General features: G+C 34.5%; 49 protein-coding genes, 3 tRNA genes, 3 rRNA genes, 1 pseudogene and 1 riboswitch (1 of these 57 running past the window's edge). Of the genes and pseudogenes, 17 read left to right on the top strand and 39 right to left on the bottom strand.

Annotation, left to right across the window (positions count from 1 at the left end; translation table 11 throughout):
- The 3 genes in view from AC1QSP_RS13710 to AC1QSP_RS13700 are tightly spaced (at most 49 nt apart) and all read left to right on the top strand, a layout consistent with a single transcriptional unit that may run on beyond the window.
- Nucleotides 1-556, top strand: partial view of a hypothetical protein gene (locus AC1QSP_RS13710; protein WP_484079159.1) — the 3' portion only. The gene continues 92 nt to the left of window position 1, outside the view; only the last 556 of its 648 coding nucleotides appear in the window; the start codon falls outside the window, past its left edge; its stop codon occupies nt 554-556.
- A gap of 49 nt (nt 557-605) precedes the next feature.
- Complete coding sequence (locus AC1QSP_RS13705) at nt 606-4,109, top strand: hypothetical protein (RefSeq protein WP_484079158.1); 3,504 nt, start codon at nt 606-608, stop codon at nt 4,107-4,109.
- 11 nt (nt 4,110-4,120) lie between these two features.
- Nucleotides 4,121-4,630 carry a hypothetical protein gene (locus tag AC1QSP_RS13700; RefSeq protein ID WP_484079157.1) on the top strand — a complete coding sequence of 170 codons (510 nt, stop codon included), beginning with the start codon at nt 4,121-4,123 and terminating at the stop codon, nt 4,628-4,630.
- Between the two features lie 64 nt (nt 4,631-4,694).
- Here the strand turns inward: AC1QSP_RS13700 and purD are convergent, their stop codons facing one another.
- The 6 genes from purD to AC1QSP_RS13670 all read right to left on the bottom strand — a co-directional run bounded on the left by purD (nt 4,695) and on the right by AC1QSP_RS13670 (nt 11,027).
- A complete protein-coding gene (gene purD, locus AC1QSP_RS13695) occupies nt 4,695-5,948 on the bottom strand; it encodes a phosphoribosylamine--glycine ligase (RefSeq protein ID WP_484079156.1) in 1,254 nt (417 codons plus the stop codon).
- 48 nt (nt 5,949-5,996) lie between these two features.
- Nucleotides 5,997-6,344 carry a four helix bundle protein gene (locus AC1QSP_RS13690; protein ID WP_484079155.1) on the bottom strand — a complete coding sequence of 116 codons (348 nt, stop codon included), beginning with the start codon at nt 6,342-6,344 and terminating at the stop codon, nt 5,997-5,999.
- Between the two features lie 28 nt (nt 6,345-6,372).
- A complete protein-coding gene (gene purH / locus AC1QSP_RS13685) occupies nt 6,373-7,884 on the bottom strand; it encodes a bifunctional phosphoribosylaminoimidazolecarboxamide formyltransferase/IMP cyclohydrolase (protein WP_484079154.1) in 1,512 nt (503 codons plus the stop codon).
- An 85-nt stretch (nt 7,885-7,969) separates the two neighbouring features.
- On the bottom strand, nt 7,970-8,530 hold the full coding sequence (gene purN, locus AC1QSP_RS13680) for a phosphoribosylglycinamide formyltransferase (RefSeq protein WP_322970662.1): 561 nt from the start codon (nt 8,528-8,530) through the stop codon (nt 7,970-7,972).
- Nucleotides 8,531-8,701: 171 nt separating this feature from the next.
- Nucleotides 8,702-9,202 carry an FKBP-type peptidyl-prolyl cis-trans isomerase gene (locus AC1QSP_RS13675; protein WP_484079153.1) on the bottom strand — a complete coding sequence of 167 codons (501 nt, stop codon included), beginning with the start codon at nt 9,200-9,202 and terminating at the stop codon, nt 8,702-8,704.
- 145 nt (nt 9,203-9,347) lie between these two features.
- Nucleotides 9,348-11,027, bottom strand: coding sequence for an AAA family ATPase (locus AC1QSP_RS13670; protein ID WP_484079152.1), 1,680 nt, complete (start codon nt 11,025-11,027; stop codon nt 9,348-9,350).
- 102 nt (nt 11,028-11,129) lie between these two features.
- Between AC1QSP_RS13670 and AC1QSP_RS13665 the strand changes: the two genes are divergently transcribed.
- Complete coding sequence (locus AC1QSP_RS13665) at nt 11,130-11,345, top strand: zinc-ribbon domain-containing protein (RefSeq protein ID WP_484079151.1); 216 nt, start codon at nt 11,130-11,132, stop codon at nt 11,343-11,345.
- Nucleotides 11,346-11,397: 52 nt separating this feature from the next.
- On the opposite strand, the gene purM is transcribed toward AC1QSP_RS13665, so the two are convergent.
- The 10 genes from purM to mce form a co-directional block, all read right to left on the bottom strand.
- Entirely contained in the window at nt 11,398-12,390 is a 993-nt protein-coding gene (purM, locus tag AC1QSP_RS13660) for a phosphoribosylformylglycinamidine cyclo-ligase (RefSeq protein WP_484079150.1), read from the bottom strand.
- An 83-nt stretch (nt 12,391-12,473) separates the two neighbouring features.
- On the bottom strand, nt 12,474-13,976 hold the full coding sequence (gene purF, locus AC1QSP_RS13655) for an amidophosphoribosyltransferase (RefSeq protein ID WP_484079149.1): 1,503 nt from the start codon (nt 13,974-13,976) through the stop codon (nt 12,474-12,476).
- Between the two features lie 21 nt (nt 13,977-13,997).
- Nucleotides 13,998-14,720: a phosphoribosylaminoimidazolesuccinocarboxamide synthase gene (gene purC, locus AC1QSP_RS13650; protein ID WP_322970671.1), complete on the bottom strand. Its 723-nt coding sequence runs from the start codon at nt 14,718-14,720 to the stop codon at nt 13,998-14,000.
- Nucleotides 14,721-15,308: 588 nt separating this feature from the next.
- Nucleotides 15,309-19,019 (bottom strand): phosphoribosylformylglycinamidine synthase, encoded by a 3,711-nt coding sequence (locus tag AC1QSP_RS13645; RefSeq protein ID WP_484079148.1) that lies wholly within the window; start codon nt 19,017-19,019, stop codon nt 15,309-15,311.
- 97 nt (nt 19,020-19,116) lie between these two features.
- Nucleotides 19,117-19,215: riboswitch (purine riboswitch) on the bottom strand.
- A gap of 302 nt (nt 19,216-19,517) precedes the next feature.
- A complete protein-coding gene (locus AC1QSP_RS13640; protein ID WP_484079147.1) occupies nt 19,518-20,228 on the bottom strand; it encodes a LuxR C-terminal-related transcriptional regulator in 711 nt (236 codons plus the stop codon).
- Nucleotides 20,229-20,336: 108 nt separating this feature from the next.
- On the bottom strand, nt 20,337-20,903 hold the full coding sequence (locus tag AC1QSP_RS13635) for a hypothetical protein (protein WP_484079146.1): 567 nt from the start codon (nt 20,901-20,903) through the stop codon (nt 20,337-20,339).
- Nucleotides 20,904-20,998: 95 nt separating this feature from the next.
- Nucleotides 20,999-21,481, bottom strand: a complete 483-nt coding sequence (locus AC1QSP_RS13630) for a hypothetical protein (protein ID WP_484079145.1) — start codon at nt 21,479-21,481, stop codon at nt 20,999-21,001.
- Between the two features lie 236 nt (nt 21,482-21,717).
- The gene (locus AC1QSP_RS13625) at nt 21,718-21,912 is read right to left on the bottom strand and encodes a hypothetical protein (protein WP_484079144.1); all 195 of its coding nucleotides are present in this window, start codon (nt 21,910-21,912) and stop codon (nt 21,718-21,720) included.
- A 470-nt stretch (nt 21,913-22,382) separates the two neighbouring features.
- A tRNA-Ile gene (locus tag AC1QSP_RS13620) sits at nt 22,383-22,456 on the bottom strand.
- Between the two features lie 89 nt (nt 22,457-22,545).
- A complete protein-coding gene (gene mce, locus AC1QSP_RS13615; protein ID WP_484079143.1) occupies nt 22,546-22,944 on the bottom strand; it encodes a methylmalonyl-CoA epimerase in 399 nt (132 codons plus the stop codon).
- A gap of 76 nt (nt 22,945-23,020) precedes the next feature.
- Here mce and AC1QSP_RS13610 point away from each other — a divergent pair, with 76 nt between their 5' ends.
- Nucleotides 23,021-23,800 (top strand): tetratricopeptide repeat protein, encoded by a 780-nt coding sequence (locus AC1QSP_RS13610; protein ID WP_322970703.1) that lies wholly within the window; start codon nt 23,021-23,023, stop codon nt 23,798-23,800.
- Between the two features lie 69 nt (nt 23,801-23,869).
- On the opposite strand, the gene AC1QSP_RS13605 is transcribed toward AC1QSP_RS13610, so the two are convergent.
- Complete coding sequence (locus AC1QSP_RS13605; RefSeq protein ID WP_484079142.1) at nt 23,870-24,268, bottom strand: lipoprotein; 399 nt, start codon at nt 24,266-24,268, stop codon at nt 23,870-23,872.
- 170 nt (nt 24,269-24,438) lie between these two features.
- Here AC1QSP_RS13605 and AC1QSP_RS13600 point away from each other — a divergent pair, with 170 nt between their 5' ends.
- Nucleotides 24,439-24,762 (top strand): hypothetical protein, encoded by a 324-nt coding sequence (locus tag AC1QSP_RS13600; RefSeq protein ID WP_484079141.1) that lies wholly within the window; start codon nt 24,439-24,441, stop codon nt 24,760-24,762.
- 51 nt (nt 24,763-24,813) lie between these two features.
- Here AC1QSP_RS13600 and AC1QSP_RS13595 read toward each other — a convergent pair whose 3' ends face one another.
- From AC1QSP_RS13595 to menC, 5 genes are all read right to left on the bottom strand, one after another.
- Entirely contained in the window at nt 24,814-25,188 is a 375-nt protein-coding gene (locus tag AC1QSP_RS13595) for a hypothetical protein (protein ID WP_484079140.1), read from the bottom strand.
- A gap of 38 nt (nt 25,189-25,226) precedes the next feature.
- Nucleotides 25,227-26,111 (bottom strand): tetratricopeptide repeat protein, encoded by an 885-nt coding sequence (locus tag AC1QSP_RS13590; RefSeq protein ID WP_484079139.1) that lies wholly within the window; start codon nt 26,109-26,111, stop codon nt 25,227-25,229.
- 160 nt (nt 26,112-26,271) lie between these two features.
- A complete protein-coding gene (locus tag AC1QSP_RS13585) occupies nt 26,272-27,288 on the bottom strand; it encodes an AMP-binding protein (protein ID WP_484079138.1) in 1,017 nt (338 codons plus the stop codon).
- Between the two features lie 2 nt (nt 27,289-27,290).
- Entirely contained in the window at nt 27,291-27,896 is a 606-nt protein-coding gene (locus tag AC1QSP_RS13580; RefSeq protein WP_484079137.1) for a DUF1684 domain-containing protein, read from the bottom strand.
- Complete coding sequence (gene menC / locus AC1QSP_RS13575; RefSeq protein ID WP_484079136.1) at nt 27,893-28,933, bottom strand: o-succinylbenzoate synthase; 1,041 nt, start codon at nt 28,931-28,933, stop codon at nt 27,893-27,895. Before menC ends, AC1QSP_RS13580 begins: the two co-directional genes overlap by 4 nt.
- A gap of 242 nt (nt 28,934-29,175) precedes the next feature.
- Between menC and AC1QSP_RS13570 the strand changes: the two genes are divergently transcribed.
- From AC1QSP_RS13570 to AC1QSP_RS13550, 5 genes and pseudogenes are all read left to right on the top strand, one after another.
- Entirely contained in the window at nt 29,176-29,391 is a 216-nt protein-coding gene (locus AC1QSP_RS13570) for a hypothetical protein (RefSeq protein WP_260509589.1), read from the top strand.
- A 138-nt stretch (nt 29,392-29,529) separates the two neighbouring features.
- Entirely contained in the window at nt 29,530-29,982 is a 453-nt protein-coding gene (locus AC1QSP_RS13565; RefSeq protein ID WP_484067603.1) for a hemerythrin domain-containing protein, read from the top strand.
- A 73-nt stretch (nt 29,983-30,055) separates the two neighbouring features.
- Nucleotides 30,056-30,496, top strand: coding sequence for an RrF2 family transcriptional regulator (locus AC1QSP_RS13560; RefSeq protein WP_225539077.1), 441 nt, complete (start codon nt 30,056-30,058; stop codon nt 30,494-30,496).
- Between the two features lie 64 nt (nt 30,497-30,560).
- Entirely contained in the window at nt 30,561-31,337 is a 777-nt protein-coding gene (locus AC1QSP_RS13555) for a class I SAM-dependent methyltransferase (RefSeq protein WP_484067601.1), read from the top strand.
- Between the two features lie 21 nt (nt 31,338-31,358).
- Nucleotides 31,359-31,790 (top strand): annotated as a pseudogene (locus AC1QSP_RS13550) (IS3 family transposase); the annotation flags it as partial.
- A gap of 75 nt (nt 31,791-31,865) precedes the next feature.
- Here the strand turns inward: AC1QSP_RS13550 and AC1QSP_RS13545 are convergent.
- The gene (locus AC1QSP_RS13545; RefSeq protein ID WP_484079135.1) at nt 31,866-32,441 is read right to left on the bottom strand and encodes a GNAT family N-acetyltransferase; all 576 of its coding nucleotides are present in this window, start codon (nt 32,439-32,441) and stop codon (nt 31,866-31,868) included.
- Between the two features lie 169 nt (nt 32,442-32,610).
- On the opposite strand from AC1QSP_RS13545, the gene AC1QSP_RS13540 reads away from it, so the two are divergent.
- The gene (locus AC1QSP_RS13540; RefSeq protein ID WP_484079134.1) at nt 32,611-35,007 is read left to right on the top strand and encodes a TonB-dependent receptor domain-containing protein; all 2,397 of its coding nucleotides are present in this window, start codon (nt 32,611-32,613) and stop codon (nt 35,005-35,007) included.
- 36 nt (nt 35,008-35,043) lie between these two features.
- Here AC1QSP_RS13540 and AC1QSP_RS13535 read toward each other — a convergent pair whose 3' ends face one another.
- The 7 genes from AC1QSP_RS13535 to AC1QSP_RS13505 form a co-directional block, all read right to left on the bottom strand.
- Nucleotides 35,044-35,703 (bottom strand): YggS family pyridoxal phosphate-dependent enzyme, encoded by a 660-nt coding sequence (locus AC1QSP_RS13535; RefSeq protein WP_484079133.1) that lies wholly within the window; start codon nt 35,701-35,703, stop codon nt 35,044-35,046.
- Between the two features lie 3 nt (nt 35,704-35,706).
- Nucleotides 35,707-36,954 (bottom strand): DUF1015 domain-containing protein, encoded by a 1,248-nt coding sequence (locus AC1QSP_RS13530; protein WP_484079132.1) that lies wholly within the window; start codon nt 36,952-36,954, stop codon nt 35,707-35,709.
- Between the two features lie 19 nt (nt 36,955-36,973).
- Nucleotides 36,974-37,924: a D-2-hydroxyacid dehydrogenase gene (locus tag AC1QSP_RS13525; RefSeq protein WP_484079131.1), complete on the bottom strand. Its 951-nt coding sequence runs from the start codon at nt 37,922-37,924 to the stop codon at nt 36,974-36,976.
- Nucleotides 37,925-38,014: 90 nt separating this feature from the next.
- Complete coding sequence (serC, locus tag AC1QSP_RS13520) at nt 38,015-39,085, bottom strand: 3-phosphoserine/phosphohydroxythreonine transaminase (protein ID WP_484079130.1); 1,071 nt, start codon at nt 39,083-39,085, stop codon at nt 38,015-38,017.
- Between the two features lie 162 nt (nt 39,086-39,247).
- Complete coding sequence (locus tag AC1QSP_RS13515) at nt 39,248-40,507, bottom strand: aminotransferase class I/II-fold pyridoxal phosphate-dependent enzyme (RefSeq protein WP_322970719.1); 1,260 nt, start codon at nt 40,505-40,507, stop codon at nt 39,248-39,250.
- A gap of 79 nt (nt 40,508-40,586) precedes the next feature.
- Nucleotides 40,587-41,627: a PLP-dependent cysteine synthase family protein gene (locus AC1QSP_RS13510; RefSeq protein ID WP_322970720.1), complete on the bottom strand. Its 1,041-nt coding sequence runs from the start codon at nt 41,625-41,627 to the stop codon at nt 40,587-40,589.
- A 136-nt stretch (nt 41,628-41,763) separates the two neighbouring features.
- On the bottom strand, nt 41,764-42,912 hold the full coding sequence (locus AC1QSP_RS13505; protein ID WP_484079129.1) for a GlmU family protein: 1,149 nt from the start codon (nt 42,910-42,912) through the stop codon (nt 41,764-41,766).
- Nucleotides 42,913-43,090: 178 nt separating this feature from the next.
- On the opposite strand from AC1QSP_RS13505, the gene aroB reads away from it, so the two are divergent.
- Genes aroB through AC1QSP_RS13485 form a run of 4 tightly spaced genes read left to right on the top strand, consistent with a single transcriptional unit; the run spans nt 43,091 to nt 46,295 of the window.
- Nucleotides 43,091-44,143: a 3-dehydroquinate synthase gene (gene aroB, locus AC1QSP_RS13500; RefSeq protein ID WP_484079128.1), complete on the top strand. Its 1,053-nt coding sequence runs from the start codon at nt 43,091-43,093 to the stop codon at nt 44,141-44,143.
- Between the two features lie 12 nt (nt 44,144-44,155).
- Nucleotides 44,156-44,566 (top strand): peptide-methionine (R)-S-oxide reductase MsrB, encoded by a 411-nt coding sequence (gene msrB / locus AC1QSP_RS13495; protein WP_484079127.1) that lies wholly within the window; start codon nt 44,156-44,158, stop codon nt 44,564-44,566.
- A gap of 39 nt (nt 44,567-44,605) precedes the next feature.
- Complete coding sequence (locus AC1QSP_RS13490; protein ID WP_484079126.1) at nt 44,606-44,983, top strand: hypothetical protein; 378 nt, start codon at nt 44,606-44,608, stop codon at nt 44,981-44,983.
- On the top strand, nt 44,961-46,295 hold the full coding sequence (locus tag AC1QSP_RS13485; protein ID WP_484079125.1) for an MATE family efflux transporter: 1,335 nt from the start codon (nt 44,961-44,963) through the stop codon (nt 46,293-46,295). Before AC1QSP_RS13490 ends, AC1QSP_RS13485 begins: the two co-directional genes overlap by 23 nt.
- 29 nt (nt 46,296-46,324) lie before the next feature.
- Here AC1QSP_RS13485 and AC1QSP_RS13480 read toward each other — a convergent pair whose 3' ends face one another.
- From AC1QSP_RS13480 to AC1QSP_RS13465, 4 genes are all read right to left on the bottom strand, one after another.
- Nucleotides 46,325-47,137, bottom strand: coding sequence for a GLPGLI family protein (locus AC1QSP_RS13480; protein ID WP_484079124.1), 813 nt, complete (start codon nt 47,135-47,137; stop codon nt 46,325-46,327).
- Nucleotides 47,138-47,207: 70 nt separating this feature from the next.
- Complete coding sequence (locus AC1QSP_RS13475) at nt 47,208-47,897, bottom strand: SDR family NAD(P)-dependent oxidoreductase (protein WP_484079123.1); 690 nt, start codon at nt 47,895-47,897, stop codon at nt 47,208-47,210.
- The gene (locus tag AC1QSP_RS13470; RefSeq protein WP_484079122.1) at nt 47,866-48,849 is read right to left on the bottom strand and encodes an ABC transporter ATP-binding protein; all 984 of its coding nucleotides are present in this window, start codon (nt 48,847-48,849) and stop codon (nt 47,866-47,868) included. Before AC1QSP_RS13470 ends, AC1QSP_RS13475 begins: the two co-directional genes overlap by 32 nt.
- Nucleotides 48,846-49,850, bottom strand: coding sequence for a FecCD family ABC transporter permease (locus AC1QSP_RS13465; protein ID WP_484079121.1), 1,005 nt, complete (start codon nt 49,848-49,850; stop codon nt 48,846-48,848). Before AC1QSP_RS13465 ends, AC1QSP_RS13470 begins: the two co-directional genes overlap by 4 nt.
- 563 nt (nt 49,851-50,413) lie before the next feature.
- Between AC1QSP_RS13465 and AC1QSP_RS13460 the strand changes: the two genes are divergently transcribed.
- Complete coding sequence (locus tag AC1QSP_RS13460; RefSeq protein WP_225539945.1) at nt 50,414-51,619, top strand: IS256 family transposase; 1,206 nt, start codon at nt 50,414-50,416, stop codon at nt 51,617-51,619.
- Nucleotides 51,620-52,032: 413 nt separating this feature from the next.
- Here the strand turns inward: AC1QSP_RS13460 and rrf are convergent.
- The 5 genes from rrf to AC1QSP_RS13435 form a co-directional block, all read right to left on the bottom strand.
- Nucleotides 52,033-52,140: ribosomal RNA gene (gene rrf / locus AC1QSP_RS13455) — 5S ribosomal RNA — on the bottom strand.
- A gap of 147 nt (nt 52,141-52,287) precedes the next feature.
- Nucleotides 52,288-55,068, bottom strand: a 23S ribosomal RNA gene (locus AC1QSP_RS13450).
- Between the two features lie 216 nt (nt 55,069-55,284).
- Nucleotides 55,285-55,358 (bottom strand) — tRNA-Ala (locus AC1QSP_RS13445).
- A gap of 41 nt (nt 55,359-55,399) precedes the next feature.
- A tRNA-Ile gene (locus tag AC1QSP_RS13440) sits at nt 55,400-55,473 on the bottom strand.
- Nucleotides 55,474-55,646: 173 nt separating this feature from the next.
- Nucleotides 55,647-57,163: ribosomal RNA gene (locus AC1QSP_RS13435) — 16S ribosomal RNA — on the bottom strand.
- The 16S, 23S and 5S rRNA genes sit together here with 2 tRNA genes alongside, the layout of an rRNA operon.
- Nucleotides 57,164-57,671: the final 508 nt, after the last annotated feature.

Genomic DNA, 57,671 nt, shown 5'->3' with positions numbered 1-57,671 from the left:
GATTGCTTATTCTCAAATGATTTTCCAAGATTCCAATTTTATTGTAGTTGATACAATTGATATTGAAGAAAATAAATCAACTGTGATTATCACAGTAAAGAATGACGCCAAAATTTATATTACAGAAGGTACAGTAACTTCAAATTTTAACGAAGAAACTCTACCATCGGAACATATCGTTTATCTACGAACGAATTCCATCACAGAAACTTCTATAGAACACCCTTTTCCTGAGGAAAATCGTATTGTTACTGAAAAGACTACGTCTAAAACTATTTCAGAACAAATAACAAAAATTCCAGAACCTCAAGAATCTGAAAAATTTCAATCCATACCTTATCGTAATCCATTTGGAATTTATAAAAATCCATTTCCTGTTGTATGTATTATAAACTATATATCGAATAATACACAAGCAGATCAAGTGACCTTGAATTTAAATTTTCCTAAGGCCTACGAATACATTTATAAATCCATTGCGTATTCTTATATTTTTAATACTTATTCAAAATATATCTCCACGATTGAAATTCGTTCACCCGCTCTATTTATTTAATTAATATTTCTACTACCCACTCAAGATGTATTAATTAAATAAAAAAATTATGAAAAATATTTTACAAAAGATATTTCTCTTTTTCGCTCTACTCCTATTTGGTTGGGGGTATGGGCAAATATGTATATCTACAGATATACAAAAAATAGCTTTTGAAGATACCTATACTGGTATCAATGCTAATATAAATTCTCTAACACCAGGAGGAACTGGAAACGATGCTGCCCTATCATCAAATATTCAAAATATTCATGATAATGATTTAGATACCTTTTTTTTATTAGAATCCTCTTTACCTAAAAATTCTGGTTCTACAATTGATCCCAACTATGAGCCAGGAACTTTAAATGCTAATTTTTCGGTAAACAACTTAGATATAAAAAACGGTGAAATTGTATATTTAAAAGTTGGAGAAGACAATCGGTTTGGTGGAACTCTTAGTTCAACTGCTGCCACTATAACTTATACAATAACTGCATATAAAGGCAGTACTAGTTTTAACATTAATCCTGTAAATTCATTAACTAGTATATCAAGTCCAAGAACTGGGACATTATCATTTACTGCTCCGGACGATATCGATAAAATAACCGTGGTTGTAAATGCATCTAAACCTTTTAATGGAACTGCTATAAATATACTTCCACAAAGTAGATTACAAATCCAATTTTATGGCATATATGTAAATCCATTATGCGAAGAACAAATAATAAATAATTGTAATCAAGAAGTTAATTTAATCAATAGTAATTTTGATAACCAACTAACAGCATCAGGTTCAAATATATTATCAAATGCAAATAATGTCTTAAATGATAATTTAAATGATGCATATACTTTTTTAATTGATGGAGATTTAACAATATCTAATACTAAAGTTTTTTCTGGAGGTCAATACGTCGCTTTTGAATTACAAGAATCTAGCCTTTTAGATCTTGGATATAATTATAGAATTGAGACTTTAATCAATGATTTAGTAATTGAATCTAAAACATTTTCTAATGCTGGAATTACCTTAGCTGCATCAGGTAAGAGATCTTTAGGTTTTTCTACGACACTACCTTTTAATAAAATTAGAATAAATGGTACAGTAGTCGGTGGTGCAACGGTTTCAATATATAGAGCATTTATTATAGAAAATTGTACTCAAGATTATATTTTAGATTGTAATACCAATACACCAATCATTCAAAATAATTTTTCTGCAATTATTAATAGTGAACGATCTGGAAATTCTGCCTTACTTACTACTGGTAACATATACGAGAACCCTAATAATGTTGTGGATAATAATCCTGATAATTATGCAACTATCTTTGCGGCGGCTGGAGCTGCTGCAACTAGTAGCATCGCGGTTAAATCTTTAGGTCAAACTTTTCCTGGAGGATATTTTGCTGGATTTTTAGTTGAAAATTCAAATTTAGTCAATTTAGATTTATTAAATAATATCCGTATTAAAACGTATCGCAACGATGTTTTAATTGAATCAGCAGAAGGTAGTGCTTTAGGTCTTAATTTACAGCTTCTTCCTGGAACGAATAAACGAGTTGTAGGATTTAATACGACTGAAGGAAATGCATATGATTTTGATGAAATTGTTTTTGAAACATTTTCTACTGCAGATGTATCTTTAGGAGTGACTAATATTTATCACGCAATTATCCGAAAAAATTGTTTTGGACCAGACTTAGTATGTAATACGGATACACGCGTGTCTCTACCAGAATATCCTGTTTCAATATCAAGTCGAACTGGAATTAATGGACTTGGTGTTGTAGGGCAAATTAATAATGCAGATAATGCATTAAATAGTGATCCTAATTCTTATGCATCAATATCCATTACTGTAGGAGCAGGAGGTTCTGCTAATTTTGCAGTTGAGACAGGAAATCAAATATTTGATGGTGGTACTTTTGCTGGATTTGAAGTTGAATCTACGAGTTTATTGGATGTTGGTTTATTAAATGATATAACAATCAATACCTATCTGAACGGAACTTTACAAGAATCTTCGAACTCTGGAAATTTATTAATAGATGTTGGAGCCATTGGTTCAACACCAAAAGCTATTATAGGTTTTGAAACGACTTTACCATTTAATGAAGTTGAATATCGTATGGAAGTTACTGTAAATATTGATTTATTAGGAGAAACACGTATTTATAATCTTGTACTGAAAAAATTCTGTGAACCTTCAGAGCCTTTAGTATGTAACGATTTAAGAACCTTAAAAGAGCAAGAATTCCCTATTTCAGCTTATACTAAGGTAAGCTCAGCAGCCAATGTGAGTTTGATCGGAGATTTAGTTCAAAATATCGGATATCTATTGGATAATGATACGGACAACTTCGTAACTTTAAATCCAACAGTTTCGGCATTAACTGAACTTACGATCGGGGTAAATAAAGCAGGTCTTCCATTTAAACCTGGCACATATGCCGAATTTGAAGTTCAATCCTCTAATCTTATTGATGCATCCTTATTAAGTAATTTCTCTGTTCGTTTAATCAATAAAGAAGGTGAAATTGTTCAAACCATAAGCAGTGACGCATTACTTTTAGGGGTTGGTTTATTCCAATTTGGAACGCAAGAAACACAAAAAATCGGATTTAAATCAACAGTTGAATTCAGTAAAGCCGAATTGGTATACAATATTCCAGTCAATGCAACTTTGGGTACAACTAGAATATATCGTTTCAATGTGATGGAAACTTGCCCAATTGAATTGGTATGTAATGATTCAGACCCTATCACTACGGTTGATCGTCCTGTTATTATTAATGCAATTAATACCGGTACAGCTGGATTAGCATGTGTTGGATGTTCAGTCAATAACCCTGAAAACTTAATTGATGGAGATCTTACAAATTCTACTCAATTAGTGGTTACGGCTGGTGTGGCTGCGAGAAGTGCTGTTAGTGTAAAAGACTTAGCTAATATTTATCCTGCAGGTTCATCAGTTGGATTCGCAACTTCAGAAGCAAATCCAATTCTAAATGCAGATTTATTAAATACAATTCGTGTAACAACTTATTTAGACGGTGAGGAAGTGGAATCCGTTAGTGGAGCAAGTTTAATTAATTTAAATGCTTTATTTATTCAAATCTTTCCACAAAATCAAGTGTATGGGTTTAGAACAACTTCTAAATTTGATGAAGTTCAAATTTCAATCGGTTCATTAGCAAGTTTAATTAATGTAATCGACTTAAGTTCATTAGTTATAAGCACTCAAGGTGCCAACGATCCTGACTTAGATTTTGAATGTCCAACGGATATCTGTGTCAAACCTGGAAATACAGAAGGACCTGGTGTTCCAACCCTAACAGGTATTTCAACGATTCAAAAACCACGCAGTACTTGGCCAAATGATATTCCAAATGGATTTATTGCTTTAGATTCTAAAAACAAAGGAATGGTTATTTCGCGTGTTGCCAATACCGATGCAATTGCAACTCCTCTAGAAGGAATGTTGATTTATGACGTATCTGCTAATTGTGTAAAATTATACAATGGTACGACTTGGAAATGTTTAGAACAATCGTGTAACGAATAAAATTAGAAATCATGAAAAAGTTATTCTATATCATCGTCTTCATGGGTGGAATTGCAAATGCCCAAGTAGCAATTGGGAAAGAAGATGTAACCAATGAGTCAATACTATTAGAATTTGACGATAACGAATCCAATACGCTTGGAATAATCTTACCATCTGTTTTGGATGCAAGTTCGATTACAGCACAGAATGGAACCTTCTTATTCGATGTGGCTACAAAAAAAGTACGCATGTATGAAAACAGTGCATGGAAAGATTTATCTGCTGTTGGTGATGATAGCGCGGTTATCATTGATCCATCCAGTGAAAATACCAATTCAACTGGGGTAATTTTAGGTTCTGACACCACTGCAACATCCGGAGTATTCGTATTAGAAGCAACGGATAAAGCCATGGTATTGCCTAAAATTGCTAATCCTCATCTTACGGTTGAAAGTCCGTATGCTGGAATGATGTGTTATGATACTGTGAGCAAATCATTAGCGGTATTTGATGGAGCCAATTGGAATTATTGGAAATAATCTGAAGAAAAAAAGCCACCCTTTTAGGGTGGCTTTTTAAATAATATAAACCTTTAAAATTTGATTAAATCACACCGATGTCAGTTCGGTAATATTCAAAATCAAAATTAATTTTCTTAATATTTTCATACGCAATTGAACGAGCGTCTTCTAATGAATCCCCTAACCCAACTACGTTAATAACGCGTCCTCCTGAAGTGACCATTTGATCGCCTTCTAATTTTGCACCTGCAATAAAGTTAGGACATTCCACTTTTTCTAGTCCTCTAATTTCAAATCCTTTGTCATAGTTACCTGGATATCCTCCTGAAACCATAACCACACAACAAGCTGATTGATTTTTGAACTCTAAATTGAAATCTTCCCCATTAATTGATTTGTTAACTGCTTCATATAAGTCAGTTTCTAATAAAGGTAAAGTCGTTTGTGTTTCTGGATCCCCCATGCGTAAATTATATTCTAATAAATAAACGCCTTTTGGTGTAATCATTAAACCAAAGAAAATCACTCCAGCAAATTCTAATCCCTCTTTGATTAAACCACATTTAGTTGGTTCCATAATCTCTTCTTCAAACATTTTGAAATGTTCTTCTGTAAATAATGGATTTGGAGCAATTACTCCCATTCCCCCTGTGTTTAAACCTGTTTCACCTTCACCAATTTTCTTGTGATCTTTGGCTGAGATAAACGGAACTATTTTTTTTCCGTTAAAAAAAGACAAAATTGATGCTTCAAATCCTTCAAGGAATTCTTCGATGACAACTTCATTTCCAGCCTCTCCAAACGTTTTATCTTCCATAATTTCATCCACTGCTTTCTCAGCTTCTTCTAAATTTTGGCAGATAATTACCCCCTTCCCTGCTGCTAAACCAGAAGCTTTAACAACAATAGGAAATTCTTGCGTTTGTAGATATTCTTTTGCTAATTGTGAACCTTGGAAATTTTTATATACTGCTGTTTTTACGCCATATTTTGCCATAAAATCTTTGGCAAACGCTTTTGAAGCTTCCAATTGTGCTGCTGCCTTATGCGGACCAAAAACGGCTAAACCTTCGGCATGAAAAAGGTCTACAATACCTTCAGCTAATTCCGCTTCCGGACCTACAAATGTTAAGTCCATTTGATTGTCTTTGGCGAAATCTTTCATTGCGTCTATAGAAGCTAATGAAACATTTGTTCCGATTTGTGCTGTTCCTGCATTTCCAGGTGCAAAAAATAGTTCAACCGCCTCACCTTTTTGTTTAAAGTCTTCGGCAAATTTCCATCCGATCGCGTGTTCACGGCCACCTGAACCTATAATTAATATTTTTGTGTTCATTGTTTGTAATTTTAATGAAAAGTGAATAATGAAAAATTAAAAATTTAATTACGAATTCATTTTTGAAGTCTTGATTGAGCTTACAAGCATAGCGATTAATTCTAAATTTAAACTTTTAAGTTTTTGATAAATATTTAATTCGATAATTTCAGCATCTTTCAGTAAATCTAACCAATACAAAGTTTCATTTGCTTCTTTTAGAGCAATACTCATTTTATTGATAAAATCTTTTTTTGACTGACCGAATTCAGCTTCACGTATTAAAGCTCCTACGGATGTCCCTGATCTTAAGATCTGTCTTCCCAGAACATATTCATTTTTATGATGAATTGTTCTTGAAAGTTTAATAATCTCTAAGGCAAAACTATAACTTTTATCTTTTAATACATTTTTCACTTTTCGATTTTCATTAATAATTATAAAATTAATGCATGAAATGTCTCATCCCTGTAACCACCATTGGAATACCTTGTTCGTTACAAGCTTGAACTGAATCTTCGTCTTTGATTGAACCTCCTGGTTGAATGATGGCTTTGATTCCGTTAGCAGCAGCAAAATCAACTACATCACGGAATGGGAAAAAGGCATCAGAAGCTAATACTAAATCATCTTGTACTTTTTCTTTTGCACGCTCAATGGCTTGTTGAGCAGCCCAAATACGATTGGTTTGACCTCCGCCAATACCGTATGCTTGTCCATTTGTAGCCACAACAATTGCATTGGATTTTACCCATTTCACAATTTTTTGTGCAAACACTAAATCGGTCATTTGTTTTTCCGTTGGTTGAACTTCAGTCACAACTTTTAAATCGGTAGAAAATTGATTATCAGTTGACTGAACGATTAATCCACCATCCACTTTTACGTAAGTCACTTTATCCGAAACTGGATTATTTACTTTGATGATACGTACATTTTTCTTTGCTTTAAAAATCTCTAATGCTTCATCTGTAAAGGCAGGAGCAATTACAATTTCTAAGAAAATTTTATTTAATTCTACAGCTGTTTTACCATCTACTTCTTTATTGAAAGCGATAATTCCACCAAAAATAGACATTGGGTCACACTCATATGCTTTTTGGTAAGCTTCTACTACAGTATCTCCTATAGCTACACCACAAGGCGTTGAATGTTTCACTGCACAACACGTAGTTTCTTCAAATTCTGCAACAACTTTGTAGGCTAAATCCATATCGCGAATATTGTTGAAAGAAAGTTCTTTTCCTTGTAAATATTCGAAATCTTTCATTGCACCATTTTTCGTTTTATCAACGTAGTAAGCAGCCTTTTGGTGTGGGTTTTCTCCGTAACGTAAGTCCATCACTTTTTCGTAAGAAGACTCTAAGAATTGAGGGAAATCTTCCTCTAATAAATACGTAGAAATCGCTGCATCATATGCTGATGTTAAATTGAAAACTTTACCTGCACATAATTTACGAGTCTCGATTGAAGTGGCACCATTTTCACGAATTTCATCCATTACTTTTTGGTAATCGTTCACATCTGTGACTACAGTTACATCATAGAAGTTTTTCGCTGAAGAACGTAACATCGATGGACCACCGATATCAATAAATTCAATCATTTCAGCTTCAGATAAACCGGTGTTCATCTTTTCAAAAAATGGATATAAGTTAACGATCACAATATCGATTGGATTAATTCCATGTTCAGCGATGGTTGCCATATGTTTTTCGTCTGAACGACGAGCCATAATTCCTCCATGAATGGCTGGGTGTAAAGATTTCACACGCCCATCTAAAATTTCAGGGAAACCTGTAACATCTTTTACTTCTGTTACTTCAATTCCATTTTCTTGTAAATGTTTGTACGTTCCACCTGTAGATAGGATGCTGTATCCTTGTTCTACTAAAAATTGAGCAAATTCTAATAAATTCGATTTATCAGAAACACTAATTAGCGCTTGTTTTTGCATTTTGTTTAGTTTTTAAAGTTTATTTGTTTGTTTTATAATCTGGAAATGAAAATGCCTCAAAGACACGTGTCCATGAGGCATTATATTATGCTTCGCTTAATTGCTTGATTGCCTGGATTAAGATTTGGCTTTCCACTTGCGCCACCTTTCGTTGTAAATCCGCCACTTGGTCATTTGGCTCCACTTCGAACGTGCCTTGAGTAATAATTTCACCTTCATCTACCCCAGCAGTTACAAAATGTACTGTAGCACCCGAAATCTTCTCACCTGCATCTATCACAGCTTGATGAACTTTGGCACCATACATTCCTTTTCCTCCAAATTTTGGTAATAAAGAAGGATGAATATTGATCATTTTATTTCCCCACTTTGCAGTAAATTCTGGAGATAAAATAGTTAGAAACCCTGCAAGAACAATTAAATCAATTTCTTCATCGATTAAGTTATGTTCGGCATCTTCAGAGAAAGTTTTGCGATCTAAGACATAGGTTCTAATGTCTTTATCTAATGAACGCTCGATGGCATAGCAATCACGATCTGTCATTACCATTGAAATTTCAACATTTGGTAATTCGCCTGATTCAATCGCATCGATTATATTTTGGAGATTTGTTCCGCCACCGGATACAAATACGGCTATTTTCATTCGTGTCTTTTGTGTGTAATTTTGTTGGGCAAAGATAAGATTTAACTTCCATCTAAACCCAATAATTTAACCTAGAATTCATCATGAATTAACAGAATCTTAAAGGTTAAATCATAAACACAAATAGGAGAATGAAAAAAGGCTATTTCATTATGAAATAGCCTTGATATTTTAGTGAGCTTCTGTTCCGTCAGCACCATGAGCATGTCCATGTGCTAATTCTTCTTCCGTTGCTGGGCGTACATTTAAAATTTCAACGTCAAATTCTAATGTCTTTCCAGCCATTGGAGGATTTAAATCAGCAATAACAACTTCATCCGTTACTTCTACAACTGTTGCACGAAATTGGTTTCCTGTATTGTCTGTTAAGGGTAAAACAGCTCCAACTGGTGGTAACCCAGATTCTTTGAACATATCTAAAGGTAATTGAGCAATTGCTTCTTCTACACGTGGTCCGTAACCTTCTTCAGGAGAAATCACAAATGATTTTTTATCTCCAGCTTGTAATCCTTGTAATTCTGCTTCAAATTTAGGAATCATCATTCCAACTCCATATAAGAAGTTTAATGGCTCTTGAGCATTTGATTGTTCAACAAATACTTTTTCACCATTCGCTTCAATGGTATGTAATGAGTAGTTTACAGAAACTACATGATTGTTTTCTATAGTCATAATTGTAAAATTGTGGATCGAATTCATGATCCATTAATATTGGTGAATAAATTCACGCCTAATCATTTTCAATTTACAACAATTATTCCTTTTAAAATTTCTGACCTAATTTGGCAGAGTTCTCAAAACAGCTGACAAAAAAGGTCTAGTCGATGAATAATAACGCTTTTTTAATATCCTCATAACTGACATTCCCCCCTAAGAAGTCATAAATCGGTTTAAGCATTTTGTTTTCTTCGTATTCAATTTCACTCAATGCTAATCTCACTTTTGCAATAATGGTATCTGATGGTTTGTATTTTGAGTAATCCAAATCCGGTTCAATCGCTTTGATTTTACCGATATGATCAACAATCACTGAACTTGTTAAACCTCGTTTTTCAGCAATTTCATCCAATGTTAATCCTTCTCTTACGTACTCTAAGGTAATTTCAACCGTTGATTTCTTTTGCCCCTTCTCTTTCGTTTTATTCTTTTCAATATTTTTTGCGATTTGCTTTTTATCCAATGTGCCTCCCGAATAGCGAATAAATGAAGCCCAAGAATCTTGTAATTCTTTTTCATCTAATTTTTCATCAATCAATTGGGACAACTCTTGGAAGCGGCGATCAGCTTTCATGGCTAATCCGTCAATTTCTAGAGCCGTTTGATTTAAACCGTGTAAGGTTAGCGAATTTAAATCACGTAAACGCGATAAAGCGACATAGCCTTGTCCCTTTTCGAAAGCTTTGGATAAATCAATAAAGGCAGAATCCAAGGTCATCCCTTGTGATTTATGAATCGTAATTGCCCAAGCCAAACGCAATGGAACTTGTGTAAAGGATGCTAAAGCTTTCCCTCCTTCATCTTCAATAGCCCAAGTTTCAGGTTTGGCAATAAAGAATTCACCATCTAATGATTTGATAATTGGCTCCTCTTTATCCGTATAGCCTGATACGGTTCCTATCGTTCCATTTACAAAACCAACATCAAAATTATTTCGAACAAACATAACTTTAGCTCCAATTTTAAGCTCTAAGATTTCATCCGCCAATACTGATTTTTTCAAGACCTCAACTAACGCAGGATTACCAGCTACTTTTGCCTCAAAAACCTTTGCTGAACTATCGATACTATGCAATTGGCCCTTATTGATACGATCCACATCCATATTATGTGTATATAAGCGTGTTTGTGAGTCGATTTCGTCCGGAAAATATTCAATTCTCGATTCTAATAATTGAAGCGTACGATCTGAAATCATTCCAGAACGAATTTCATTTAAAATATCATTTAAGGCATTATTGGTTTGACGATATTGTTCCGTTAAATAACAAATATGCACTTTGGATTGTACCCATGCATCCGACATAAAGCAAAATTTATCTCGCGATTCTTCCCATTCCTCTCCAATGGGTGGCAGCTGGAAAAAATCTCCAGAAAATACCACTTGGACTCCACCAAATGGTTCGTCGTTTTGCTTGAAAAATTTAAGTACATAATCTACAGCATCCAACTGATTACGATGCAACATGGAAATCTCATCGATAATTAAGACTTTTACTTTATCCATCTTATCACGGAAATATTTCTTATCCCGCAATGAGGCTAAATAACGATCAGAGACGTAATCTTTTATTCCAATACCCGCCCATGAATGAATGGTTTGTCCATTCATATGCGTTGCTGCAATTCCAGTAGAAGCGGTGATTGCCACGGGAACTCCATGCTGTTTTAAATATTTGATGTATTGATTTAAAACATACGTTTTACCAGCACCTGCAGAACCTGTTAAAAAGACATTTCGACCAGATTTTAAAATGGCTAAAGCTTTTGATTGTTGCATAATTTCTATTGGAATTTATTGGAAAGTAGATTAAAATGCGAAGATAAGGAAAAGTAAAGATTGAGAATAGAATTTTGTAAATTAGCCTAAAACCTATTGCATATGATATTTATTGGAGGAATAACGCAAAAAGCAAAAACATTGAATCAAGGATTTTTTCAATGTCCAATTTGTCAGCAACAAAGACAATATATTCATCGTGAATATAGAAATTATGTTTCCTTATTTTTCATACCGATTATCCCAATTAATAAAACTGGAGAAGATGTGACTTGTACTTATTGTAAAACTGCAATGCCTACACATGTATTAAAATAAAAAAGCCGAATAAGCATTACACTTATCCGACTTTCTTAAACTATTTAATCTACTATTTCAATATAATCTTGGTAGAACCTTCTTGAATTTCTCCAATTACGGCACTTCCATCAATAATATTCAATACTTTTTCAGCGTCGGCTTGGTCCACAATTACAACCATTCCAACACCCATGTTAAATGTTCCGAACATCTCATCTTCTGCAATGTTTCCACGTTTTGCTAATTCTTGCATTACCGTCGGAACGTTGATTTTATTTTTTTCGATAACAGCACATAAACCATCGTTGATGATACGAGGTACATTTTCATATAAACCTCCTCCTGTAATGTGAGCAATACCTGTCATTTCGATTCCAGCATCCTTAATCGCGAAAATATCATTTTGATATAATTTTGTTGGAACTAATAAGGTTTCGAATAACGGTTTACCTTCAAATTCTTCATTGAAATCTGGGAAGATTTTGCGCACCAATGAAAATCCATTAGAATGGAATCCACTTGATGGTAAAGCAATAATTACTTGTCCTGCTTTGATTTTTGAACCGTCGATGATTTCATCACGTTCTACTACTCCTACACAGAATCCAGCAACATCATAATCTCCTACTTGGTACATTCCTGGCATTTCTGCTGTTTCTCCACCAATTAAAGCCGTTCCTGTTTCTTTACACGCAGCAGCAATACCTCCAACAATTTCAGCAGCGATATCAGAATCTAATTTTCCACACGCTAAGTAATCTAAGAAGAATAATGGTTTAGCTCCGTGACATAAAATATCATTGGCGCACATCGCGAAACAATCGATTCCTACGGTATCATAAATTTTAGAATCTAAAGCGACTCTTAACTTTGTTCCGACACCATCCGTACCTGAAACTAAAACTGGATTTTTGTATCCACCCAATTGGTAGAATGCGCCAAAACTTCCGATTCCGTTTAAAACATTCGCATTATGCGTTTCAGAAACTGCTTTTTTTATTTTCGATACTGTTTGGTAACCTTCTTCCTTGTCTACCCCAGCTTGTTTATATGTGTTGCTCATTTTTTTGTTGTATTAGTGTAAAATGTATGATGTATGATGAATACATTTTACATTAGACTTTTTACATTTTACAATTATTCGATCTAACAGCAAGAATTCGATTCTTCTTGATTAGTTAGATGACTATAATTGACAGGATATTTTTCTGTAAAACATCCAAAACAATGGTTTCTACTTCCTAATAATTCCGCTAAATTGTCTACAGATAAGAAATCTAACGAATCCACATCCAAGTAATCTTCCACTTCCTTGATTGATTTGTTTCCTGAAATCAAATCTGCTTTTGTGGGCATATCAATTCCTAAGTAACAAGGGGCGATAATTGGTGGTGATGCTGAACGGAAATGAATTTCTTTCGCACCTGCTTCTTTTAAAATCTTAATTAATAATTTCGAAGTCGTTCCACGGACAATCGAATCATCTAAGACCACTAATCGTTTTCCTTTGATACGATTTGCAATTGGATTCAATTTTAAGTTCACGACACGTTCGCGCATTTCCTGCGTAGGAACGATAAACGAACGCGACATGTATCGATTTTTAACTAAAATTGGTTCGTATGGAATACCTGAAGCTTCTGAATAACCGATGGCAGATGGAATACCAGAATCTGGTACACCGATGACTAAATCAGCTTCAATTGGAGATTGTTCGTATAATTTACGTCCAGATTCTACACGTAAATCATAAATTTCTTTTCCTTCGATATTCGAATCAGGACGAGCAAAATAAATGTACTCAAACGCACAAATATTCTTTTTTGATGGTTGATTTAATGAATATGAATGCAATCCATCTTGGTTAACAACAACGATTTCTCCTGGTTCTACATCGCGGATAAATTCTGCTCCAACAGCATCTAAAGCACACGTCTCTGAACTGAACACATAAGCATCTCCTATTTTACCCATGCATAACGGACGAATTCCATTGGGATCACGGAATGCCGCCAATTGATTGTTGGCTAATATTAAAACAGAATAAGCACCTTTAATTTTTTCAGTTCCCTTTTGAATGGCTTCTTGGATTTCTAAGTGCGAATATTTTTGGATTGAACGTAAAAGAACTTCTGTATCCGAAGTTGCTAAGAAAGGTAATCCTTCTGCTTCTAATTCTTTTCGTAATCCATCCACTTCAATTAAATTTCCGTTGTGTGCGATCGAAAAATGAGGTTTACCGTAAATATTATACGTGTATAAAGGTTGAATATTACGACGGCTACCATCTCCTGCAGTGGTATATCGTGTATGTCCGATAGCTGCATTTCCTTGGTATTCCTCGATTTCATCCTCCATCGTTTTAAACACATCTAACACTAATCCCGCTTTTTTGACTGTCTTTAGATTACCATCTTTTAAGAAAGTAACCCCACAAGCCTCTTGTCCACGATGTTGTAAGGCAAATAAACCAAACTGAGTGATAGAATATGTATTGATGTTGGTTGGTGAATAAATTCCGAAAACTCCGCATTCTTCATTCACCGAGTCAACCGTATCAGCTGCATATTTTTTCAGAATATTACGTTCGTAAAATGCTGTTAAATACTGAGCCTTTAATTGACTTTTGTATGATTTCTTCGTAATCATTTTTTATAGCGCGAAAGGTGGTTATTTTAAAACTTCAGAAAGACGGTTGTATACTTCGTGGTAAGCCTCAGATACATCACCTAAGTCACGACGAAAACGGTCTTTGTCTAATTTTTTTCCAGTTTCTACATCCCATAAACGGCATGTATCTGGTGAAATCTCGTCTGCTAAGATGATGTTTCCATCCATATCTTTACCAAACTCGATTTTGAAATCGGCTAAAATTAATCCAGCTTTTAAGAATAATTCTTTTAAAGCCTCGTTAATTTTATCTGTTATAGCGTATAATTCTTTTAATTCTTCATACGTCGCTGCACCTAATAAAACGGCATGGTGATCGTTGATTAACGGATCGCCTAATTCGTCTTTTTTGTAACAAATGTCGAAAATGGTTACCGGAGATTTAGCGCCTTCTTCTAATCCTAAACGTTGTGCCATAGATCCTGCAACGTAGTTACGAACAACCATTTCAATTGGAATAATGGTTACTTTTTTCACTAATTGCTCACGATCATTTAATTGTTCGATGAAGTGTGTTGGGATTCCTTTTTCAATTAAGTAGTTGAAAATTAAAGTCGAAATCTTGTTGTTCATTTCTCCTTTGTCTTCTACTGTCCCACGTTTTTGAGCATTGAAAGCTGTTGCATCGTCTTTGTAGTATACGATTACTTTGTCTGCCTCTTCTGTAGCGTAAACTTGTTTCGCTTTTCCTTCGTAAATGAATTCTTGTTTTGTTAAGCTCATCGTTGCTGTTCTTGTTGTTGTTTGTTGTTTTTGGTTTTGTTTGAAATGAAAAAGTCCACTTCGGTGTTTGTTGTTGTTTGTTTTGAAAGATAACTTGTTCAGGGTTATCTCCTTTTTGTGTGTTGGATCAGTTGCTTGTTCAGGGCATTTGATCAGTGTTTTTGTGTGTCATTAAAAACTTGTTCAAGGTTTTTAATGATTTGATTTCAATTGGTTCAGGATTGAAATCTGTTGTATTTGCTCTGATAAATCTGAGCAGTAGTGTTGTTTGTTCTTTTTTTAGTAGTGAGATATTAGATGTTAGTATTTAGATCTCTTCAATAATCGTCAGTTCGAGTGTTTCAAGTCCTTGACAAAGGATTTGAAATGTATCGAGAACTTAGACGATTAACTTGTTCAGCTTCTCATCTATATCTTTCACTTTTTAGGATGAAATCCTGTACTTCGACTTTGCTCAGTAACAAGTTCAGGATGACTCAACCTTATTATTTCAATGATCATTCTGTATTTAAAAAATCTGTTTAGATTCTTCGACAAGCTCAGAATGACAATCGTCTCAATTCTAACTTCTAGCTTCGAAAAAACTATTTAATTTCCTCTAAAATACTTCACAGCATTCGCGAAGATGTTCATATAGCTTACGCCGGGAATGTTTTTGTATAAACCTTCTTCGTAACGCTCAGGATGTCCCATTCTTCCATAAACTTTTCCACAAGGAGAAACTATTCCTTCCACTGCGAAAGTTGATCCATTTGGATTATAGGGCATTCCAGCTGCTAATTCACCGTCTAAATTCACAAACTGTGTTGCAATTTGTCCGTTAGCTATTAACTTTTGTAATTCGACTTCATTCGCTACAAAACGACCTTCTCCGTGAGAAAATGGAATCCAATATTCTTGTCCTTCCATTCCTTGTAACCAAGGGGAGTGCGATTTGTTGACACGTACTTTCGCTAATTGCGTGATGTGACGACCGATTTCGTTAAACGTTAAAGTAGGAGTATCCTCTTCTAACGTTTGGATTCTACCGTATGGTAATAATCCCGATTTGATTAAGCCTTGGAATCCGTTACAAACGCCTAAAACTAATCCGTCACGATCTAATAACTGATGAATCGCCTCTTTTATTTTCTCGTTACGTAAAACTGTTGCAATAAATTTTCCTGATCCGTCTGGTTCATCTGCTGCAGAGAATCCTCCTGGAACGAATAAAATATTGGCTTGGTTGATTTCATTGACAAAAGCTTCAACCGAATCCTCAACATCTTGTTTCGTTAAGTTCTTGAATGGAATCGAAGAAACAACTGCTCCTTCTCTTCGGAATGCTTTTGCTGAATCGTATTCAGAATTTGTACCAGGGAAGATTGGAATGAAAACACGTGGGTTTTCAACTTTCACTTTCGCAGTTGCAATTGGTTCTTTTGCGACTAACGATTGATCTTCGATTGTACCTTCTGATTTTGTTTTATAAGGGAATAACGAATGGAATGTATTTTTCCATTGTTGTTTTAATTCAACTAAGTCGATTGTTTCACCGTTAATGACAAAAGATTTTTCTGCTTGTGTCGTTCCTAAAACTGCATAGTTTGCTTGGATGGACGCAGGAATTTCGAAATCCGTTGTATGTTCGATGATGATTGCTCCTGGGTAGTATTTTGCTAAATCTAAATCAGAATTAATGGTGAATCCGATTTCGTTCCCAAAAGCCATATTCGCTAATGTTTCAGCAATTCCTCCAAATTTCACGGTCATCATTGCTTTTACGTTGGTACGATCTAAAGATGAAATGAAGGTGAAAATTTCTTTTACATTTTCTGCATCTAATAAGTAATCTTCGTTTTGTGTTGGAACGAAAACTGAAATTTTAGAATTGGGTTGAGCGAATGTACCAGCAACAATTTGATCATCTGTTGAAGGCGCTACGGCAAATGAAATTAACGTGGGTGGCACATCAATATCCTGGTAAGAACCCGACATAGAGTCTTTTCCTCCAATCGCTGGAATTCCGAATTGGCGTTGTGCTTCAATGGTACCCAAAATTGCTGCAAATGGTTTTCCCCAACGGGTTGCTTCGTCTCTTAACTTTTCAAAATATTCTTGGAAAGTTAAACGAATATCTTCGTATTTTGCTCCAGCTGCGACAATTTTCGTCATCGAATCCACCACTGCGAAATAACCTCCGTGGTAGTTTGACCAACGAGAAACCATTGGATTAAATCCATAAGACGCAACAGAAACTGCATTTGTAAATCCGTCTGTTGGGAATTTTTGTACGGAAACATCTTCTGGCGTATCCATAAATTGACCACCAAAAGCATTTAAAATTGTAGAACGTCCCACATTGTTGTCGAACATCTCTACCATTCCTTTTTGAGAGGCGTGATTCAATTCTTGCATCATTGCTACAAACGCTTCTTTATTGAAAGGTTTGTTCTCAAAAGGATTTATATTTTCACCGTTCGTAACTTCCACTTTCGCTTGTTTACGAACACCGTTTGTATCTAAGAATTTACGATTTAATTCAACAATTTTAGTTCCTTTCCAAACTAAAGTCATCGTATCGTCTGCTGTTACTTCTGCTACACAAGTCGCCTCTAAGTTTTCAGTTTTAGCTAAAGCGATGAATTTCTCCACGTCTTTTGCTTCTACTGCAACCGCCATACGCTCTTGTGATTCAGAAATCGCTAATTCAGTTCCGTTAAGCCCTGCATATTTCAATGGAACTTTGTCTAAATCGACATTGATTCCACGTGCAATTTCTCCGATCGCTACAGAAACCCCACCCGCTCCAAAGTCGTTACATTTTTTGATTAATGCTAATACTTCTGGATTACGGAATAAACGCTGAATTTTACGTTCAACAATGGCATTTCCTTTTTGTACCTCAGCCGATAAATCGTCTAATTTTAATCCGTCGTGTGTTTTTGATGAACCTGAAGCTCCTCCTACTCCATCACGACCTGTTGCACCACCTAATAAGATGATTTTGTCTCCTGCAACTGGCTCTTCACGGCGAACATATTCTTTTTTTACTGCTCCAGCCACAAAACCAACTTCCATGCGTTTTGCTTTGTAACCTTCATCGTAAATTTCTTTCACGAATGTTGTTGCTAAACCAATTTGGTTTCCGTAAGAACTGTACCCATTTGCTGCTTCTTTCGAAATTTTACGTTGTGGTAATTTACCTGGTAACGTCTCTTCAATTTTTTCTAATGGATTTGCAGCTCCTGTAATACGCATGGCTTGGAAAACGTAAGCACGACCACTTAAAGGGTCACGAATTGCTCCACCCACACATGTGGAAGCACCACCATAAGGTTCGACTTCTGTTGGGTGATTATGTGTTTCATTTTTGAACTGTAATAACCAATCTTCTTCTACGCCGTCCACAGCAATTGGAACAACAATAGAACAAGCGTTGATTTCTTCTGAAACATCAATATTTTTTACCACACCAGTACGCGATAAATATTTCCCCATAATCGTTGCTAAGTCCATCATACGAATTGGTTTCGTAATGCCTAACTCTTCACGGATTTTTAAGTAATAATCGTACGTGCGTTGTAAAGTTTCATTGAATTGAGAATTAAACTGTACGTCTGTAATTTCAGTTTCGAAAGTCGTGTGACGACAATGATCTGACCAATAAGTGTCTAATACTTTTAATTCTGTATCGGTTGGATTACGATCGATCGATTTGAAGTAATCTTGGATGAATAATAAATCATCCATCTCCATTGATAAACCGTATTGATTGTAGATTTCTTTTAAACCTTCTTCGTTGGCCGTTGTAAATCCTTCGATAATGGGCACCTCAGTCGCTTCTGGGTTTGTTCCAATTTCTAGTTTATTTAAATCTTTTACACGAGATTCGATTGGATTAATTAAGTATTCTTGTACTTTTTGTACATCCTCTTTCGATATATCATTATTAAAGACATATAATAAACCTGATTTTACCGTTACATTCTCCACGTTCATCAACACTAAACATTGCTCAGCTGAATCGTCGCGTTGATTGTATTGCCCTGGTAAAAATTCTGTTGCAAAATAGTTTTGTGTTTGCGGAAATGAATTGTCTAAAACTTCATTCAAATCAGTATAAATAATATCCGTTACAGGATCTGCAAATACGTTATTTTGAGTCAATTGCAACTCATTTTCAGTAATACCAAATAGGTCATAAATAACAAAAACCTTGCACACAATTGTAGGTACAAGGTTTTGTAATTCTATCGTAGTATTCTGACTAATAACGTCAAAATTAAGTTTTTTCTGAATGAATAGTCGTTTGTTCATTGGTGTGTTTGTCTGTTGTTTGGTTTCATATCTCCAACATGTGTATCTACATCAACAAACAAATACTTTTTCTGAGAAGGCGGTTCAGACCTCGGTAGTAGAAAAAAAATTCATTTGTAGTGGCAATTATTTACGGTCTGCCGTAGAGACGCTCAACCTTATTATGAGCTATACAAATGTTGTAAACTTTAAAAACTAAATTCACCTCTTTAAAAGTGAAGTGCAAATTTAAAAATTAAAAACGGAATAAACCAACTAAAATTGAAATAAAAATCAACATTTATGAGTGATTTAAAATTTCACGCGAGAGCGCTAAATAAAAGAAATGCAAGTTTGGAATTCAACTGATTCATTTTATTCAAATTCCGTTCGTTTTCATTTCATTTTTTATAGTCTAAAGTTCATTTTCTTAAATGAAATTGAATCTTTCTTTTCTTGAATCTATAGATAATTTAAAATGTTTCTATGTTCCAACGAAGAATTAAAATATCATTAATTTTAAAATTCCGCGAAACTTAAGCGATGAATCAGCTCTAAAAAGCTTGAAGCATTCGTTTTATTTAAGATATTTTTACGATGGGTATCAATCGTATATTTACTAATGTTTAATTTATCTGATATTTCAGCACTATTCATTCCTGCTTTGATTAATGTTAAGATTTCGAATTCACGATTCGATAGATTATAACAGTTATCCGAATCAATGTAAATCCCTCTAGTTTTATCAAAAATCTTATGATCATTTGCCGGACGAACTTTATAATCCTCCACAATTTGATGCGTAACTAAAGTTTTACTTAAATGTCCTTGGGTTGTCACTTCAATCGCTTGACATTTTTGTTGAATCGTAATCACCTCTCCATTAGCTTTTACAATACGATAAGTGTAAGTAAACAAGAATTGAAAATGTTGATTAAACATTAATTGATTGGTAATCTCTAAATCCTTTTCCTCACACTTAAAAAAATAATCCAAATCATCTGGATGAATAATTTTAATCAATTGATCCAAATTAAAGGTTTTATTATCGTAGCCGGTAATGGTCTGGAAGGCATTGTTTACAAATGCGATTTCATTTTCTACACAATCATAAATAAAGTAGTAATTATCAATTAAATCAGGCTGAAGAGGATCAGTCTTTTCATTCATTTTGGAACTTTGCTTTTGAAAAAGCTCTTGCCATTTTTCATTTTCAATCTTTTTCGCCATAATTTTTAAAGTTTATACCCATTATTAGGTATTAATTTACAAAATTATAACTTCATACAAAAGGTTTATTGATAATTTAATAGATTTTAACAATAACTCAGTAGAGTATTATATATCAACTATACGGACCACTTTAATTTCGGTAACTTCTGAATCATTGACGTTGGTTGATAATTTATATTTTATTTCATTTATAAATAACTCTACCTCAATCACATCCGTTGAATGAATCGATTGAATATCAAATTCTTCAAACTTAATATTTCGAATTAGACTCATACCCGACAGTACTGTATTTTTAAGGATGAGATCGTTTGTCCCCATCGTAAAATCTAAATAGGAATAATCTCCATTATATTTTTTACCATTTCCTTGAATTAATGTAACCTTTTGAAAATCAATTTTAATGTAACGATCCGAATTATTTTTAAGTTCGATAACAAATTCAATATGATCCAACAAACGTGAAATCGATTGAATATTAATCACAAAATCCGACTGATCGAGGTGAACAGGATTTGTTCGATGAACTTTTTGAATCGGGAGATAGGTAATTTCTGACTTTTTTGAACTTAAAGGTTCAACTTCTTTCTTGGTACTCTTTTTTAGCCAAATGAATAAATAACCAAACGCTAAAAGTGTACTAACGGCTAGAACTATAAATACGATTTCCATAATGCAAAATTATAGAATATTACGTTTAGTTTCAAGTGATATAAATACGAAAACATTCGAATCAACTATCAAAAAGTCAGGTTATAGCACTTTCTCTAGAAAATAATTTGATACATAAATTGGAATAAAGCAGGAAGATTACTCTTTTCTTCTCTCTCTTTTATCCAAGATTGAATTTTTAATTTATCTTTTTCTGTTACGCGCTGAGGAGTCGGCAAATCAATCCCGTTGAATTTATTGGATAATATTTCTAAAGGAGTAGAATTTGGATTATTCATTAGTTGCAATTTCCAATCATTTTTTTGACCCCCTTCGTATTGATCCAATAAAACACCCGTCCAACCGCTTAACCAATATCCTTCGATTCCTAAACCGATTCCTTCAAACGGATTTGTATTTTGAGCAATCAATTTCAACCCTTCATACAAGTCATGTTCTGTTTTAATTTGATTCGGATAAGCACTATACAATGAGGTAATCATTTCAAAATAATAAGCACTTCCCTCGATGCGATCCATAAATAATGAACTCTTATAGTCTTCTGGAAAGTTTTTTTGATAGTATCGATAACTACTCACAATAGCTTTAATATTTTCTTGTTTTCGAACCGTATCATTTTCTACTATTGCCTTTAAAACTTGTTGATAAATTAAATTCGTTGCACACGGGCATCCAAATCTTCAAACCGATCGCTTCTCGAGGCATTGATTACTTTTTCCGGACTCTTCCATTTATTTTGTTCTGACATATGGAATAATTCGTGAGCATACGTAATAAATAGATCATAGATTCCTAAATGCGAATATTTTTCATATTACAAAACATTAGTTAAATCTTTTTCAGATAACGCCAAATACATTCCTTTTTTCCCTTGATGCTCAAACTCAGAAAAACCAACAGAATATCTAGGACGGCTATGAGTAATAGCTGTAATTTCTGCCGTCGTTAAATTCTGAATTTTTCCATCCGGGGAAATCAACGATCCCTTTTTATTTTCAATGCTTTCCACTAAAGCATAATAATCTTTTACGCTATTATTCGGCCAATACGTGTTGGTTTCACTGTTATAACGCTTGATTTGAGCAGCTAAAACGGAAATATATCCTTCTGTAGTGGATGGTTTTTCTTGACATTCTACTCCAAAACAAAACGAATCATTTTTAATAACCTCTTTGGTTGGAGCTTCCGAATACTCCGGTTTAAAGAATACTTTATGTCCTAAATATACGGTAGCTAAAAAAAGGAGAATAACAGCAAATAATGAGATAAAGAAGTACTTTAAAATTTTTAATAGGGTTTTTCATGAGGTTGGTTATTGTTGGGTTGATAGAATACTTTTGAGGTATAAATTCTCAACTCAAATATAATAAATCCCAATTATAAATTATAACTAACTGTGATAGAACAACAAGGAGAGTACCCTAGATTGGAGAAACAAATAAAAAAAGCCTTTCCGTTTTGGGAAAGGCTCTTAATCTGTGGTCCCACTTGGGCTCGAACCAAGGACTTGCTGATTATGAGTCAGCTACTCTAACCAACTGAGTTATAGGACCGGAATTGGAGCAAATCTTGTTTAAGAAAAACAAGCAGTTGATTGCTTAATTCGAGTGCAATATTAAAGCATATTTTTTAAAAAACAAAATTATTTTACATCTTCGCAAAGCTCGACCAATACGCCGTTTGTTGATTTAGGATGTAAAAACACAATTCGTTTATTGTCCGCACCTAATTTTGGTGTTTCATTAATAAAAATAAACCCCTCATTTTTAAGTCGTTCAATTTCTTTTTCAAGATTATCAACTCCAAAAGCCAAGTGATGGATACCTTCTCGATTTTTTTCTAAATATTTTTCAATCGCACTCCCATTTTTTTCAGATCCGACCAGTTCAATCTTTGATTCGCCTGCAGAAAAGAACGATGTCTTTACTCCTTCCGAACTAACAGATTCTTCTTTATATGCTGCTTTTCCTAATAATTTTTCAAAGATTTCATTGGAAATATTCAAATCTTTTACCGCTATTCCAATATGTTCTAATTTCATTGTGATTTCTTAATATTGTTGATAAATTTAGCAAAAGTTTTAAAATAGATATTAATTCTTATTGTAATATTGAATCATGAGTTTTTATGAACAAGGAAGAGCTTATCTTCAGAAGGGACAGTATAGAAAAGCATTAGACTACTTTTCACTATCGATTAAACGTAAAATAGAAGTAACAAATTCGTATTTTCATCGTGGATTGGCTCAATACCACATGAAACAATATACAGATGCAATCAAAGATTTTGATCTTGCATTAGCTGATCAACCAGAAAACATTGATTTTTTGTTTTACAAAGCAATGGCCAATTACAATCGTTTTAATCCAACGATTGCTAATGAAATTTTTGATCAAATTTTAGCCATTAAACCTGATCACTATGTGGCAATTCATCAGAAAGCATTTATCCAAATGAATTTGAAGAATTACCAAAAAGCGATTGAATTATATAATGAGGCATTGAAATTAAAAGAAGATTACGATTCATGCTATCACAATCGTGCCTTTTGCTACGATCAACTAAAAGAATACGATAAAGCAATTGCTGATTACACGAAAGTCATTGAATTAAACCCTCATTTCTTATCGTATTACAATCGTGCAAATACCTACGTCTTATTGGAAAGATATGATGAAGCTTTAGAAGATTTTGAATCTTCATTAAAAATTAATCCGAACTATTTCTTAACCCACTACGGAAAAGGTGTAATTTTAGAAACACGTGGTGAAATTGATGAGGCCATCCGTTGTTTCCAAATCGCATTAATGCTTAACAATCAGTTTGATTTGGCAGCACACAAGCTAAACTATTATGCGCAATTAGCAACTGAGAATCAAGAAAACATAGAAGAATAATCGAAAATCAACCCCATAATAAAACCCCTATTTGAAAACCAAATAGGGGTTTTGTATGTAATAAAAAGCTTATTTAATTAAACTTGTAATCACCGCTCTTGTCGCGTCAGAAACGGTAGTATTGTTTGCAGATGTTTTTAAAGCAGAAATGAATTGACCATATTTCGATTCTCCAATTCCTGTTTTAATCTCATTTAAAGCATTTGTTTTATATCCTTCTAATAACGATTGATAATTTTCTTTCGTTGTATCTAAACTGTTGTAATTTGTAATATACGATTTTAACGCATTGGCAACAGTTGATGTTTGTGCTTGATTTAAGTTCAACCCACCTAATAAACCAGTGATTTCTGAAATCGCGCTAGAAATTTGAGCGACTTTCGTGATTGTTCCTACTGTTCCAACAGCACCTGTAGAACAGCTTGCTAAAGCCAATACTACACCTAATCCTAAAACAATTTTTTTCATATTCATAAAAATTTGTGCAAATGTAGTTTTTAGGAGGTTGCAAAATATTCTTTTAACATATATTAAGAAAAAACATTTACATTTTATTCATTTGAGATATCAATATCTTAACGTACATCAAGAGATTTCGCCAACCTATTGCAGTAATTTGTACTTTATTCCAATAAGTTATGATGATGATATATGGCAAAAATGAAGAAATTACACAAACGTTAGCACGAGTGATCCAAAGGACGTATGCAGTATCCTGTTCAGTCTCTCAAAATTTAATTTGTCTGAACCAAATTTTATCCTCTTCTGCAGTAGAATTCATCATTTTAAGTAGCGGAGTAGGTCAATCTGAAATCGAATTACTTTACCAAATGGTCGATGGTCGTTGTAAAATTATTCATCATTATGGTGGAGGAAGTGGATTATTGAAATCTGAAATCGAGATATCGAGAAGAAACATAGAATCATCTTCATGCATTATTAGCAATAATCATTTGTTATAACTCAATCGAATGCAACAAAAAAGGCTTAGCATATGCTAAACCTTTTATTTATTATAAGTCTTTGATGATCCAATATTCTCTTGACAATCCCACATCATTACGATTAATTTCGACTTCATCGCAGAAATCCAAAAATAATTCGTCCATCGTTTTATCAATTTTAGGAGTAGATCCTAATATTTGATTGATAATGGGTAAATTTTCATTTTCATCTTGATTCAAATCAATTGTATCGAAATTCTGGTCTTTAACAGCTAAAAATTGACTTGGTATAAAGAAATTTACTTCTTCTGAAAGAATCGCCAAAAATACATTAGATGTTTTGATCAATTGTATGGCTTTGGCATGATCCGTTGCATTATCTCCTTCTAACCCCTCTAAGAAAACTTCTACATTATCTAAAATTTCATCTCTATTCGATACCATTATGATGTATTATAAATTTTTGCAAAGGTATTAATATTCTACAAATCTTCTCTTACCAATGCTTCTACCTCCGTATATTCAGCATAGGTCTTTACAAAATGATGGTTAAAATCAATTTCTTCCCATAAAATTTTAACTTCATGATCTTGTACCGCAATGTAATTTAAAATGGTTTGAACCGTATAAGTATCTACAAATTCATAAGTTGGATAGGCCGTCACGTTTTTTAAAATCAAGCCATGGAGAAAACAATTGATGGAATCGTAGTTGATGCCTTGATCTTGGTACCATGAATAATGTTTAATTAAATTGGTTTTTAATTGAAGATTATAATTGATGCTTTTTAATTTGAAATTCTTTAATGTTAAGCGGTTCGTGGTATGATTTACGATAGCTTCCGTAATGGATAAATTACGACGAAGCAATTGAATCAGTTGTCGTTCAGATGTAATTTTCTCCAATTGATTCAAGTACCGTTTTGCAGCATCAAATTCAAACATTTCGAGATGAACCAATGCTAATAAAAACACAATTCTTGGATTGGAATTATAAATTTTATACACTTCATCCAAATAATGCAGGGCTTGATCAAATTTCAATTTATGAATATAAAATTCTGCCAAATAGATGTTGCAAGCATACAAATAGAAATCGTTGTCTTTGACTTGTTGAAAGGTTTCTATTGCTTCCTCGTTTTGATTCAATTGCCGTTGTACAATCCCTTTTAAAAAGAGGGATTTATAAAAATCGGGATTAAGATCTAACGATTGATCCAACTTTTGTTGCAGTTCTAACAATTCTTCAATTGAGTGATTTTTGAAAGAAAATGATTTCCAAATCGGGAACAACTTTCCTTTATTTTGGCTATCCATCATCGTAAAAAAGGCATCATTAAATAATTGATTCGAATCGGTCCAGATCATTAGATTTTATTTGTAATTATGGGTTCAAAATAAGTTAATTTTAAGAATAGTAGGTGAAAGATTTTTAAAATTATTTAACAATTTATCAACCCCTTATCTTTTTAGTTATTTTTTGATAGCATATAAAAAAAGTGATTCATTATCGAATCACTTTTTAACGTTATAATACTATTTTATTCCGTTGAATTTTTCCACTTTCCGTTCTTGGAAATTGATCAACAAAGACTATTTCTTTCGGAAATTGATATTTCGTAAGTGGAGCCTTTGATAAATCAATTGGACATTCCTTCCCTTCGATGACTAGAATTAACCGCTGTCCTAAACGTTCATCCGGTTTGGATGTGATGATATAAGGCGTCGATAGATATGGTTTTAAGACCTCCTCTATTTGCTCCGGAAATAATTTTATTCCTCCTGAATTGATGACATGATCTGCTCGACCAATCCATTGAAATCCTTTTTCTCCAATTCGTTTCACTACATCATTGGTTACAACAACCAAATCGTCGTAAGGTGTTGCGATAACCAAACATCCTCGTTCATCTTGCTGAATATTAACCTCATCAAAAGCTTCAAAATAAGGATGAACCTCTTTGAATTTTTGATTCGGAACTTGTTTAAAAGCAATATGCGTAATGGTTTCTGTCATTGCATAGGTTTCGTAAACTTCATTACCCATGTTGTACAATAGTCCTTTTACATGTTCTGATAAAGGAGCTCCACCAATAATAACTTTTTGACAATGCTGTACAAAATCCAACGATGACTCAACTTGCATTGGTGTTAAAGCAACAAAATCAATAGGATCTGCGTAGGGTTGAAAGATCGACCATTCCAAATGAGCTGATGGTTGTACACAGATTAATTTCAGTCCAATTTCAGCAGCCCTCACCAACATCAATTTACCTGCAATATAATTGACAGGCATCGCCAACACTGCTGTATTGCCTTTTTCTAAACGTAAATATTTACACGTCATGCGTGCACTTTTACGCATATTTTCTTTGGTTAACGTTATAGGCTTCGGCGTTCCTGTTGAACCAGAGGTATGAGCCATCATGACCGTGGAATCATCGTACCAATTTTCTAAAAAATCAAGAACATCCTGCTCAAAAGGTGTCTTCGGATGGAATGCTTTATGATCAAATGACGATGAACTAAAATCAAGAACCAACATACTTACTTTTTATAAGTTACTCCAGCTTCTATTCGGGTATCCAATGAATTTTCTCCTGGAGGTATTGGACAATTGTAGCGTTTACTATACGCACAATATGGATTGTAAGCCTCATTAAAGTTAATGATAATTTGTCCTTCAGGTGTAAAAGACTTCGTTAAATCCAAATCGATGTAACGCCCTCCACCATAAGTACCATCTCCATTTGTATCATCTGTAAAGGGTAGAAATAAATGGTCTTTATATTCTTCTTTAATGGGATGAGATTGATAAATTTTTAACGAATGCGTTTGCCCATTTATTGTAAAAGTAGCCATTCCAAAAGCTGTGTAATATTGAATTTTTCCTGCTGACGTTGGAAACGGGATAACATCTCCATCATTGATTGGGGTAAAATCCGCTTTTACGTTGTACTTTTCTTGGTAGGGATAAAAGGTAATTCCTACAAAATTATTTTTCTCTTCTTGATTTAAAGGTGATGTACTTGTATTATTATAGAATTCCACCAATTCTTTTTGAAAATCTGTCAATTGATTTTCTGAAGTAACTTTCGTTGCACAACTCCCCAAGGTCATCAATGCAATTAAAACTAAAAGTATATTTTTCATATGGTTTTGTTTCGGTATAAAAATTCTCCTTTTACCGCTAATCGAGTTGGGAAATTGTTTGTAAATAAACTTCCTGTCCCCAAACCTTGAGGCATTTCAGGATAGAGGATAGCCGTCCATTGGGCAATTGCATTTAATCCTATGTTACTTTCTAACGCAGATGTAATCCAAAAATCTATTCCATTGTAATCGCAGGCATCAATCCATTCTAACGAACCTCTTATTCCTCCTACTAAACTTGGTTTTAAAATGACGAATTGTGGTTTTATTTTCTCGATTAACGCTAATTTATCTTCACGCTCGAATACACCAATTAATTCTTCATCCAACGCAATTGGAGTTGGTGTGTGAGCACATAATTCAGCCATTTGTTCTACGTTTCCAGCTTTTATAGGTTGCTCTATCGAATGAATTTTTAATTCAGCCAATTGTTGTAATACAACTTTTGCTTCTTCAAACGTAAATCCTCCGTTCGCATCTACTCGTAATTCTAATTGTTCTGGAGAAAATTCCTCTCTCAACTGTTTTAGAATTTGGTATTCGGATTCCCAATTCACCCCAATTTTAATTTTGATGCATTTAAAACCTTCGGATAACTTTTCTTGAATCTGTTGACGCATAAAATCCACATCCCCCATCCAAATTAAGCCATTGATTTGCATTCCTTTTTCACCATTTTTAAATGCTGATTCAAATAAATCGGGATTATAAGGATCGTTATATTCATCTTTATAGCGATTAAAACTTAATGCTTGAAAAGCTTGTTCTAATCCAAATTGAATAGAAGGCCACTCTCGAAGTTGATCCCATAATTCTTGAATTCCTAAATCGATGTGATCGCACACCCATTGTAATTTTTGTTCATAATCTTCACGATCATCAGCACTTAAGCCTTTGAATAAACCACATTCGCCTAAGTACGTTCTTCCATCCTCCTCTAAAGTAAGGATATACGTTAATTTTTCCGTTAAAACACCTCTAGAAGTTCCTCCAGGACGTTTAAATTTTAATACGTAAGGTTCAAATGTTGCTTTCATACCTCAAATTTAAACAATGCTTTTTAGAAAAATATTGATTTAAATTAATTTTTCAATAAATCCAAACTCAATCGTTCACAATTTATCAATTAAACTATTTTTTTTGAATCTCATTTTTATTTTATTACTTTATTTCTCAAAGTGATTTGAATAAATAGTTAGTTATGAAAACAAAAATGCACCATAAACAATCTTTAATTTTTGGAATAATTAGTCTAATAATAACAATTCCACTAATTGCTATGCAATTTACAAATGAAGTCAACTGGAGTTTATTTGATTTTATTATTGCATTTATTTTACTGTCGGTTATTGGATTAACGATAAACTACATTCTACAACTGACTAACCGTTTACAAAATAAAATCTTTTTCTGCATAATGGTGTTACTCATTGGTTTATTAATATGGACTGAATTAGCTGTCGGAGTTTTCGGTAGTCCAATAGCAGGAAATTAGAATGATTTTTTTATTGAATACTTTTCCATTTATGTCAACCTAAAAAAGATCTGAAATACGTCTAAATTTTAAAATAGAATACTAAAAAGTATTTTATTGAAAAATTGTCATAACTTTAATTCACAAAAACAGTTAATTATGAAAAGAAGTGAACACATTGTCGTTTTATCAAAGGATCATCATTTTGGATTGCTTTGTAGTTGGAAAATTGAACAAGGTTTCTTTAAAAATATTGCATTAGAACGAATTGCATCTTATGTTGAATATTTTTGGAACAATCATCTTTCTGAGCACTTTAAACATGAAGAAACAATTATTTTTCCCTATTCAAACGAAACATACAACCAACAAATTAAAACCGAACATCAAGAATTAATGGTTTTAGCACAAAAGATTGCTCAACATCCAGAGAAATCAATAGTAGAAAAATTTGCTCATTTATTAAAAAATCATATTCGGTTCGAGGAACGTGAATGGTTTCCTTACTTACAAGAAAATCTTGATGAAAGTGATTTGAAACAAATAGGTAAAAGATTAGAAAACTCGCACACAAAACCATTTGATAATTTTGAAGACGAATTTTGGAAATAATTAGAATTAATAAAACACCTTTTACTCTTTTATTAAAAAAATGATGTATATTTGTAGTGTAAAAGAATTGTAAATGTTATCAAAAACTTGTGAATACGCCGTTAGAGCAGTAATTTATATCGCACAGCAAACCAAAGACGGAAATCGAGTTGGAATAAAAGATGTAGCGAAAGGAATTGATTCTCCTGAATATTTTATTGCAAAAATTTTGCAAGAAATGGTTCGAAAAAATCTTTTACAGTCTACAAAAGGACCAAATGGTGGTTTTCATCTCGATGAAAAAGATATGAAAAATTCGTTGGCTGTAATTGTTAGACATTTTGATGGAGATAAAATTTTTAGTGGTTGTGCACTTGGACTAAAACGATGTTCAGAAAAAAATCCTTGTCCTTTGCATCAGCAATTCAAAGAAATACGAAATACTTTAAAGCATTTATTAGAAACAACTACTATCAACCAATTGGTTGAGAAATTAGATTCGCAAGAAGTATTTCTAAAATTAAATTTAGAATAAAATTCACCTTAATAAAAGATAAAAAGGTCTTTTTATTTGAATTGAAAATAAAAAACTTACTCAAATGAAAAATGATACAATTGATAAAATGTCTGGACATTGGCTCCTTGCTAAAATAGGAAAAAAAGTACTAAGACCTGGAGGAAAAAAGTTGACAAATGAAATGGTTGAATTGTTAGATATCAATACAAATGATGCGATTGTAGAATTTGCTCCTGGGCTTGGTTATACCACTTCTATTGTACTTGACAAACAGCCAACATCATACATTGGAATTGATTTAGACGAAAAAATTATCGAGAATTTAAATCAAAAATTTGATAATCAAAAAGCTGTTTTTCAATTAGGAAATGCTGCTGACACAAGACTTGATGACTGTTCTCAAACTAAAGTTTTTGGAGAAGCTATGCTAACGATGCATGTCAATCATCGTAAAAGTGAAATCATAAAAGAAGCTCATCGTGTTCTAAAAAAAGATGGATACTATGCAATTCATGAATTAGCATTAAAACCGAATAATATTTCAGATGAAATCAAAAAGAGCATTCAAAAAGAGCTTGCAATTACGATGAATGTTAATGCAAGACCATTAACAGTTGAAGAATGGAAAATTCTTGTAAAAGAAGAAGGTTTCGAAATTATTGAAATTAAAACAGCTAAAATGCGCCTGCTTGAACCTTCAAGATTAATTGATGATGAAGGATTTTCAGGATTTTTAACTATCATAAAAAATATTGCAACTCAAACAGAAGTGAGAGAAAGAGTAATAAAAATGAAGAAAGTTTTCAAAAAATACGAAGAACATTTGTGTGCTTTTGTCATGATTGCAAAGAAAAAATAATAATGCTAAAAGGCTCAAAAAAAATTTAATTTAATAAAAGATAAAAAACTATATTTATCACCAATAATGGATCTGTACAATCAAGAAATTATCAGCTATGAGTTAAGCGAGCGTCCAGTGTTCAATCAAGTGATACTTATGCTTAAAAAAGCATTTAAAACAACTAAAAACACCAAAGATTTAATGTTACATTCCGATCAAGGATGGCAATATCAAATGAAACAATATCAAGCTTTATTAAAGCAAAAAGGAATCGTTCAAAGTATGAGTAGAAAAGGAAATTGTTTGGATAATGCTATTATCGAAAATTTCTTTGGAATATTAAAATCTGAATTATTTTATTTACAAAAATTCAACTCAATTGATGAGTTGAAAAAAGAAATAAAACAATACATTTACTATTACAATAACGAGAGAATTAAATCGAACTTAAATAAGATGAGTCCGATATAATATCGAACTCATTTTTATAATAATTAATTTTTTAATCTGTCCAAACTTTTGGGTGCAGTCTATAATGGCTCTTATTTATCCTATAATTTTTTCTTCCAGCTGGGTTTTATAAATGGAATTCCATTCCTCTTTTAACATACTAAACACAATCGTATCTCTTTTATAACCATCTGGAAGATACATGTGCTTTCTCAAAATTCCTTCTTGTTGAAAACCAATTTTCTTCATAGCGGCAATGCTTCGTTTGTTCCTTAAATCAGCATTCAACTCAATTCGTTCCAATTCCAATTGATCGAAACCCAATTGTAACATCAAATATTTCACATGGGTATTAATTCCTGATCCTTGTTGTTCGACAGCATACCAAGTGAAACCTATTTTTGCAGATTTATTTTTAGAATCAAAACCATACAATCTTGTCATCCCTACCGGACGATCTTTTTGTAAATCATAAACGACAAAAGCTCTTAAAGATGTTTGTTTATCTAACGATAAAGCTTGATGAAAATATTCTTTAAAATCATCTTCTGATGCAATTTTAATGGTCGAATAAATCCATAGTTTTTCATTTAATGCATCCTTTAAAAGGGGTGTATAATATTTTTCATCGATTGGTTCTAATCGAAAAGCATTGGTTGAGAGGTTTTCCATATCACTTACCATATTCCCATGAATACAGCCCTAAATTATTTAATTTTTAAATTTAAACCCAATTTATTTTACCCTTCTTGCCCCATCACATCTTAAAGGCTTCATTTATTTTCAGTTATGTGGTAACAAATGAAGATATCTAACGTCTAATCATTGTATAACCAACGAAATGAAAAAAATTCTAACACCTATTGCCTGCTTCTTTACGTTCTATGCTTATGCACAGACTGAAGTTAAAGGAAGTATTACTCTACATGATGGAAGCCCAGCTGCCTTTATTGATATACTGATTAAAAAAGATGAAAAATACATCGATGAAGTTTCAACCGATGAAAACGGCTTATATACAACCCTTTTAGAAGATGGAACATATGAATTTTTCTTCTCTGATGCTGGTGTTCAAATTGCGAAGCAAAATGTAATTTTTCATCAAGATCAAGAAATTGGAGTTTTAGTCCTTCCAAAGCCTGAAAACATTGCTTTAAAAGAAACTGTAATCACCGGCCAAAAAAAGTTAATCGAAAAAAAAGTCGATCGTTTGGTCTTTAATACTGACTTGGCAGAAGGAGCTAAAGGTGGAAATGCATTAGATGCATTACGATTAGCACCAAGAATTAAAGTAGACGAAAGCACTGATGCTATATCCATCATTGGAAAAGGTTCCATCAGTGTGATGATCAACGATCGATTGATGCAAATGAATAGCGACCAATTAGCCAGCTACTTAAAAACAATTCGAACGGAAGACATCGAAAAAATTGAAGTCATTACCAATCCTCCTGCTAAATATGATGCGACGGGAAATAGTGGAATCGTCAACATTGTTTTAAAAAATGCTAAATCTGAAAGTGTCAATGGATCTTTATCCGCAAGCTATAATCACCAAAAATATGGTGGATATAACCTTAGTGGTAATGTCAATGTACGCAAAGGAAAATGGACATTTACATCAACCGTATATAATGGATTAGGGAAATGGTACAACGAAAGTCTAACCCATACTTATTATCCGGATGAAACGTGGTCGAATGAAAGTTATAATTCCAACGACAACAAGTACATCGGTGGACGTATTGGAGTAGATTATGAAATCAATAAAAACCTTATTACAGGTTTCACATTTGATACTTCCAATGGTGATGGTGAAAATAATGGCCAATCGACTTCTACAATTCGTGATCTAATTTCCAATGCACCGAAAAAGTATATTACCAACTTAAGAGACGGAAGCTTTTGGGATTGGAATTATATCGGATTCAACTACCATGTGATTAAAAAATTTGGGACTGATGGAAAAAAATTAACGTTTGACTTTGATTATTCAGGGAATAACAATACATCAAATGATCAGACTATCAGTAATGAATGGGATGCAAATTGGAATGCCTTCCCTAATACCTATCAAGGAAATAAAACCTATACCTTATCGGACTCTGATCGATTTAATGTGAGTGTGGACATGGAACATCCCGTAAAAGATTGGAAAATGAATTATGGTACGCGTTTACGTTGGGCGACAGATCAAGCCAACAACACGCGCTACAACACTTCCTCTCCTGAAACCCCTTTTATGGAACAACCTTCGCTTTTTACAGCATTTGAATATCGTGAGAATGTAAATGCACTTTATTACTCTGTTGAAAAAGAATTATCTGATCAATGGACGGCTAAAATCGGTTTACGTTATGAAGGTGCAATAGTAAAGGGTATTAGTGATCAAGCCGAAGAGAATTATCGTAAGGAATTTCATGGGTTATACCCTTCAGCATATCTTATGTATCAAGCAGCAGAGAATCATTCCTTTTCTTTAAATTATTCTCGTCGAGTCGATCGACCATTTATGTGGTACCTGAATCCTGCACGCGTTAAAATGAATGACTATGCGTACAATGAAGGCAATCCTGATTTAACACCATCCAATTCGAATAATTTCGATTTAGAATATGCCTATAAAGATGTATCAGTATCGAGCATCTATTATCGCAATCAAAATGATTTATTCGAACAAGTTCAAATTATTGATCCGGAAACAAAAATAGTAATCAACAAACCGTTTAATATTGGTAAAACGTATAGTATCGGTTTTAGCGAAAACCTAAATATAAAACCGTTGAAATGGTGGAAAATCAATGCTTCTGCAGATGTATTTTATCGTAAAACAACTGGTGGAATCCCAGAATTAAGTTATTCTATTGATGGAATAACGGGAGAATTTAGAATAACGAACAATTTTGATCTGAATAAAAAGAAAACTTTATTTGCCAATTATACCTTTAATCATGAAACAAAAAATGTATATGGCTTAGATCAATTTGGTGCTTATTCTCGTCATAATGTAGGTTTCAGAGCCATGTTATGGGATAAAAAATTACAGCTATCTGCAAACATTAATAATTTATTCGAAAATAAAAATTCAACGTATAGATCACGATCAAATGAAATTGAAACATTTGGTACAAATACAGCGTTTCGATCATTTCGAATTGGTATTGCCTATAATTTTGGAAAATATTTCAATATTGAACGATCAAAATCCAACCAAGAACAAGCGGGTGGAAAAGCTTAAAATATAAAAAGCCTGAAGAAATCTTCAGGCTTTTTTTTATATGTTATAATTTCGATGTCCAAAAATCGAACTACCAATTCGTACCATTGTACTTCCTTCTTCAATAGCGATTGCATAATCACCACTCATCCCCATAGAAAGAATTTTAAGATCAGGATGTGTTTTTTGATGCAAATCAAATAAGTTTTTTAATGTTTTAAACTCTTCTCGTATTTGATTATTATCCTCTGTAAATGTTGCCATCCCCATCAATCCAACCACCTTTACATGAAGCAAATTTTGAATTTCGTCAGTCAAAATATGTTCTAATTCCGTTGCGTCTAATCCAAATTTGGTTTCTTCATCCGCGATAAACACCTGCAATAAAACATCGATTACTCGATTGTTTTTTTCAGCCTGTTTATTAATTTCTTTAAGCAATTTTAAACTGTCAACTCCATGAATCAAATGAACAAATGGCGCCATGTATTTTACTTTATTGGTTTGGACATGACCAATCATGTGCCAACGAATATCTTTGGGTAAGATTTCGTATTTATCACACATTTCTTGAATCTTATTTTCTCCAAAATCACGGATTCCTGCATCATAGGCTTGCTGTAAATCTTCCACTGGTTTAGTCTTCGAAACAGCTACTAATGTAACAGTAGAAGGAATCGTTGATTGAATTTGTTTTAAATTATCTTGAATACTCATGGTTTAATCTTTTAAATCAAAAATTGCAAATCCACTTAAAGGCTTAGGCTCAATATAAGTTGACTTTGGTGGCATTTTTAACCCCAAATCAGCAATCAACTGCAAATCAGAAACATTGACCGGATAAAATGCAAATCCAACCACATAATGATCTTGATCTACTTTTTGTTTTAATCGCTCAATTCCGTCTTTATCTTTCGTTCCATGAACAAACCCAATGCGTTTATCATTTCGGGTATCATGAATATCTAAAATAGGTTTTAACAAATGTTCTTCAAAAATATAAGTATCCAACTCTTTTAAACCTTCAATTTCATGATCTAAAGACTTGGTAAATAAGCTATAGAACTCATTCTCCAAATACATCACAATATGATGCTTTTTTGTAGGCAAAATGGGGTCATTACCTTTCGGTATCACTTCAAAATATTCGGATAATTGCTTTAAAAATTCCTCTTTTGTTAATCCATTTAAATCACTCACCACTCGATTATAATCATTAATAATCAATTCGTCGTGAGAAACCAAAAGGGCTAATGTATAATTAAATGTTTCATCCCCATAGACTTTTTCGTCATAAGTATTGGCAACATTTTCGGTATACTTTAAAGAAGATTCCATGCGATGGTGCCCATCTGCAATATAAAGACCTTCTAACTTTTCAATCGAATCTTTAAATTGTTTTAAATTCAAACGATTATCCACACGCCATAGCAAATGTTCGATCCCATCATCATCTTTTAACCGAAGTGTGGGCTTACGTTTCATTTCTGTTTCTATTAACAAATCAACACGTTGTGCTGGTTTATGCGTTAATAAAACGGGTTCGGCATGGAAGTGAGAACCATTTAAATAATTCGCAAATAAATCCACACGTCGAGCAATCGTTTCTTCATGCTTTTTGATGGTATTTGCTTTATAATCATTGATATTCACCAAGCCTAACAGCCCTTTGGTTTGACGACCATTGGGCTGTATCACTTGATAAATGTAAAATGATGCTTTATCTTGTACCAATACCTTTTGGTCCATATAATTTTCTAAATTGGTTCTTACCTTAGAAAAACGTTCGGATACGTTTTCAATGGCATTATCCCAAGTGGGTTGAATCACATGTAAAAACGAATGTTCACGCTTATTTATATTTTCCTGAATTTCATCCATTGAATAACGATCTACTGATTTGGTTACAAAATCAGAAACCGTTTCTTCCGTAGGACGTATCCCCTTAAAAGGTCTAAATTGTGGCATTGGCTAAGCTATTAAATGTTTATTTTCCGTAGAATTCCGCAATCTGCGCTGCTAATTCTGTACCGATTCGGCTTTGTGCTTCTTCAGTTGAACCTGCAATATGCGGAGACAAAGATAAACTTTCGTTCATTAATAACCCCATTTCTGGTTGAGGTTCTTTTTCAAACACATCTAAACCTGCTCCTAAAACTTTACCGTCTTCAATCGCTTCGGTTAATGCTTTTTCATCAATCACTCCTCCACGAGCTGTATTAACGATTACGACACCATCTTTCATTTTCGCTAATTCTTTTGCTCCGATGATGTATCCATCTTGTGCTGGAACGTGTAACGTAATGAAATCTGCTTTTGTAATAACTTCTTCAAAATCTGTAGATGCTAACGTAAATTTCAATTTTTGTCCGTCGAAGAAATCCAATTCAATTTCGCGTGTTGCAGGAAATTTATCATAAACGACAACGTTCATACCTAAACCAATTGCAATTTTGATTACTTCCACTCCAATTCGTCCAAATCCAATAACCCCCATCGTTTTACCACGTAATTCGTAGGCTTTCGCATAAGCTTTCTTTAGCCCATTGAAGTTGGTATCCCCTTCTAATGGCATATTACGATTGGCATTGTGTAAATTTCTTACGATAGAGAATATATGAGCAAATACGAACTCTGCTACTGATTGTGATGATGATGCAGGAGTATTGATCACTTGGATTCCTTTTTCGCGTGCATATTCTACATCGATGTTATCCATTCCTACTCCACCACGTCCAATCATTTTTAAATTCGTTGCATCAATTAAATCTTGACGAACTTTTGTTGCTGAACGAACCAATAATACCTCAACTTCTTTTTCGTTGATGTAATTTGCTAATTGTTCTTGGGCAACATGTGTTGTAATGACTTCAAAACCTTTTGCTTCTAATGCTTCTTGACCTGCTTTAGAGATTCCGTCGTTTGCTAATATTTTCATTGTTTTTTCTTGTAATAGTAATTAGTAAATAGTAGTTAGTAATTAGAGAAGTCTAAAGACTAAAATCTAATCACTAACTACTATATTATTTTATCCAAATTTTTGTTCAAATTGTTTCATGACTTCCACTAAAACCTGAACCGATTCTAATGGTAAAGCATTGTACATTGATGCACGGTATCCACCTACATCACGGTGACCATTTAATGAAACGATACCTGCTTCTTTTAATAATGCTTCAAATTCAGCTTTTAACTCTTCGTTGTTTAAAACGAAAGTTGCATTCATTTGAGAACGATCTTCTACATTAGCTGTACCCGTGAATAATCCGTTGCGGTCAATTTCACCATACATGGCTTCAGCTTTGGCGGTGTTCACTTTTGCAATCGCTTCTACTCCACCTTGTTCTTTTAACCATTGTAAGTTCAACATCACACCATAGATTGCAATTACTGGCCAAGTATTAAACGAAGATTCTTTGGCAATATGCGTAGCATAGTTTAAGTAATCTGGAATATTACGTCCTGTTTTCCCTAATAAATCTTTTTGAACAATGGCAACCGCAGAACCTGCAGGTCCCATATTTTTTTGAGCTCCAGCGTAAATTACACCAAATTTAGAAACGTCGATTGTACGCGATAAAATATCCGAAGACATATCACATACCACTGGAACATCTGTCGTTGGAAATTCTTTCATTTGCGTTCCAAAAATCGTATTGTTCGAGGTGCAGTGAAAATAATCGACATCCGTAGGGATGTTGTAACCTTTAGGAACGTTATTGTAGTTATCTGCTTTAGACGATGCTACCACTTCGATTTCTCCGAAACGTTTCGCTTCTTTAATAGCATTCGCTGCCCATTTCCCTGAATCTAAATAAGCGGCTCTTCCTCCTTCTCTTAATAAGTTATAGGCAACAGTAGGAAATTGTAATGAAGCTCCTCCTTGCATAAATAAAACATCGTGTGAATCGGGAACGTTCATTAATTCCTTTACTAATGCACGTGCTGTATCGATAACTTCGACAGCATCTTTACGACGATGAGAGATTTCTAAGATTGAAGTTCCTGAGTTGTTGAAGTTTAAACATGCTTCTGCCATTTTATCAAACACCACTTGTGGTAAGATACATGGACCTGCGCTAAAGTTGTGAACTTTCATAATTTTTTTTGTATTTGTTTGTGTTGTATAATGTGATAACAAATATATGAAATGCTTAGGCACGGACATTTAAAAAAAGATTGACTTTTTAACATATTTTGAACAAAAAAAAGCCTTAAACAATAAGATGTTTAAGGCTTTTGATATTTTATTTAAAGAATATTAATATTGTACGAAGTCAATGTTTAATTCTTCAGCTTTTCTTTTGTAGTATCCATCTTCTAATTTACCACGGATCTCAGCAAATGAATTTAATGTGTATTCAATGTGCTCATCTTCGTGTGCAGCAGTAGGGATGATACGGAAAATAATCATTCCTTTTGGAATTACTGGGTAAACAACCACAGAAACAAAAATTCCGTACTCTTCACGCATTTCTTTTGCTAAAACAGTTGCTTCAATTGGAGAACCGTTTAATACAATAGGCGTTACACAAGTATTAGATCCACCGATATCAAATCCACGTTCTTGTAAACCTTTTTGAATTTTCTCTACATTGTGCCATAATTTATCTTTTAATTCTGGCGATTTTCTTAATAATTCTAAACGTTTTAAACCTCCGATAACCATTGGCATTGTCAATGATTTTGCGAAAATTTGAGAACGTAAGTTGTATTTTAAAATGCGGATAATTTCTTTATCTCCAGCGATAAATGCTCCGAAACCAGCCATTGATTTTGCAAAAGTTGAGAAATAAATATCAATTTTATCTTGACATCCTTGCTCTTCTCCAGCACCAGCTCCTGTTTTACCTAAAGTACCAAAACCGTGAGCATCATCTACTAATAAACGGAATTTGTATTCATCTTTGAAAGCAGCGATTTCTTTTAAAATCCCTTGTTTACCTGTCATTCCGAATACCCCTTCAGTAATCACTAAGATTCCTCCTCCTTGTTTATCTGCTAATTTACGAGCACGGATAATTGTTTTTTCAAAACTCTCAATGTTGTTGTGTTGAAAGATAAAACGTTTTCCGAAGTGTAAACGAACTCCATCCACAATACACGCGTGACATTCTGCATCATAAACAATTACATCGTTTTTAGATACTAATGCATCGATTGTAGATACCATTCCTTGGTATCCGAAGTTCATTAAATATGATGATTCTTTTTGTACGAAGTCTGCTAATTCTTGCTCTAATTGGGCGTGGTAATCTGTTTGACCAGACATGGCGCGAGCACCCATTGGATAAGCCATACCATATTCCGCTGCCGCATCTGCATCCGCTTTACGAACTTCTGGATGATTGGCTAACCCTAAATAGTTATTGATTGACCAAGTGATCACTTTTTTTCCTTGAAATTCCATTACTGGACCAATTTCCCCTTTTAATTGAGGGAAAACGTAGTAACCTTCACCGTAATCAGCAAATTGTCCTAATGGACCAGGATTTTGTTTTAATCTTTCAAAAATATCCATTGTAAATATCTTGTATTTTAAGTTAAAAAAGTAGAGCCTAATACGATTAGATTCTACTTTTCAAATATATTCAAATTATTTATTTATTAATGTACTCAACAGTAGCGCGAGATTCTAACCCATTCAATTTACTGTTTGTAAATCCTTGTTCCGCCATCCATTCATCGCTAAATACTTTCGTAATATAACGTGAACCGTGGTCTGGGAATAAAACTGCAACAACTGAATTTTCATCAAATTCACCAGCTTCTGCTAATTGTTTTAAGGCTTGAGTTGCTGCACCTGAAGTGTAACCAACCATCAATCCTTCTTTTAAAGCTAATTCTCTTGTACGGTATGCTGATTCTTCATCAGTTACCTTTACAAACTTATCGACTACTGAAAAATCCAATGCCCCAGGAATTAAATTTTTCCCCATCCCTTCAATACGATAAGGATGAATTTCATTTGGATCTAAAACCCCAGTTTCATGGTATTTTTTCAATACCGAACCATGTGCGTCTACACCGATCACTTTTACATTAGGGTTTTGTTCCTTAATGAAACGTCCACTTCCAGTTAATGTACCACCTGTACCAGTACAACCAATCAGGTGTGTAATTTTACCTTCTGTTTGTGCCCAAATTTCTGGACCAGTCGTTAAATAGTGAGCCTCAGTATTTCCTTGATTGAAGTACTGATTGATATAAATTGAATTTGGTGTTTCTGCAGCGATTCTTTTTGCTACTTCGTAATACGAACGTGGATCATCTGCAGGTACATTCGCAGGACAAATAAATACTTTAGCGCCTAATGCTTTTAAATAAGCAATTTTCTCCGCTTTCGTTTTATCTGATACTGCTAAAATACACTTGTATCCTTTTACAATACTAACCATAGCAACCGCAAATCCAGTGTTTCCTGAAGTTGTTTCTACAATTGTTGCTCCTGGCGTTAATAAACCTGTTTTTTCAGCCTCTTCTATGATATGTAAAGCTATCCTATCTTTGGTTGAATGTCCGGGATTATAACACTCTAACTTGGCATAAACCTCGCCTGGAATGTTTTGGTTAATTCTGTTTAATCGCACAAGTGGAGTGTTTCCAACAAGTTCTAAAACATTGTTATACTTACCAGTCATTTCACTAATACTCTTTTCTTACAAATGGCAAATTTAAGAATTTTTTAATCAATCTCTAAAGGAATAGGCTTTATATTTATTCTTTTTAAAAATTTGAGTCAGATTCTTAGCTATTTGTCAAATGAATTTTAGTTAATTATTTATTTATATATATATATTCTAATATCTTTTGATCTTCTAACGTAAAAGGAACTTTACGTCTTTCCATCATTTTTTCTGCCGCTTCATAGGCACGTTCTAATGCAAACTTTGGAGCATCATTTGGACCTCCCCAACTAAAATGCTTAATTAAATTCGGTGGAAATCCGCCTTGAAAAATATTGGCTGAAACTCCAACTACCGTACCAGTATTAAATTGGGTATTAATTGCTGACTTCGAATAGTCGCCCATTACTAGTCCACAAAATTGTAATCCCGTTTTAATAAAGCGTTCCGCGGCGTAATTCCAAACCTTCACTTCGGAATAATTATTCTTTAGATTCGAGTTATTGGTATCTGCACCAAGATTACACCATTCGCCTATAACTGCATTTCCTAAGAACCCATCGTGACCTTTGTTCGAATAAGCCATTAAAATCGCATTATTTAATTCACCACCAACTTTACAGTATGGACCTACAGTGCAACCTGAATAAATTTTAGCGCCCATGTTGATTTTTGCATGTTCACATAAGGCTAATCCACCTCTAATCATTGAACCTTCCATGATTTCTGCATCTTTTCCGATATAGATCGGACCTTCTGTAGCATTTAAAATAGAAAATTCGACTTGGGCTCCTTCTTCCAAGAAAATACGTTCAGGATGTAATACACGATTGGTTTCTGAAATTGGTTGTGATTCGCGTCCTGCTGTGATAAAGTCAAAATCAAAGGCAATGGCATGAAAATTATGCGTGAAAATATCCCAAGGATATTTAATCTCTATTAATTCAGAAGGAAATTCAACGGTATTTGTTACCGATTCAAAAGAAGATGCTGCAGTTTTTGCCGCGATAATTTGCCCTTTGTAAGTCAATTTTTGCTCTAAGGCCAAATGTTTAATGGAAGTAATGAATTCTTCCGATGGAAAAAAAGCAGGGTTAATGAATATATTTTCGTCTGCTAAAATAGTTTCAAATTTACCTTGTAAATACGATTCCGTTTGGTAAGAAACAGTTGCATCTAGCAGTTTTCCCCAACGTTCTGCAAAGCTTAAAACCCCCATTCTCAAGGCTCCTACAGGTTTTGTAAAAGTCAATGGAAGTAAATTTTCTCTTTGATCACCGTCAAATAAAATTATATTCATCTGTTTTTAATTATCTGGCAAATTTAAAAATTAATCTGCATATGTATACCTAAGATTTGCAATCAAATCGTTTCCTTTCTGATATATTTCAGTAATCTACGAAAATCATTCCCTTATTTTTGGAAGTAGTCCCTTATTCGCCGTACTTTTATAGCCATTTTCAAAACAATTTATTCCTTTGAAATCCGCACCAATACATTTTGGGTCTATCGCATCAGTTTTAGACCAATATTTACACGAAAATAATTTCTCTAACATCTTCTTCTTAGTGGATGAAAATACCCATGTCCATTGTTTACCGATTTTATTAGCAGATTTAGATCATCTTTCGGCTTATGAAATTTTAGAAGTGGATGCAGGCGAAGAGAATAAAACCATTGAAACCGTATCAAATTTATGGTTAGCTTTAGCCGAATTAGGTGCAGATCGTAATGCTTTAGTCATCAATGTTGGTGGTGGTGTACTAACAGATATGGGTGGTTTTATGGCTTCAACCTTCAAACGTGGAATTAAATTCATTAATATTCCAACGACTTTATTATCCCAAGTGGATGCCTCAGTGGGTGGGAAAAATGGAATCGATCTAGAAGGAATGAAAAACATGGTGGGAACTTTTACCCAACCTGAAATGGTTTTGATTGATCCTAAGTTTCTGAAAACATTGGAACAACGTCAAATTAAATCAGGATTAGCTGAAATGTTAAAACATGGTTTAATTCAAGATCGTGATCATTGGGATAATTTGGTTCAATTATTATCCCATCATGCAGAAGATTTAGCGCCATTTATTATGGACTCTATTGAAATCAAACGTCAAGTGGTTGAACAAGATCCATTGGAAAAAGGTTTACGTAAAATTTTAAATTTTGGACATACAATTGGTCACGCCATTGAAAGCGAATCTTTAGAAACTGAATTCCCTTTATTGCATGGTGAAGCCATTGTTATCGGAATGATTATTGAAGCATTCTTAGCCGAGCAAAAAGGTATTTTAGCAACGGAAGACCGAGATGAGATTTGTGATGGATTTGCGAGTTTATATGCACTGAGTACCATTGATTCAAAATTAATTCCTCATTTATTGGAATGGATGAGCCATGACAAAAAAAATGAAAACCATGCCATTCATTTTAGTTTGATTGATCAAATTGGTTCTTGTACATATAACGTGGTATGTAATGAGGAAGAAATAAAAGCCGCATTTGAGGCTTACAATACATGGATAAATTAAAACCCCTTGAAAATGAATAAAGACTTCAATTTTAAAGTAAATAAAACGGATGAGGAATGGAAAGAACAATTATCGCCAGACCAATACATCGTTTTACGTCATGCTGGTACGGAACGTCCATTTACAGGTGAATACAATATGCATTTCGAAAATGGAATTTATACCTGTGCGGGGTGTGGTGAAGAATTATTTGATTCATCTTCCAAATTCAATAGCCACTGTGGATGGCCAAGCTTTGATCAAGAAATAGAAAATGGTAAAATTGTGGAAGTTCGTGATGAATCCCACGGCATGATTCGAACAGAAATTTTATGTGGATCTTGCGGTGGTCATTTGGGCCATGTTTTTGATGATGGGCCTACAGCAACTGGATTACGCTACTGTGTCAATTCACTTTCATTAGATTTTAAAAAAGAAAAATAAATAGTACCTTGGATGACAATTAACACGTCATCCTTTTTTATGCAAACTAATAAACCTTATTTAGTTCCATATTCAATTTTATTGTTCTTCATTACGGCATTTTCCTTGGTTTTACTTTACCAACATCAATTATCCATGAAAGAAGACGATATTCATCCTGCAATTTTTGCTTACTTTTCAATCAAAGCTTTCTTAATATTTGCAAATTGGGTTCAACCTTTTAAAGGTTTTTATTTTAACCCAATACTTTTTCGATTTTTAATCCAATTAGGAATCGGATTTTTATTCGCATTTTTGTACCTAAAACTTTACCATGTCGATTCACTTATTTTCATCGACTGTGGATTATGTTTAATCACGATATTTTCGTTAATGAAAATGCACCAGAATAAAAATGCCTCAAAGAATTACCTTTAGACAAATCAATCAATTGGCTCTTCCAGCCATTCTATCCGGTATATCTGAATCCATTATTACTCTGACCGATATGGCCATGATTGGTCATATCAAAGAAAATCCTGTAGAAGCTTTAGCTGCGATTGGATTAGTGGGTTCATTCCTTTCGGGATTATTATGGATTTTGGGTCAAACCAAAACATCGATTTCTTCCATCGTTTCACAGCATTTTGGTGCCAATCAATTGGATGAAATGAAAACGTTGGTTCCTCAAGCTCTTTTCCTCAATATAGCGATAGGTTTATTTTTATTGGGATCAACCTTAATCTTTGCGGAAGAAATTTTTAGTTTATATCATGCAAAGGGTGAAATCTTAGCACAATGTGTTTCATATTTTCGCATTCGTGCATTTGGATTTCCTTTAACTTTAATTTCACTCACTCTTTTCGGAACTTTCAGAGGTTTGCAAAATACCGTTTGGGCCATGCGTTGTGGAGTAGCTGCAGCTTTGATTCATATACTATCAAATTATGTATTGATTTATGGTATCGATGGATACATTCCAGCCATGAACATCAAAGGTGCGGCGTATTCTAGCCTTTTTGCTCAAATTATAATGGTGAGTATGGCTTTATATTATTATCTAAAGTACACTCCATTTCGTTTTCAAGTAGGGAATCATTTTCATGCTTTAATAAAGCCCTATATTCATCTGAGCTTTAATTTTATTCTGCGAACTGCAACTTTGAATATCGCCTTTTTTGTAGCTAATGCTTATGCGACCGATTATGGTCCAAATTATATTGCTGCACAAAGTATTTTGATGAATATTTGGCTATTCTTTTCCTTTTTTATTGATGGATATGCAGGGGCTGGAAATGCAATGGCAGGGCGGTTAATCGGAGAAAAAAATTATATGCAATTGGTTCTACTAGGGAAAGATATTTCGAAATATTCTGTTTTGATTGCTTTAATTTTAATGCTAATTTCTTTTGTATTTTATCAACCTATTGGTACATTATTCAATAAGGATAAAGGAGTTTTAGATGTTTTTACAAGTGTTTTTTGGATTGTTTTATTGATGCAACCCATTAATACATTAGCTTATATTTTTGATGGCTTTTTTAAAGGAATGGGCGATGCCAAATTATTACGCAACAATCTCATTGTATCAACATTTTTAGGATTTATTCCAACGCTTTTAATCAGCGATTATTTTGGATTAAAAATTCATGGCATTTGGATAGCATTTGGTGTTTGGATGCTGTTACGAAGTTTTCCTTTGATGTATATTTTTAATCATCGAATGAAAAGTAAAATTAATTTTAAATAAAAAAGCTACCTTTTTTAGGTAGCTATAGTTTATAAATTAAATTGTAATCCTTTTTCTATAGAATTATTCTTTTTAAGGAATTCCTCTTTTCTTAGATCCAGATATTTTTTATCTTTCACCGTATCATCACCGGTTTTACTTGTAATTTTTACGGGATTATTTTTAAATTCTTTTATCTTATTTTCAAATTCAATACGTTTTGAATTTACTTCATTTGCTTTCTCGTAAATTGGATATTTCGTAGTATCTATTTTAGCTTCCACTAAATCGAATTTGAAATTATTTTTATCATCACTTAACTCTAATATTAAACCAGGCAAACCTTGGAATTTATAAGGCCCATAAGCCACAGGGATTTTTTCGGTATACCATGCAGTCCAATTTCTACCAAAAGCTTTCGTTTTCGCTTTTTTTGCTTTATAATTTTGGATTCGTTTTTCTTCATCTACTAATTCCCAAGTTAGTTTAGTAACATCATCTTTAAATTTATAAGACAAGCCATCAATACTAGTATGTATATGATAAGCATTAGAATCTTTATTAAAATAGAGTTTTATATTTTGAGAATCTTGACCTTTTTGATTCATAAAGTCTGAGAAACTTAATTTTCCTTGTTTTACTAAATCTGTTAAATTACCAATTGTATCACTTGTAAAAAGTGCATTAGACATATAAGCATACCCCTGATTATTGGTAGATAAAATCATTTCTTCGCTTACAATTTTTGTTATATTTAGAGAATCTGGCGCAAATGTAAAATTGTATTTAACTAAATAATCTGTTTCTTTTTTACAACTATATAATAATGTAAAACTTAAACAAGTTAATAAGAAGTGTTTCATAATAGTGTATTTCATTCTAAGATATAAAAAAAGCTACCATTTGGTAGCTATTAATATTTAAATAAATAAATTATGGTGTAGAAATAGAAGCTTGTTGTGTTTTACCATTGAAATATTTCCAACCATTCAAACCAAAATCAACTAAATACGCTGCCATTTCGTGCGGTTGTGTTGGCGCGATGTAACCAGGGAAAGCTTCCTCTAACATTTCTGTTTGTACAGCTCCTAATGCTACGGCATTGATACGTGGTCCATTCTCTTTTAATTCTTCAGCCAATAATTCTGTTAAATTTACTGTTGCTGATTTCGATGATGAATAAACCGATAATCCTGGGAATTTAACCGATCCTTGTACAGCACCCATTGTAGATACATTAACGACATGAGATGTTGTATCAAATTTTGGAAGTAAAACTTGAATCAAACGATAAGGCGCCATAAAATTTACTTGCCATGAACGGATTAAATCTTGTTCGGTAATGTCTTGAAAAGGCTTATTGATACATAAACCTGCATTATTATATAAAATATCTACTTTATCCCAAGATGATACAGCTTCTAAAGCTTTAGAAATTTCTTCAAAATTAGTTAAATCTAATCCAAGAAATTCATATTGTCCGTCTTGCGCAAAATCCTTTAATTCTGCCAACTTATCTTCATTACGAGAAATTGTTAAAACACGATTACCTAAAGCCAAATGTTGTTTCGCTAATTCGTATCCAATTCCTCTACTTGCTCCTGTTATTATTATATTTTTCATGTTCTTGTATGTATGTGATTAAAGATGCGATATGATCAAAATGTACATCCTTCCATTGAATGGTTGATGGATTGAATGAAAGTTCGTCCATCAGATTTGACTCACTCGTTATTCCAAGACGAGATAAAGCATGTTGGATCCAATACTTTATTTCCTCATTAGGATTACCCCCTGCAATGGGTGCATCAAAATTCAATTGATAGGCATTCGACTTCGAATCATATTTCAATTGCCCTCCTGATAATTGTTCCAAAATTTTATGTCGATAGGCAATATCTTCTGGAAAGCCTTCAAATAATTGCTCATTTTCCATCCACCATAATTTATCAGCGAATTGCAAAGCCATCTGCGCATCGTGAGTGATAAATAAAATGGATTTCTTTTTCTCACGGTTAATGCGTTGAATGAGTTTAAATATTTTAATTTGATTTTCGATATCCAGATTGGCTGTAGGTTCATCCAAAATTAAAAAGGGTGTATCTTGTATCAACGCACGGGCAATCATTACCAATTGCAATTGACCTTCACTCAATTCATCAGCATATGCATCTAAAAGATGTTCTAAACCAATGAATGTAATAACTTCCTCCATCAAATCCAAAGCTGTTTGATCCATTTTTTTAAAATTGATCGAACGATGCAAATGACCTAAAGCTATTAACTCTCTGACTTTAATCGAAGGAACTTGATGAAGTTTCGAAAAAACTGCTGCAACTATTGATGCTCTTTCTGTCAATGCAATGGTATGAAGTTCTCTTCCTTGCAATAATATTTTTCCACTTTTATAGGGGGTTAATCCTAAAATCGTATCCGATAAAGTCGATTTACCTTGTCCATTTTTACCCAATAATACGACAAATTCACCTGCTTGTATACTCGCATTAATGGAACGAAACAAAACTTGATTATGATATCCCAATTGTAAATCTGAAATTTTTAAAAATTCAATCATGACTTAATTTCAAATTTATGGTTTAATAAAATCGAAATGACTATTGGTGCGCCAATTAATGAGGTTATTATATTAATAGGTAACGTTCCAAATGGAAAAATTTCAGTTAAAATTAAAAAGAATAACATCGTATTCATTCCTGAGATGATAATCCATTTTAATAATAAAAAAATATTGGATGTTTTTAATACAGAGCGACACAAATGAGGGATAACTAAACCAATGAAACCTATAGGTCCAGTAAAAGCAGTTGCTGCTGAAGTTAGTAAAGCTGATGCAATAAGTATGGTCATTCGTAATGATTTCAAATGTATCCCCATAGTTTGGGCATATTTTTCACCAAAATTTAAAGCCACAATCCCTTTTAATGTTTTTGTTGTTAACATCAAACCCAAAGTAACACAGAAAGCGAAAATTAAAATTTGAGACCAAGTTAATCCACTTAAAGTTCCAAAGCCCCACATTAAAAATTGCTTAATTTGTTCGGATGGCGCAAAATACTGCATCAGGCTAATTAATGCAACGGTTAGTCCACTCATCATAAATCCTAGAATAATTAATGATGCAGATGATTTAATACGTTGTGCAAAGCTTAATATTAAAATTAAAGCGGCAAATGCGCCTATAAATGAAGCGATAATAATAATCCAAGGATGGTTGAGGTATTGTGTTAATCCTATGATGGAGAAAAGAAATACAACAATTCCTACTCCTAAACTCGACATGGATGTTACTCCTAGAACCGATGGTTCAGCCAATGGATTTTTAAATAATTCTTGCATTAAAAAACCCGCAATGGGTAAGGCTATTCCGACAAGAATTGCTGTTATTGACTTCGGTAATCGAAAATTAAGAATCAAATTAGAAACCATTTCATCAGAGGAATGAAAGATGGAAAGATAATCCGAGATCATTAAGTCTGCTTTACCTACAACAATACTGATCATAAATAATACAACCCATAATGCTACACTTCCTATAAAAGCAATTCTTTCATTCATCGGAACAAAGATAAAAATATGCAGGAAATTTAAAGGTCTTAATTCAAGAAATTGACAAGAGATATTCCTTCTATTAGAAGGCATAATTCTTACTAAAATTTCAAAAGGTAAGAAATATTAATTTAGAGATTCATCATTTGTGAAGCAGAAGATTTAATACTTTATCTCAAGTGAAAATCTTTAATTCTTAGTTTAAGAAATAAGACAATTGTACGTTATACGTTTTTCATTTTTCACTTTTCACTTTTTATTAACGTTCATAACTTAAACACATCACCACTTAATCACTTAAACACTTAATCACTTAACCACTCTTCATGCGCAAAACATACGATGAAGTTAGAAGTTAGAAGTTAGAAGTTAGAAGTTAGAAGTTAGAAGTTAGAAGTTAGAAGTTAGAAGTTAGAACAAAAGTAATTTTTCACTTTTCACTTTTCACTTTTCACTTTTAGTTATTCACTAATCAGGCAGTATCCAAAAAACTGTGTAAACATAAAATAGGGTGGGTTATTATAACTCACCTTTATTTTTTTTTTAATTACATTTATAAAACACAGTTTGTTATGAAGAAATCTGTCGGCAAAATGATCAAAGATCAAGGTTTATTAGAAGGCGTTAAAACGCAAGAAGACCTTAGTAAATTACTAAAAGAACTCCATTCAGAATTATTAGAAGCCATGCTCCATGGCGAGCTTGAAGCACATTTAGGCTATTCAAAAAATGAAAAAAGTGATAATTCTAATTCACGAAATGGGACTACTTCCAAACGTATAAAAAGCGAATACGGAGAATCTACAATAGAAGTTCCACGTGATCGAGAGGGTAGTTTTGAGCCTATAATTGTTCCAAAGCATCAATCCAAATCAGTTTCAGTCGAAAATATGGTGATATCGCTATACGCTAAAGGTCTGAGTGTATCGGATATCGAATCGGAACTTTACGAATTATATGGTTATAAACTCTCTACTTCTGCGATATCTATCATCACCGATAAAGTGAATCAGCAAGTATTAGATTGGCAAAACCGTCCATTAGAATCGGTTTATTGCATTGTTTGGATGGATGGTATCGTTTTTAAAGTTCGACAAGCCGGAAAAGTGATAAATAAGACTATTTATTTAGCCGTTGGTCTAAACCGTGAAGGATACAAAGAAATCCTTGGAATGTGGCTTGGAGAGAACGAGTCTGCTGCTTTTTGGCAAGGTGTAATGACAGATTTAAAAGTTCGTGGTGTGGAAGATATTTTGGTTTCTGTAACCGATAATTTGCATGGTTTTACACAAGCAATTAGCAATATTTTCCCTCAAACAAACACGCAAATTTGCGTAGTTCATCAGATCAGAAATTCAGCTCGATATGTGGTGTGGAAAGATAAAAAAGAGTTTACTTCGGATATGAAATTAATTTATAATGCGACAAGCAGAGAAATGGCGGCGCATGAATTAGATCGTTTTGCAGAAAAATGGAATCAAAAATATCCTTATGCAATACAATCTTGGAGAAAGAATTGGGACGAATTAACCGTATTTTTTGACTTTCCGGTAGAAATTAGAAAAATTATATATACCACTAATTTAATTGAAAATCTAAATGGAAAAGTCCGTAAATACACTAAAAATAAGATGGTTTTCCCAACGGATGATGCGCTTAAAAAATCGGTATATTTATCCTTAATGCAGATATCCAAAAAATGGACAAAACCAATTCAAAACTGGGGATTAATTTTAAATCAATTTTTAGCTATATTTGAAAAAAGGGTTCAACTATAAAATAGTCAAACCCATCTGAAATATGTTTACACAAAATTTTGGACAGTGTCACTAATCATTTTTCATTTTACAAAAACAAAACGTATAACGTAAAACGTACCACGTATAACGTAAGACGTAAGACGTAAGACGTAAGACGTAAGACGAAGTTAGAACAAAAGTAAATTTTTCACTTTTCACTTTTAGTTATTCACTAATCTTTTTGCTCAAAATTATTTATTCACATACAAAAATCGGTCACTGAGGTTCTCGAAGTGCCGATTTCCTTTGTCTTCGAGAACCTCAGACACCGGAAATCTTTCATTCAGCACGAAACATTAGCAAAGTAAAGATTTAAAGCCTATAGCATAAAGCCTACAGCTTATAGCATAAAAAAATCCCCAACCAAATAAATGATTGAGGATTTAAATAAAGACTGGCGGCGACCTACTCTCCCGCAATAGCAGTACCATCGGCGCTGAAAGGCTTAACTTCTCTGTTCGGAATGGGAAGAGGTGAGCCCTTTCGCTATAACCACCCTAATTTCTTAGATATTTTTAATTAGGTTTTGTTCCTAATCTATTTTTGACATTATTAGATAATTGAATACAAATACTCTTGTTTTATACAATCCAGTATACAATTCAAATAAGATTAACTAACCTTCTCTATGACGGTTAAATTAATATTTGAAAAAGTTTATGGGTAATTAGTACTACTCGACTTTGACATCACTGCCTTTACATCTATAGCCTATCAACGTGGTAGTCTGCCACGACCCTTTAAAGAAGTCTAATCTTGCGGCGAGTTTCGCACTTATATGCTTTCAGTGCTTATCTCATCCAAACGTAGCTACTCAGCGGTGCACCTGGCGGCACAACTGATACACCAGAGGTTTGTTCAACACGGTCCTCTCGTACTAGAGTCAAGTCCGCTCAAACTTCTAACGATCACAACAGATAGAGACCGAACTGTCTCACGACGTTCTGAACCCAGCTCGCGTGCCACTTTAATGGGCGAACAGCCCAACCCTTGGGACCTTCTCCAGCCCCAGGATGTGACGAGCCGACATCGAGGTGCCGAACCTCCCCGTCGATGTGAGCTCTTGGGGGAGACTAGCCTGTTATCCCCGGAGTACCTTTTATCCTTTGAGCGATGGCCCTTCCATACGGAACCACCGGATCACTATGTCCTGCTTTCGCACCTGCTCGGCTTGTTGGCCTCACAGTCAAGCACCCTTATGCCATTACACTCTACGCACGGTTACCAAGCGTGCTGAGGGTACCTTTGAAAGCCTCCGTTACTCTTTTGGAGGCGACCACCCCAGTCAAACTACCCACCATGCACTGTCCTTCTATCTAGAAGTTAGGCTCCAAGTAAATAAAGGGTGGTATTTCAACAATGACTCCACAAATCCTAGCGAACCTGCTTCATAGTCTCCCACCTATCCTACACATTATTTACCCGAAGTCAATACAAAGCTATAGTAAAGGTTCACAGGGTCTTTTCGTCCCGTTGCGATTAACCGGCATCTTCACCGATACTACAATTTCACCGAGCTCATGGTTGAGACAGTGCCCAGATCGTTACACCATTCGTGCAGGTCGGAACTTACCCGACAAGGAATTTCGCTACCTTAGGACCGTTATAGTTACGGCCGCCGTTTACTGGGGCTTCAGTTAAGAGCTTCGCCGAAGCTAACCCCCTTCCTTAACCTTCCAGCACCGGGCAGGTGTCAGACCCTATACGTCATCTTTCGATTTTGCAGAGTCCTGTGTTTTTGATAAACAGTCGCCTGGGCCTTTTTACTGCGGCTGACTTACGCCAGCGACCTTTCTCCCGAAGTTACAGGTCTATTTTGCCTAATTCCTTAACCATGACTCACTCGAGCGCCTTAGGATACTCTCCTCGACCACCTGTGTCGGTTTACGGTACGGGCTGCACATCTCGCTATTTCTTGGAACAATTTTCAGAGGATTATCACGCCACCCGAAGGATTTGTGTACTATCCCTGCTTTACGCAGGTTCAACGTGCTATTCCGTCAGCACGCACCTCCTACAATCATTCGTCACTTTTATTGAGTGCAGGTACGGGAATATTAACCCGTTTGCCATCCACTACCCCGTTTGGGTTCGTGTTAGGACCCGACTAACCCTAAGCTGATTAGCATAGCTTAGGAAACCTTAGTCTTACGGCGAATAAGTTTCTCACTTATTTTATCGTTACTCATGCCTACATTTTCTTTTCTAAAAGCTCCACCACCCATTACCAGGTGACTTCTGCGCCGTTAGAATGCTCCCCTACCAGTCATACATAGTATGAATCCATAGCTTCGGTAATATGCTTATGCCCGATTATTATCCATGCCGGATCGCTCGACTAGTGAGCTGTTACGCACTCGTTAAATGAATAGCTGCTTCCAAGCTAACATCCTAGCTGTCAATGCAATCCAACCGCGTTTTTTCAACTTAGCATATATTTGGGGACCTTAGCTGATGGTCTGGGTTCTTTCCCTCTCGGACATGGACCTTAGCACCCATGCCCTCACTGCCTAGAAACATATATTAGCATTCGGAGTTTGTCAGGAATTGGTAGGCGGTGAAGCCCCCGCATCCAATCAGTAGCTCTACCTCTAATATACTTCACTAAACGCTGCACCTAAATGCATTTCGGGGAGTACGAGCTATTTCCCAGTTTGATTGGCCTTTCACCCCTACCCACAGGTCATCCGAAGACTTTTCAACGTCAACCGGTTCGGTCCTCCACTTTGTGTTACCAAAGCTTCAACCTGCCCATGGGTAGATCACAAGGTTTCGCGTCTAATACCACTGACTATATCGCCCTATTCAGACTCGCTTTCGCTTCGGCTCCGTACCTGAAGTACTTAACCTTGCCAGTGACATTAACTCGTAGGCTCATTATGCAAAAGGCACGCCGTCACACTTACGTGCTCCGACCGCTTGTAGGCGTACGGTTTCAGGTTCTATTTCAACTATCTATTCGATATGCTTTTCACCTTTCCTTCACAGTACTAGTTCACTATCGGTCTTTGAGGAGTATTTAGCCTTGGAAGATGGTCCTCCCATATTCGGACAGAATTTCTCGTGTTCCGCCTTACTCGTTATCAACCTTATAACACTTTCGCTTACAGGACTATCACCCTCTTCGGTTAACCTTTCCAGGTTATTCTGCTAGCATTATAAAGTCTTTAGGGCTAATCCGCGTTCGCTCGCCACTACTTACGGAATCTCAATTGATTTCTTTTCCTATTGGTACTTAGATGTTTCAGTTCCCAACGTTCGCTCTCTGATAAATCAGAGTGACATACCTTCAGTATGCCGGGTTGTCCCATTCGGAAATCTACGGATTAATGCGTATGTGCCGCTCCCCGTAGCTTATCGCAGCTTATCACGTCCTTCATCGCCTCTCAAAGCCTAGGCATCCGCCGTACGCCCTTAGTAACTTTTTTCATAATTTAACCGTCATAATAATGAGCGGTTATGTTAATCTTACTCGTTTTTGTTTAATTGTATACCTTCAATTTGCCGAATTAAATCGTTTAATTATTTAATTCTATATTGCTTTGATTAATTTCTTAATCTCTGTTTGATTGTATGTCGTTAACAATTTCTTGTTATCTTTTTCTAATAATGTCAATGAACTCTTCTTGTCCGTTAGGACTTCGTGGAGAATATCGGAGTCGAACCGATGACCTCTTGCGTGCAAGGCAAGCGCTCTAGCCAGCTGAGCTAATCCCCCTCTTTTTACGTATTACGTACGACGTTAAACGTTTTACGTTGTAGTCTCAGGCAGACTCGAACTGCCGACCTCTACATTATCAGTGTAGCGCTCTAACCAGCTGAGCTATGAGACTCTTTAATACTCTTAAAGAGTGGTCTATATTTCTAGTTTTCAGTAGTTAGTAATGAGTACTTAGATTTTCTAATTACTATTTATTTTTTACTAATTACTAGTATATGACAGTAAAATAAAACCGAATTAAGGTCAATCTTCTAATTTAATAGAAGAAAATTCGTCGTTCTCTAAAAATGAGATGTTCCAGCCGCACCTTCCGGTACGGCTACCTTGTTACGACTTAGCCCTAGTTACCAGTTTTACCCTAGGCAGCTCCTGTTACGGTCACCGACTTCAGGTACCCCCAGCTTCCATGGCTTGACGGGCGGTGTGTACAAGGCCCGGGAACGTATTCACCGCATCATGGCTGATATGCGATTACTAGCGATTCCAGCTTCATAGAGTCGAGTTGCAGACTCCAATCCGAACTGAGATAAGTTTTCGAGATTCGCATCCTGTCGCCAGGTAGCTGCCCTCTGTACTTACCATTGTAGCACGTGTGTAGCCCAAGACGTAAGGGCCGTGATGACTTGACGTCGTCCCCACCTTCCTCTCAACTTGCGTTGGCAGTCTCATTAGAGTCCCCGTCTTTAAACGCTGGCAACTAATGATAGGGGTTGCGCTCGTTGCAGGACTTAACCTAACACCTCACGGCACGAGCTGACGACAGCCATGCAGCACCTTGCATTCTGTCCGAAGAAATATCTGTTTCCAAATACGTCATTATGCATTTAAGCCTTGGTAAGGTTCCTCGCGTATCATCGAATTAAACCACATGCTCCACCGCTTGTGCGGGCCCCCGTCAATTCCTTTGAGTTTCATTCTTGCGAACGTACTCCCCAGGTGGGATACTTATAACTTTCGCTTAGCCACTGAACTTGCGCCCAACAGCAAGTATCCATCGTTTACGGCGTGGACTACCAGGGTATCTAATCCTGTTCGCTCCCCACGCTTTCGTCCATCAGCGTCAGTTGAGGCTTAGTGACCTGCCTTCGCAATTGGTGTTCTGCGTAATATCTAAGCATTTCACCGCTACACTACACATTCCAGCCACTGCAACCTCACTCAAGACCAACAGTATCAATGGCAGTTCCATCGTTAAGCGATGGGCTTTCACCACTGACTTATTGGTCCGCCTACGGACCCTTTAAACCCAATAAATCCGGATAACGCTTGCACCCTCCGTATTACCGCGGCTGCTGGCACGGAGTTAGCCGGTGCTTATTCATATGGTACCTTCAGCTACTCACACGTGAGTAGGTTTATCCCCATATAAAAGAAGTTTACAACCCATAAGGCCGTCATCCTTCACGCGGGATGGCTGGATCAGGCTTTCACCCATTGTCCAATATTCCTCACTGCTGCCTCCCGTAGGAGTCTGGTCCGTGTCTCAGTACCAGTGTGGGGGTTCACCCTCTCAGGCCCCCTACAGATCATCGCCTTGGTGAGCCGTTACCTCACCAACTAGCTAATCTGACGCATGCCTATCCTACTGCGATAAATCTTTCAAAATCTCATCATGCAATGAAATTTATTATAAGGTATTAATCCAAATTTCTCTGGGCTATCCCTTTCAGTAGGGCAAGTTGCATACGCGTTACGCACCCGTGCGCCGGTCTCAAGATAGCAAGCTACCTCTACCCCTCGGCTTGCATGTGTTAAGCCTCCCGCTAGCGTTCATCCTGAGCCAGGATCAAACTCTCCATTGTAAATAATTTCTTTTAGCATTTCTGCTTATGTTTTACAACTTCGAATTTCCTTTAGCTCTATTATTTAAGGATTGACCTAATTTATATTCGGCTTTTATTTCTTCTGTCTATATTGTAATTTCAAATGAACTTCTCAAATCATGCAAACTTCTTTCGTTGTTTGCGGTTGCAAAGGTAATACTTATTTTTAAACTACAAAATCTTTTTTAAAAAATTTTTGAAGTTTTATTTTTTCAAGACGCTATTAAGATTTCACTTAATTTTCATCTCTCATTAATAAGTTACTTCTTCGCGATTTCAAGTTTTCAATACTACTCTTCTTTCGTATTGAGAGTGCAAATATAGGGCAACATAATTCGTTTTTCCAAATGGTTTTGTGAATTATTTTCACTTTTATCCCTAACTCACTGAACCTCGGTGAAATATTTTTAAAAGTGTTTTATGTTTTGGGATAATAGCTATGGGATAAAGGTTAGTAAAATACAAATTGATATACTGTCTATACCTT

The organism is Faecalibacter sp. (genome assembly GCF_057177045.1).
Note: the sequence above shows the minus strand (reverse complement) of the source record. Positions and strands in the feature narration are given on the sequence as shown.

Excerpts from the sequence above, each read along its gene's own strand:
- AC1QSP_RS13705 (WP_484079158.1), top strand. The coding sequence starts at position 606 with ATGAAAAATATTTTACAAAAGATATTTCTCTTTTTCGCTCTACTCCTA.
- AC1QSP_RS13700 (WP_484079157.1), top strand. The coding sequence starts at position 4,121 with ATGAAAAAGTTATTCTATATCATCGTCTTCATGGGTGGAATTGCAAAT.
- purD (WP_484079156.1), bottom strand. The coding sequence starts at position 5,948 with ATGAACACAAAAATATTAATTATAGGTTCAGGTGGCCGTGAACACGCG.
- purH (WP_484079154.1), bottom strand. The coding sequence starts at position 7,884 with ATGCAAAAACAAGCGCTAATTAGTGTTTCTGATAAATCGAATTTATTA.
- purN (WP_322970662.1), bottom strand. The coding sequence starts at position 8,530 with ATGAAAATAGCCGTATTTGTATCCGGTGGCGGAACAAATCTCCAAAAT.
- AC1QSP_RS13675 (WP_484079153.1), bottom strand. The coding sequence starts at position 9,202 with ATGACTATAGAAAACAATCATGTAGTTTCTGTAAACTACTCATTACAT.
- AC1QSP_RS13670 (WP_484079152.1), bottom strand. The coding sequence starts at position 11,027 with ATGCAACAATCAAAAGCTTTAGCCATTTTAAAATCTGGTCGAAATGTC.
- AC1QSP_RS13665 (WP_484079151.1), top strand. The coding sequence starts at position 11,130 with ATGATATTTATTGGAGGAATAACGCAAAAAGCAAAAACATTGAATCAA.
- purM (WP_484079150.1), bottom strand. The coding sequence starts at position 12,390 with ATGAGCAACACATATAAACAAGCTGGGGTAGACAAGGAAGAAGGTTAC.
- purF (WP_484079149.1), bottom strand. The coding sequence starts at position 13,976 with ATGATTACGAAGAAATCATACAAAAGTCAATTAAAGGCTCAGTATTTA.
- purC (WP_322970671.1), bottom strand. The coding sequence starts at position 14,720 with ATGAGCTTAACAAAACAAGAATTCATTTACGAAGGAAAAGCGAAACAA.
- AC1QSP_RS13645 (WP_484079148.1), bottom strand. The coding sequence starts at position 19,019 with ATGAACAAACGACTATTCATTCAGAAAAAACTTAATTTTGACGTTATT.
- AC1QSP_RS13640 (WP_484079147.1), bottom strand. The coding sequence starts at position 20,228 with ATGGCGAAAAAGATTGAAAATGAAAAATGGCAAGAGCTTTTTCAAAAG.
- AC1QSP_RS13635 (WP_484079146.1), bottom strand. The coding sequence starts at position 20,903 with ATGGAAATCGTATTTATAGTTCTAGCCGTTAGTACACTTTTAGCGTTT.
- mce (WP_484079143.1), bottom strand. The coding sequence starts at position 22,944 with ATGAAATTAGAACATATTGGAATAGCGGTAAAAGATTTGAATATTTCC.
- AC1QSP_RS13610 (WP_322970703.1), top strand. The coding sequence starts at position 23,021 with ATGAGTTTTTATGAACAAGGAAGAGCTTATCTTCAGAAGGGACAGTAT.
- AC1QSP_RS13605 (WP_484079142.1), bottom strand. The coding sequence starts at position 24,268 with ATGAAAAAAATTGTTTTAGGATTAGGTGTAGTATTGGCTTTAGCAAGC.
- AC1QSP_RS13600 (WP_484079141.1), top strand. The coding sequence starts at position 24,439 with ATGATGATGATATATGGCAAAAATGAAGAAATTACACAAACGTTAGCA.
- AC1QSP_RS13595 (WP_484079140.1), bottom strand. The coding sequence starts at position 25,188 with ATGGTATCGAATAGAGATGAAATTTTAGATAATGTAGAAGTTTTCTTA.
- AC1QSP_RS13590 (WP_484079139.1), bottom strand. The coding sequence starts at position 26,111 with ATGATCTGGACCGATTCGAATCAATTATTTAATGATGCCTTTTTTACG.
- AC1QSP_RS13585 (WP_484079138.1), bottom strand. The coding sequence starts at position 27,288 with ATGTTGGTTCTTGATTTTAGTTCATCGTCATTTGATCATAAAGCATTC.
- AC1QSP_RS13580 (WP_484079137.1), bottom strand. The coding sequence starts at position 27,896 with ATGAAAAATATACTTTTAGTTTTAATTGCATTGATGACCTTGGGGAGT.
- menC (WP_484079136.1), bottom strand. The coding sequence starts at position 28,933 with ATGAAAGCAACATTTGAACCTTACGTATTAAAATTTAAACGTCCTGGA.
- AC1QSP_RS13570 (WP_260509589.1), top strand. The coding sequence starts at position 29,176 with ATGCAATTTACAAATGAAGTCAACTGGAGTTTATTTGATTTTATTATT.
- AC1QSP_RS13565 (WP_484067603.1), top strand. The coding sequence starts at position 29,530 with ATGAAAAGAAGTGAACACATTGTCGTTTTATCAAAGGATCATCATTTT.
- AC1QSP_RS13560 (WP_225539077.1), top strand. The coding sequence starts at position 30,056 with ATGTTATCAAAAACTTGTGAATACGCCGTTAGAGCAGTAATTTATATC.
- AC1QSP_RS13555 (WP_484067601.1), top strand. The coding sequence starts at position 30,561 with ATGAAAAATGATACAATTGATAAAATGTCTGGACATTGGCTCCTTGCT.
- AC1QSP_RS13545 (WP_484079135.1), bottom strand. The coding sequence starts at position 32,441 with ATGGAAAACCTCTCAACCAATGCTTTTCGATTAGAACCAATCGATGAA.
- AC1QSP_RS13540 (WP_484079134.1), top strand. The coding sequence starts at position 32,611 with ATGAAAAAAATTCTAACACCTATTGCCTGCTTCTTTACGTTCTATGCT.
- AC1QSP_RS13535 (WP_484079133.1), bottom strand. The coding sequence starts at position 35,703 with ATGAGTATTCAAGATAATTTAAAACAAATTCAATCAACGATTCCTTCT.
- AC1QSP_RS13530 (WP_484079132.1), bottom strand. The coding sequence starts at position 36,954 with ATGCCACAATTTAGACCTTTTAAGGGGATACGTCCTACGGAAGAAACG.
- AC1QSP_RS13525 (WP_484079131.1), bottom strand. The coding sequence starts at position 37,924 with ATGAAAATATTAGCAAACGACGGAATCTCTAAAGCAGGTCAAGAAGCA.
- serC (WP_484079130.1), bottom strand. The coding sequence starts at position 39,085 with ATGAAAGTTCACAACTTTAGCGCAGGTCCATGTATCTTACCACAAGTG.
- AC1QSP_RS13515 (WP_322970719.1), bottom strand. The coding sequence starts at position 40,507 with ATGGATATTTTTGAAAGATTAAAACAAAATCCTGGTCCATTAGGACAA.
- AC1QSP_RS13510 (WP_322970720.1), bottom strand. The coding sequence starts at position 41,627 with ATGACTGGTAAGTATAACAATGTTTTAGAACTTGTTGGAAACACTCCA.
- AC1QSP_RS13505 (WP_484079129.1), bottom strand. The coding sequence starts at position 42,912 with ATGAATATAATTTTATTTGACGGTGATCAAAGAGAAAATTTACTTCCA.
- msrB (WP_484079127.1), top strand. The coding sequence starts at position 44,156 with ATGAATAAAGACTTCAATTTTAAAGTAAATAAAACGGATGAGGAATGG.
- AC1QSP_RS13490 (WP_484079126.1), top strand. The coding sequence starts at position 44,606 with ATGCAAACTAATAAACCTTATTTAGTTCCATATTCAATTTTATTGTTC.
- AC1QSP_RS13485 (WP_484079125.1), top strand. The coding sequence starts at position 44,961 with ATGCCTCAAAGAATTACCTTTAGACAAATCAATCAATTGGCTCTTCCA.
- AC1QSP_RS13480 (WP_484079124.1), bottom strand. The coding sequence starts at position 47,137 with ATGAAACACTTCTTATTAACTTGTTTAAGTTTTACATTATTATATAGT.
- AC1QSP_RS13475 (WP_484079123.1), bottom strand. The coding sequence starts at position 47,897 with ATGAAAAATATAATAATAACAGGAGCAAGTAGAGGAATTGGATACGAA.
- AC1QSP_RS13470 (WP_484079122.1), bottom strand. The coding sequence starts at position 48,849 with ATGATTGAATTTTTAAAAATTTCAGATTTACAATTGGGATATCATAAT.
- AC1QSP_RS13465 (WP_484079121.1), bottom strand. The coding sequence starts at position 49,850 with ATGAATGAAAGAATTGCTTTTATAGGAAGTGTAGCATTATGGGTTGTA.
- AC1QSP_RS13460 (WP_225539945.1), top strand. The coding sequence starts at position 50,414 with ATGAAGAAATCTGTCGGCAAAATGATCAAAGATCAAGGTTTATTAGAA.